This is a genomic window from Pseudomonas psychrophila HA-4 (genome assembly GCF_000282975.1).
GTDB classification, from domain to species: domain Bacteria; phylum Pseudomonadota; class Gammaproteobacteria; order Pseudomonadales; family Pseudomonadaceae; genus Aquipseudomonas; species Aquipseudomonas psychrophila_A.
Map to the genome: position 1 here is coordinate 57,672 of NZ_ALJC01000025.1, position 57,671 is coordinate 115,342.

53 protein-coding genes (2 of these 53 cut by a window edge) are annotated in these 57,671 nt (G+C 57.9%); 29 read left to right on the forward strand and 24 right to left on the reverse strand.

Features of this window, described 5'->3' with window-relative positions; translation table 11 throughout:
- Positions 1-263: the 3' portion of an amidase gene (locus tag B347_RS0103045; RefSeq protein WP_019408236.1), read on the forward strand. It extends 1,102 nt beyond the left edge of the window; 263 of the gene's 1,365 nt are visible here — the last part of the coding sequence; the start codon falls outside the window, past its left edge; it ends in the stop codon at positions 261-263.
- Between the two features lie 328 nt (positions 264-591).
- Complete coding sequence (locus B347_RS0103055; protein ID WP_019408237.1) at positions 592-1,374, forward strand: SDR family oxidoreductase; 783 nt, start codon at positions 592-594, stop codon at positions 1,372-1,374.
- Here B347_RS0103055 and B347_RS0103060 read toward each other — a convergent pair.
- The gene (locus B347_RS0103060) at positions 1,371-1,700 is read right to left on the reverse strand and encodes a winged helix-turn-helix transcriptional regulator (RefSeq protein ID WP_019408238.1); all 330 of its coding nucleotides are present in this window, start codon (positions 1,698-1,700) and stop codon (positions 1,371-1,373) included. The genes B347_RS0103055 and B347_RS0103060 overlap by 4 nt on opposite strands.
- A gap of 419 nt (positions 1,701-2,119) precedes the next feature.
- On the opposite strand from B347_RS0103060, the gene B347_RS0103065 reads away from it, so the two are divergent.
- From B347_RS0103065 to B347_RS0103075, 3 genes are all read left to right on the forward strand, one after another.
- Positions 2,120-3,382: a serine hydrolase domain-containing protein gene (locus tag B347_RS0103065; RefSeq protein ID WP_026013958.1), complete on the forward strand. Its 1,263-nt coding sequence runs from the start codon at positions 2,120-2,122 to the stop codon at positions 3,380-3,382.
- 118 nt (positions 3,383-3,500) lie between these two features.
- The gene (locus B347_RS0103070) at positions 3,501-4,838 is read left to right on the forward strand and encodes a hypothetical protein (protein ID WP_019408240.1); all 1,338 of its coding nucleotides are present in this window, start codon (positions 3,501-3,503) and stop codon (positions 4,836-4,838) included.
- Between the two features lie 39 nt (positions 4,839-4,877).
- Complete coding sequence (locus tag B347_RS0103075; protein ID WP_019408241.1) at positions 4,878-5,981, forward strand: polyamine ABC transporter substrate-binding protein; 1,104 nt, start codon at positions 4,878-4,880, stop codon at positions 5,979-5,981.
- Between the two features lie 166 nt (positions 5,982-6,147).
- Here B347_RS0103075 and B347_RS0103080 read toward each other — a convergent pair whose 3' ends face one another.
- The 3 genes from B347_RS0103080 to B347_RS0103090 all read right to left on the reverse strand — a co-directional run bounded on the left by B347_RS0103080 (position 6,148) and on the right by B347_RS0103090 (position 9,753).
- The gene (locus B347_RS0103080; RefSeq protein WP_019408242.1) at positions 6,148-7,101 is read right to left on the reverse strand and encodes an aldo/keto reductase; all 954 of its coding nucleotides are present in this window, start codon (positions 7,099-7,101) and stop codon (positions 6,148-6,150) included.
- Between the two features lie 88 nt (positions 7,102-7,189).
- Complete coding sequence (locus tag B347_RS0103085; protein WP_019408243.1) at positions 7,190-7,801, reverse strand: TetR/AcrR family transcriptional regulator; 612 nt, start codon at positions 7,799-7,801, stop codon at positions 7,190-7,192.
- 176 nt (positions 7,802-7,977) lie between these two features.
- Entirely contained in the window at positions 7,978-9,753 is a 1,776-nt protein-coding gene (locus B347_RS0103090; protein ID WP_019408244.1) for a sigma-54-dependent Fis family transcriptional regulator, read from the reverse strand.
- Between the two features lie 291 nt (positions 9,754-10,044).
- Between B347_RS0103090 and B347_RS0103095 the strand changes: the two genes are divergently transcribed.
- The 10 genes from B347_RS0103095 (at position 10,045) to B347_RS0103140 (ending at position 23,622) form a co-directional block, all read left to right on the forward strand.
- Positions 10,045-11,520, forward strand: coding sequence for a benzaldehyde dehydrogenase (locus B347_RS0103095; RefSeq protein WP_019408245.1), 1,476 nt, complete (start codon positions 10,045-10,047; stop codon positions 11,518-11,520).
- Between the two features lie 67 nt (positions 11,521-11,587).
- Positions 11,588-12,355: a coniferyl-alcohol dehydrogenase gene (locus B347_RS0103100; RefSeq protein ID WP_019408246.1), complete on the forward strand. Its 768-nt coding sequence runs from the start codon at positions 11,588-11,590 to the stop codon at positions 12,353-12,355.
- A gap of 76 nt (positions 12,356-12,431) precedes the next feature.
- Positions 12,432-14,087, forward strand: a complete 1,656-nt coding sequence (locus B347_RS0103105) for a DUF1302 domain-containing protein (RefSeq protein WP_019408247.1) — start codon at positions 12,432-12,434, stop codon at positions 14,085-14,087.
- 15 nt (positions 14,088-14,102) lie between these two features.
- Entirely contained in the window at positions 14,103-15,464 is a 1,362-nt protein-coding gene (locus tag B347_RS0103110) for a DUF1329 domain-containing protein (RefSeq protein ID WP_019408248.1), read from the forward strand.
- 69 nt (positions 15,465-15,533) lie between these two features.
- Positions 15,534-16,637, forward strand: a complete 1,104-nt coding sequence (locus B347_RS0103115) for a WD40/YVTN/BNR-like repeat-containing protein (RefSeq protein ID WP_026013959.1) — start codon at positions 15,534-15,536, stop codon at positions 16,635-16,637.
- Positions 16,638-16,689: 52 nt separating this feature from the next.
- Positions 16,690-19,104 carry an efflux RND transporter permease subunit gene (locus tag B347_RS0103120; protein ID WP_019408250.1) on the forward strand — a complete coding sequence of 805 codons (2,415 nt, stop codon included), beginning with the start codon at positions 16,690-16,692 and terminating at the stop codon, positions 19,102-19,104.
- Between the two features lie 223 nt (positions 19,105-19,327).
- Positions 19,328-20,152: an SDR family NAD(P)-dependent oxidoreductase gene (locus B347_RS0103125; RefSeq protein WP_019408251.1), complete on the forward strand. Its 825-nt coding sequence runs from the start codon at positions 19,328-19,330 to the stop codon at positions 20,150-20,152.
- Positions 20,149-21,873 (forward strand): FAD-dependent oxidoreductase, encoded by a 1,725-nt coding sequence (locus tag B347_RS0103130; protein ID WP_019408252.1) that lies wholly within the window; start codon positions 20,149-20,151, stop codon positions 21,871-21,873. Before B347_RS0103125 ends, B347_RS0103130 begins: the two co-directional genes overlap by 4 nt.
- On the forward strand, positions 21,870-22,208 hold the full coding sequence (locus B347_RS0103135; RefSeq protein WP_019408253.1) for an NIPSNAP family protein: 339 nt from the start codon (positions 21,870-21,872) through the stop codon (positions 22,206-22,208). Before B347_RS0103130 ends, B347_RS0103135 begins: the two co-directional genes overlap by 4 nt.
- A 49-nt stretch (positions 22,209-22,257) precedes the next feature.
- Positions 22,258-23,622, forward strand: coding sequence for an MFS transporter (locus tag B347_RS0103140; protein WP_019408254.1), 1,365 nt, complete (start codon positions 22,258-22,260; stop codon positions 23,620-23,622).
- Between the two features lie 92 nt (positions 23,623-23,714).
- On the opposite strand, the gene B347_RS0103145 is transcribed toward B347_RS0103140, so the two are convergent.
- From B347_RS0103145 to B347_RS0103170, 6 genes are all read right to left on the reverse strand, one after another.
- Complete coding sequence (locus B347_RS0103145) at positions 23,715-24,602, reverse strand: helix-turn-helix domain-containing protein (protein WP_019408255.1); 888 nt, start codon at positions 24,600-24,602, stop codon at positions 23,715-23,717.
- A 248-nt stretch (positions 24,603-24,850) separates the two neighbouring features.
- A complete protein-coding gene (locus B347_RS0103150) occupies positions 24,851-25,252 on the reverse strand; it encodes a hypothetical protein (RefSeq protein ID WP_019408256.1) in 402 nt (133 codons plus the stop codon).
- Between the two features lie 79 nt (positions 25,253-25,331).
- Positions 25,332-27,050, reverse strand: a complete 1,719-nt coding sequence (locus B347_RS0103155; protein ID WP_019408257.1) for an FAD-dependent oxidoreductase — start codon at positions 27,048-27,050, stop codon at positions 25,332-25,334.
- A 68-nt stretch (positions 27,051-27,118) separates the two neighbouring features.
- Entirely contained in the window at positions 27,119-27,439 is a 321-nt protein-coding gene (locus tag B347_RS0103160) for an NIPSNAP family protein (protein WP_019408258.1), read from the reverse strand.
- Between the two features lie 21 nt (positions 27,440-27,460).
- Entirely contained in the window at positions 27,461-29,185 is a 1,725-nt protein-coding gene (locus B347_RS0103165; protein WP_019408259.1) for an FAD-dependent oxidoreductase, read from the reverse strand.
- Between the two features lie 32 nt (positions 29,186-29,217).
- Positions 29,218-30,036, reverse strand: a complete 819-nt coding sequence (locus B347_RS0103170; RefSeq protein ID WP_019408260.1) for a shikimate dehydrogenase family protein — start codon at positions 30,034-30,036, stop codon at positions 29,218-29,220.
- Positions 30,037-30,182: 146 nt separating this feature from the next.
- On the opposite strand from B347_RS0103170, the gene B347_RS0103175 reads away from it, so the two are divergent.
- Positions 30,183-30,956: an IclR family transcriptional regulator domain-containing protein gene (locus B347_RS0103175; protein ID WP_019408261.1), complete on the forward strand. Its 774-nt coding sequence runs from the start codon at positions 30,183-30,185 to the stop codon at positions 30,954-30,956.
- 123 nt (positions 30,957-31,079) lie between these two features.
- Here the strand turns inward: B347_RS0103175 and B347_RS0103180 are convergent, their stop codons facing one another.
- From B347_RS0103180 to B347_RS0103190, 3 genes are all read right to left on the reverse strand, one after another.
- Positions 31,080-32,645: a GMC family oxidoreductase gene (locus B347_RS0103180; RefSeq protein WP_019408262.1), complete on the reverse strand. Its 1,566-nt coding sequence runs from the start codon at positions 32,643-32,645 to the stop codon at positions 31,080-31,082.
- Between the two features lie 12 nt (positions 32,646-32,657).
- Positions 32,658-33,218, reverse strand: a complete 561-nt coding sequence (locus B347_RS0103185) for a hypothetical protein (protein WP_019408263.1) — start codon at positions 33,216-33,218, stop codon at positions 32,658-32,660.
- 119 nt (positions 33,219-33,337) lie between these two features.
- Positions 33,338-33,730 carry a VOC family protein gene (locus tag B347_RS0103190; protein WP_019408264.1) on the reverse strand — a complete coding sequence of 131 codons (393 nt, stop codon included), beginning with the start codon at positions 33,728-33,730 and terminating at the stop codon, positions 33,338-33,340.
- Between the two features lie 172 nt (positions 33,731-33,902).
- Here B347_RS0103190 and B347_RS0103195 point away from each other — a divergent pair, with 172 nt between their 5' ends.
- A complete protein-coding gene (locus tag B347_RS0103195) occupies positions 33,903-35,300 on the forward strand; it encodes an MFS transporter (protein WP_019408265.1) in 1,398 nt (465 codons plus the stop codon).
- Positions 35,301-35,339: 39 nt separating this feature from the next.
- Here B347_RS0103195 and glcF read toward each other — a convergent pair whose 3' ends face one another.
- The 3 genes from glcF to glcD are packed head-to-tail and all read right to left on the reverse strand — an operon-like array spanning position 35,340 to position 39,127.
- The gene (glcF, locus tag B347_RS0103200) at positions 35,340-36,560 is read right to left on the reverse strand and encodes a glycolate oxidase subunit GlcF (RefSeq protein ID WP_019408266.1); all 1,221 of its coding nucleotides are present in this window, start codon (positions 36,558-36,560) and stop codon (positions 35,340-35,342) included.
- A gap of 3 nt (positions 36,561-36,563) precedes the next feature.
- Entirely contained in the window at positions 36,564-37,628 is a 1,065-nt protein-coding gene (glcE, locus tag B347_RS0103205; RefSeq protein WP_019408267.1) for a glycolate oxidase subunit GlcE, read from the reverse strand.
- On the reverse strand, positions 37,628-39,127 hold the full coding sequence (gene glcD / locus B347_RS0103210; protein ID WP_019408268.1) for a glycolate oxidase subunit GlcD: 1,500 nt from the start codon (positions 39,125-39,127) through the stop codon (positions 37,628-37,630). Before glcD ends, glcE begins: the two co-directional genes overlap by 1 nt.
- Before the next feature lie 235 nt (positions 39,128-39,362).
- On the opposite strand from glcD, the gene glcC reads away from it, so the two are divergent.
- Entirely contained in the window at positions 39,363-40,130 is a 768-nt protein-coding gene (glcC, locus tag B347_RS0103220) for a transcriptional regulator GlcC (protein ID WP_019408270.1), read from the forward strand.
- A gap of 97 nt (positions 40,131-40,227) precedes the next feature.
- Here glcC and B347_RS0103225 read toward each other — a convergent pair whose 3' ends face one another.
- The gene (locus tag B347_RS0103225) at positions 40,228-40,866 is read right to left on the reverse strand and encodes a LysE family translocator (RefSeq protein WP_026013961.1); all 639 of its coding nucleotides are present in this window, start codon (positions 40,864-40,866) and stop codon (positions 40,228-40,230) included.
- Positions 40,867-41,138: 272 nt separating this feature from the next.
- Between B347_RS0103225 and B347_RS26520 the strand changes: the two genes are divergently transcribed.
- From B347_RS26520 to B347_RS0103255, 6 genes are all read left to right on the forward strand, one after another.
- Entirely contained in the window at positions 41,139-41,306 is a 168-nt protein-coding gene (locus B347_RS26520) for a hypothetical protein (protein ID WP_019408273.1), read from the forward strand.
- Between the two features lie 192 nt (positions 41,307-41,498).
- A complete protein-coding gene (locus tag B347_RS0103235; RefSeq protein ID WP_019408274.1) occupies positions 41,499-42,221 on the forward strand; it encodes a GntR family transcriptional regulator in 723 nt (240 codons plus the stop codon).
- The gene (locus B347_RS0103240) at positions 42,218-43,006 is read left to right on the forward strand and encodes an SDR family oxidoreductase (RefSeq protein ID WP_019408275.1); all 789 of its coding nucleotides are present in this window, start codon (positions 42,218-42,220) and stop codon (positions 43,004-43,006) included. Before B347_RS0103235 ends, B347_RS0103240 begins: the two co-directional genes overlap by 4 nt.
- A 94-nt stretch (positions 43,007-43,100) precedes the next feature.
- The gene (locus B347_RS0103245; protein WP_019408276.1) at positions 43,101-44,033 is read left to right on the forward strand and encodes a 3-keto-5-aminohexanoate cleavage protein; all 933 of its coding nucleotides are present in this window, start codon (positions 43,101-43,103) and stop codon (positions 44,031-44,033) included.
- A 68-nt stretch (positions 44,034-44,101) separates the two neighbouring features.
- Positions 44,102-45,427 (forward strand): MFS transporter, encoded by a 1,326-nt coding sequence (locus B347_RS24590; protein ID WP_019408277.1) that lies wholly within the window; start codon positions 44,102-44,104, stop codon positions 45,425-45,427.
- A 108-nt stretch (positions 45,428-45,535) separates the two neighbouring features.
- Entirely contained in the window at positions 45,536-46,027 is a 492-nt protein-coding gene (locus B347_RS0103255; protein ID WP_019408278.1) for a DUF1543 domain-containing protein, read from the forward strand.
- Positions 46,028-46,040: 13 nt separating this feature from the next.
- Here B347_RS0103255 and B347_RS0103260 read toward each other — a convergent pair whose 3' ends face one another.
- Complete coding sequence (locus B347_RS0103260) at positions 46,041-46,496, reverse strand: hypothetical protein (RefSeq protein ID WP_019408279.1); 456 nt, start codon at positions 46,494-46,496, stop codon at positions 46,041-46,043.
- Between the two features lie 268 nt (positions 46,497-46,764).
- Here B347_RS0103260 and B347_RS25505 point away from each other — a divergent pair, with 268 nt between their 5' ends.
- Positions 46,765-47,103, forward strand: coding sequence for a hypothetical protein (locus B347_RS25505; RefSeq protein WP_157786876.1), 339 nt, complete (start codon positions 46,765-46,767; stop codon positions 47,101-47,103).
- Positions 47,104-47,330: 227 nt separating this feature from the next.
- Here B347_RS25505 and B347_RS0103270 read toward each other — a convergent pair whose 3' ends face one another.
- From B347_RS0103270 to B347_RS0103280, 3 genes are read right to left on the reverse strand one after another with little or no spacing between them, the layout of a single operon-like run.
- Positions 47,331-48,512, reverse strand: coding sequence for an acetyl-CoA C-acetyltransferase (locus B347_RS0103270; protein WP_019408281.1), 1,182 nt, complete (start codon positions 48,510-48,512; stop codon positions 47,331-47,333).
- 26 nt (positions 48,513-48,538) lie between these two features.
- The gene (locus B347_RS0103275; RefSeq protein WP_019408282.1) at positions 48,539-49,198 is read right to left on the reverse strand and encodes a CoA transferase subunit B; all 660 of its coding nucleotides are present in this window, start codon (positions 49,196-49,198) and stop codon (positions 48,539-48,541) included.
- 48 nt (positions 49,199-49,246) lie between these two features.
- A complete protein-coding gene (locus B347_RS0103280) occupies positions 49,247-49,945 on the reverse strand; it encodes a CoA transferase subunit A (protein WP_019408283.1) in 699 nt (232 codons plus the stop codon).
- A gap of 136 nt (positions 49,946-50,081) precedes the next feature.
- Here B347_RS0103280 and B347_RS0103285 point away from each other — a divergent pair, with 136 nt between their 5' ends.
- On the forward strand, positions 50,082-50,972 hold the full coding sequence (locus tag B347_RS0103285) for a LysR family transcriptional regulator (RefSeq protein ID WP_019408284.1): 891 nt from the start codon (positions 50,082-50,084) through the stop codon (positions 50,970-50,972).
- Between the two features lie 83 nt (positions 50,973-51,055).
- Here the strand turns inward: B347_RS0103285 and B347_RS0103290 are convergent, their stop codons facing one another.
- A complete protein-coding gene (locus tag B347_RS0103290) occupies positions 51,056-52,288 on the reverse strand; it encodes an MFS transporter (RefSeq protein WP_033387041.1) in 1,233 nt (410 codons plus the stop codon).
- A 78-nt stretch (positions 52,289-52,366) separates the two neighbouring features.
- Here B347_RS0103290 and B347_RS0103295 point away from each other — a divergent pair, with 78 nt between their 5' ends.
- From B347_RS0103295 to B347_RS0103305, 3 genes are all read left to right on the forward strand, one after another.
- Complete coding sequence (locus tag B347_RS0103295) at positions 52,367-53,188, forward strand: AraC family transcriptional regulator (protein WP_026013963.1); 822 nt, start codon at positions 52,367-52,369, stop codon at positions 53,186-53,188.
- 105 nt (positions 53,189-53,293) lie between these two features.
- Complete coding sequence (locus tag B347_RS0103300; protein WP_019408287.1) at positions 53,294-53,953, forward strand: M24 family metallopeptidase; 660 nt, start codon at positions 53,294-53,296, stop codon at positions 53,951-53,953.
- A 291-nt stretch (positions 53,954-54,244) separates the two neighbouring features.
- Positions 54,245-54,655 carry an SRPBCC family protein gene (locus B347_RS0103305; protein ID WP_019408288.1) on the forward strand — a complete coding sequence of 137 codons (411 nt, stop codon included), beginning with the start codon at positions 54,245-54,247 and terminating at the stop codon, positions 54,653-54,655.
- A 289-nt stretch (positions 54,656-54,944) separates the two neighbouring features.
- Here the strand turns inward: B347_RS0103305 and B347_RS0103310 are convergent, their stop codons facing one another.
- Positions 54,945-56,528: an aldehyde dehydrogenase (NADP(+)) gene (locus B347_RS0103310; protein ID WP_019408289.1), complete on the reverse strand. Its 1,584-nt coding sequence runs from the start codon at positions 56,526-56,528 to the stop codon at positions 54,945-54,947.
- A gap of 47 nt (positions 56,529-56,575) precedes the next feature.
- Positions 56,576-57,671, reverse strand: partial view of a glucarate dehydratase gene (gene gudD, locus B347_RS0103315; protein ID WP_019408290.1) — the 3' portion only. The gene runs 254 nt beyond the window's last position; only the last 1,096 of its 1,350 coding nucleotides appear in the window; its start codon lies off the right edge, out of view; its stop codon occupies positions 56,576-56,578.

Below are 57,671 nucleotides of genomic sequence, written 5' to 3' on the forward strand. Positions count from 1 at the left end.
TGTTGGTTTCGCCCAGCGTGCCGATTACCGCGACCGAAGTGAATGCACGCGAGGTCCGCGTTGGCGAACAAGACATCGACGTGCGCGCCGCCGTACTGAGCTACACCAGTGCCTGGAACCTCACGGGCCTGCCTGCTATCAGCCTGCCGGTAGCGTGGGTGAAAGGTATGCCGGTGGGGCTTCAAGTGATTGGCGCAGCGGGGGAGGATGACCGTTTGTTGCAGCTAATGGCCGAGCTTTTTGTGCGCAGCCAAGTGCCCTAACACCTGTAGGAGCAGCCGATCGACGCTCGATTGCCTCGCGATCTTTTAGATCAAAAGATCGCGAGCAAGCTCGCTCCTACAACTCAATTATTTTTTTGGATTGAGTGCGGTGCAGCTCAACGCTGCAGCCCTTTGAATCCGTACCCTTACTTTTTAGTGAGTCCATTACCTTTCTGTGCGTTCTTGTGAGCTGTCTTGAACGTTCCTATCTTGGGGGCCACATTCGTCCCTCAGGAGTACTTTCTATGCCCCTCATACTTCCCGCCATCATCGTAATGAACGACGAAGGCTGCACCTACATCAAGATGGCTTCGCTGGAGATCTTGGTATGAGCTTTGATCTTGGGCTTGAAGGCCTTCGCGCATTGGTGACTGGCGGCACCAAGGGTATCGGCGCTGCGGTGGTGGCGGTGTTGCATGAGCAAGGTGCCCAGGTGATGTCGGTGGCACGTTCGGCAGATGACTCGACGCCCGAGAGCGTTCATTTTATCGCTGCCGACTTGGGTACCGCGGCCGGTTGTGAGATGACTACCGAGGCGGTTATAAAAAAGTTCGGCGGCGTTGATATCATCGTCAATATTCTCGGCGGTTCTAGCGCGCCAGGGGGCGGTTTTGCAGTGCTTGACGATGAGCAGTGGGAGAATGCCCTGGACCTGAATCTGATGGCGGCGGTGCGGGTAGATCGAGCGCTGTTGCCAGGAATGCTTGAGCGCGGGGCCGGGGTAATCATTCATGTCACATCGATCCAGCGGGAGTTGCCATTGCCGGAGTCGACCACGGCGTATGCCGCTGCCAAGGCAGCGTTGGCGACCTACAGCAAGAGTCTTTCCAAGGAGGTAACACCCAAAGGCGTTCGGGTCGTGCGAGTCTCGCCGGGCTGGGTTGAAACGGATGCGTCCGTGGCGTTGGCGCAGCGTCTGGCGCAGCAGGCAGGTACCGATTATGAAGGGGGCAAGCAGATCATCATGCAGGCGCTCGGCGGTATCCCTCTCGGACGGCCTGCCAAGCCTTCGGAAGTTGCTGATTTGATCGCCTTTTTGGTTTCGCCTCGTGCTGCGTCGATCAGCGGAACTGAATACGTGATCGACGGTGGCACGGTGCCGACTGTTTAAACCGGCGGTTTGGCGTTCTGCCATTTGAGCAGGCCGTCCAACACTGGGCACAGGCTCTGGCCCCACTCTGTTAGGCGGTACTCGACCTTGGGCGGCACCACCGGATACACCGTGCGATGCACCAATCCATCGGCCTCGAGTTGGCGCAGTTGTTGGGCCAGCATTTTTTGCGAAATATCCGGAATCAGGCGTTCAAGGTCTGAATAACGTTGCACCTGGCCGCCGAACAGATGGAACAAGATGATCAACTTCCAGCGGCCCGCGAGCCAGTTGAGTGTGGTTTCTACGTCGGCTGCAGCGGTGGCTGCGGTGTAGGTTTTGCTCATCGCATACGTCCTGGGATAGTGCGCAAAATTGCCATCAACTTTTACGGCTGTCCGGTCCTGGCTATTTTGTGGCGCATTCTACGGAAAATCGTCCCTGTACACAGTGTGCCTAGATAAATGCAACCAAAGGCTTTGTCAAAGCCGTCTTCGACGCCGTCAGCAGCGATGCGGAATCTATTGCGCAATGCGGAAAATGGTCGGCGAGATTTGGCTGTTGACGTTCGCCCCTGGAAGTCAAAAAATCACATTTGTGCGTGAAGTCTGCTCTTTCTTTAGCCAATGAATTGATGTCTGTGCGTGCAACAGCACAACGTTAAAAATCCTTAGTCTGAGAAAAAGTTTTATTGACTAAAAAATATTATCGGGTAATTATTTTCCTGCATCTGCTCTCATGCAGAGTCACTTTCAGGGGCAACCCGATGAGTCAGAACACCATGCCTTCACTGGCCTGTCTTTACGTCGAGACGAACGAATCTTCACTCGACACACGCCTAGCGCCTTTGCTTATGCAAGGCTTCCCCGCAGAGCCGATACGCCGCGTCACTTGGAAAAACTGGATGAGCCCCCCTTTCAATCAGTGGGGTTTCCGCAATTTGGCGCGCCTGCGTCCCACCATTGATGTGCAGGCCGGCTCAGGGCCGGTCAGTAAGTTTCAAGACTCCCCATTAGCGCTGGATGAGCTTCATTTTGACAGCGAGTGCGGTCTGGGTATCAGCGTCATCGACCACCTGGTGGCCAGTCAGACCGATGCGTTTTTGGTGATGCAGGGCGACACTGTGTTGTTCGAGCGCTACTTCAACGGTCAACGGCCTCGAGACCGGCACGTCATGTTCTCGGTGACTAAGTCACTGATCGGCACACTCGGTGAGCAACTGGTCACTGATGGTGTACTTAATCCAGCGTTACCCGCCGCGTTTTATGTGCCTGAATTCGTGGGCAGCGCGTTTGGTGATGCCACGGTACGCCAGTTGTTCGACATGGCCGTGGGCATTGAGTACAACGAAGTCTATGACGACCCCAATTCGCAAAGCTCGCAATACGGCTATGCCTGCGGTTTTCAGCCTGCGCCTGCGCAGTACACCCAGTTCGAGTCGCTGTACCAGTACTTGCCCTCGCTGAAAAAACGTGGCGCCCACGGTGGCTTTTTTCATTACGTGACCGCCACCACCGAAGCCTTGGCCTGGGTCATGGAGCGTGCCTCGGGCAAGGCCTGCGATCAGTTGCTGCAAGAAATCTGGGCACAGTTGGGGTGCGAGCGTGACGGCTACTTTATGGCCGACCCCTGGGGCCGTAGTGTCGCGGGTGCCGGGTTTAATGCCACCCCGCGTGACATGGCGCGCTTTGGCCGTCTTCTGGCTAACAATGGTCGCCTGGATGGACAGCAACTGCTGTCGACCGACACGGTCGAGCGCCTCTTCAAGGGGGCCGATCCGGCGATCTACGCCCAAGACGCCGACTTCTCTAAATGGACACCCGGCGCCTCTTACCGCAGCCAGTGGTACGTCTTTAACGATCACAGCCAAGCGATTATGGCGGGCGGTATTCACGGCCAATACCTGTTTGTCGATAAGCCGTCCGGTGTGGTGATCGTCAAACAGTCATCGTTAAACGAAGCGGTCAGCCAGTTCGATGCTGACAGCGTGCGGATGCTACGCGCTATTGCTGCGCACTTAAGCCACTGAAACACCCAATAAATACAAGAAATATGCGTCCTTTTCGCCTGGCTCGTCCAGGCGTTGGCGGCGCTCTGCGCCGCCATTTCACTGCCCTGTAACAACAATAATCACACAGGAGCTTCATATGGTTTCGATGACGCGTTTATCTCGAGCGCTCTTGGCGTTCGGCTTACCCTTAACCACCCACGCTGCGTTGGCGGGCTATACCTTCGAGGACGGCAACCTCAAAGGCGAGGTCAACTTCACGGCCGGCGGTGCGACCCTTTCCACCCGTAACGTCAACTTCGGCAGTGGCCGCGTTGATGCCCGCAGTGGAAAAAGAGGGGGTACGAAAATCAACTGGCAGGAGTTCTACATCAAGCCCGGCGTCAAGCTGGAGTATTCCCTGCAGCCAGATTTCAGCTTATTGGCCGGCGGCTCGCTGGTTGCTGCGACCACTTTTGGCGATGGCGACGCCGGTGGTCTTACGCGCAGCTCCGATGGTGATGTTGCCACGGAAGAGCTCTACGGCGGTTTCCGTGCCGGGGAATGGACGCTGACTGCCGGGCGGCAGAACTACATGATCGGTACGGGCTTCATCGTCATGGACGGCAACCTTGATCAGTTCAATGACGGAGCCTTCTGGCTTGGCCCAAGAACTGCTTTCAAGGATTCGGCCATCCTAGCCTGGGATCATGGGGCCTTGAAGACCCAAGCTTTCACTTTGCGAACCGACGATGACCTGGGTGACTTCCGCATGACGGGGGCCAACCTGGATTACACCCTCGACGAGCAGGTAACGCTTGGTGCAATGGCGATGAGGGTCAATGCGCTGGGTCCAAAAGGCAGAACGGCGCCACGGTTCCGGGACGGAATGATGGTGTACAACTTTAGGGCTCTCAACGCCAAGGTGCCGGGTGTGCCCGCCCTGACGCTCAATGCCGAATACGCGCTAGAGAAGGGCAGCGGCGAGGGTGTCGATTACGATGCCAACGCTTGGTATGGACAGGCCGAGTATGCCTTCAATACCTTGCCTCTGACGCCGGTGATTGGGTATCGCTACGCCAGTTTTTCCGGCGATGACAACCTCAGCGACAATCGCCAGAAAGCTTGGGATCCTCTGAGCAAAGGCTTCGTCGACTGGAGCACTTGGCTGGTGGGGGATATTGTCGGTAACTACTTGTTGTTCAACACCAACGAAAACGTTCAACAGTTCTCGATCAAAACCCACCTGAGTCCGACCGTGACCCTGGGCGCGATTCACTATCAGTTCTGGCTGGACGAGAAGAACTACATGGGCGCACCTGTTAGCGATCGACGTTTTGCCGATGAGAGTGTGGTCTTTCTTGACTGGACCCCGACTCCGTCGCTCTATACGTCGCTGTCCTATAACTGGGTCAAGCCGTTGGCCGCTGCGAAGCAAGTATTCGGCGACAATCAGAAATTCAGCGCGCTGGAACTGTACTTCACCTACCGCTATTAAGTGTCGCGAGCCGCCGCGGCCGCGTAGGAGTGCTTCACCATGAACAAGAATGTACGCAACACCCTGTTGTCCGTTGCGCTGTCATTGCTGACGACGGGCGTTTCCCTCGCGCAAGAGCGCACGGTGCGGATCTATAACTGGATCGAATACTTGCCCCCGGAAATCCTCAAGAGCTTTCAGGAGGAAACCGGAATCCGTCCTATCTATGACGTGTTCGACAGCGTCGAGACCTTGCAGTCCAAGTTGCTGACCGGCAACTCTGGCTATGATGTTGTCTACCCCGGCAGCGCCAACCTGAGCCACTTGATCGAAGCGGGTGCCGTCCAGCCTCTGGATCGAAGCCAGTTGCCTAACTGGCAGCATTTGGATCCCGAGTTCATGAAGTCCCTGGAGGCGGCGGGCGACACTGGCAACCGCTACGCTGCGCCTTACCTTTGGGGGACCACGTTGATTGGCTACAACGTTGACAAGGTTCAGAAGGTTCTGGGTGCCAATGTGCAGATGAACACATGGGACATGATCTTCAAGGAAGAGAACCTCTCCAAGCTGGCCAGTTGTGGTGTCGGTTTCCTCGATGCAGCCAATGAGATCGTGCCGATTGCCTTGCACTATCAGGGCCTTGACCCTAACAGCCAGAAGCGCGAGGACTACCCGCAGGCTCAGGCGGCGATGATGAAAATTCGCCCTTACGTCACCTACTTCAACTCGTCGCGCTATGGCATGGACCTCGCTAACGGTGACATTTGTGTCGCCGTAGGGTGGTCGGGTGGCGTGGAACTGGCCAGACAACTGGCCGATGCTGCGGGCAAGGGTGTGAGGGTGGAAATGGCCTTGCCCAAGGAAGGTGCGCCGATGTGGTCTGATGTGATGATGGTGCCGGTAAACGCCCCGAACACCAAAGAGGCCTACGAATTCATCAACTACATCCTGCGCCCAGATGTGATTGCCCGAATCAGTAACAAAATCGGATACCCCAACCCTAACAAGGATGCCTTCGCGCTGGTGAACGAGAGCATTCGTAAGAACCCCAATATGTATGTGCCGGACGAAGCGCGCAAAACGCTGTTCGCTCTGCAGCCCATGCCGCCAGCCATAGAGCGGATCCGCACCCGCCTCTGGACCAGCATCAAGACCAATCGCTGATCATCGTGGCCCGGCACGTGGTGCCGGGCTCGATAGGGATGTTAGCTGTGCCTGATTCAACGCGATCGCTTGGGTTGATTCCCGTCATTCACGTCTGCTGTTGAGTACGGCCTCAACAGCGGATGTCATGCCTGCCATATGCTAGGAATATCGCGAACAGCCCCTCTCAAAGGGAACTGGCGAGGTCCAGTCTTTCTAGGGTTTGAGCATCCAGTCTCAGCTGTGTCGAACGCGCCAGGCTATTCAGTTGCTCTAGATTGGTGGCACTTGCAATGGCAGAGCCAATGCCGGGTTGGTGCATGACCCAGGCCAAGGCGATTTCCGCTGGTGACACCTGTTGTTCCTGCGCCACCTGGTGCAGAACGCTTAAAATCCGCATGCCGCGCTCATCGAAGTACTTTTCTAGATCTTCGCGGCGAGCACTCTGCGTGAGGTCAATTAGGCGCTTGTATTTGCCGGTGAGGAAACCCGAGGCAAGGCTGAAATACGTCAGTACCTCGCAGCCCTCGGCCAAGGCAAAAGAACGCAACTGCTGCTCGAAATCATGCCGGTCATAGAGGTTGTATTCCAGCTGAAGGCTGGTGTAAGGCGGCAAGGCGTTGTCAGCGGCAGAGCGTTTAGCGGCTTGCAGATCTTCCAAGGTGTAGTTGGATGCGCCGATCGAGCGCACTTTGCCGCAGGCAATCAACGTAGCGTAGGTTTCCAGGGTTTCTTCGTGTGTTGTCGACGCATCCGGGTAGTGGGAAAAGTATAAATCGATGTAATCGGTTTGCAGCCGACGTAGCGAGTCATCCACGGCTTGCAGGATCCTGCCTTTTGAGAGCCCCTGTTGCGTAGGTGAGAGCTCGGCGCCAACCTTGGTGATGATTTTTATGTCACTGCGCCGGTGGCTGTTCAGGCTCAGCCATTTACCAATGATGGCTTCCGATTCGCCGCCGCTATTGCCGGTGACCCAGATGGAGTAGGCGTCTGCGGTATCAAACGTGTTGATGCCCAGTTCAAACGCAGCGTCGAGTAGCGACAGTGAATCTTGTTCGTTGACGGTCCAGCCAAAGACATTCCCCCCTAGGATCAGGCGCGAACTCTCCAGCGTTGAACTGCTCAGATCATCTTTTTTCATACCGGTCCGCCATTCGATTTAAAAATAAGTCTCTGGTTTTTGGTGTTCAACCAAACACCTTACGAGGGGATTGCATCGGACGCTCTTCTCAGGCCCGCATGCCGTAATACAGCAGTTCGGTGATTCGTCTTACCTGGGCGGAGTGGGACTCGACATCCGGCTGCTCCTGGTTGACCAACCTGAACAATTGCAGGTGTGAATAGTCATTCAACAAGAAAGCCGCCAAGTCGACATTGAGGTCAGCGCGCAGTTTGCCAGCCTGCTGCAACTCCCCAAGCAAGCCACTGATCTCAGCTTTGAGCGCATCGTTCATGGCGCGATAGCCTTCGGGCAGCCCGTTGTCGCCGCCAAACAGAATCAGCGGCAACAGTTCACGCCAGAGACTGGGGTGCATGACTTCCATTGCATAACCGGTCAGGCGGCGTTCCAAGTAACACATGGCGTCGACTGGATCATCAATGTCGAAGATCTGGCTGCGGGTATCCTTGAGCGCACGCTGGTCGGCGTCGTGCAGGATTTCCAGAATGATTTCTTGCTTGTTACCAAAATACTTAAACACGGTGGGCGCGGACACCCCAGCCTGGTTGGCGATCTGTTCGATGGTGGTGCTCTGGAAACCTTGGCGTTCAAACAGTTCGATCGCTGCCTTGCTGATAGCTTGGCGTCGTTCGACTTTTTGACGTTCACGTAGTCCGCTCACAGAAGATCCTTGTTGCTGTGAAAAAGGGGGGCAGATTTAGCCCAATCATCCATGCAAAATACTTAGTCGAGTAAAACTTTTAAAGCACTAATTTTTGTAGTGCGCTCTTTTGCAGGAACGCATGGTTTGGGAGACGGAGTTTGCGGTGAAGCGTTCAGCGGCCTTACCCCGAATGCCTACTCTAGCGCTGACTGTTGGTACTTCTTCAGACGATAGGCAAATTGCGCCCGACTCAACCCCAGCAGTCGCGCAGCCGCAGCCAAATTGCCTTCACTCTTTTGCAGTGCTTCGTCGATCAATCGCGACTCAAGGCCGTCAATGGAGAAGCCTTGTTCAAGCCGGGTCAAGGTTTCCAGCAAGGCCGGGCGAGGCTGTGCGCTGTCGGGGCTGCGGTCGATTGTGGCGAGGCTGCCCTTGTCGTCCAGAGAGTACAGCTCCTGGGGTATTGGCTCGTTGCGAAACAGGTGGATCAGGTCGATGGCTTGACCATCCTCGCTGGCGATTAGGCCGCGCTCTATCAGGTTTTGCAGTTCTCGCACGTTGCCGGGGAAGTCGTAGCGTAGCAATGCTTTGAGCGCGCGCATGGTCAGCCCGGCTGGTTTGCGCGCGTAGTCCTGGCAGAAGCGCCGCAGGAACGCATTGACCAGTAACGGGATGTCGTCGCGTCGTTCACGCAGTGGCGGCAGGGTGATGGGGAAGACGTTCAAGCGGTAGAACAGGTCCTCTCGAAAGTCTCCAGCGGCTACCGCTTTGCGCAAGTCGACGTTGGTAGCCGCCACCACCCGCACATTGACCTTTATTGGCTGAGCACCGCCCACTCGCTCTATCTCGCGCTCCTGTAAGGCCCGCAGTAGCTTGCCTTGGCCGGGCAGGCTGAGGCTGGCGATCTCATCGAGAAACAGGGTACCGCCGTGGGCCCGCTCGAAGCGTCCTGGGCGCGAATGGGTTGCCCCGGTATAGGCGCCGCGTTCGACACCGAACAGTTCTGCCTCAATCAAATTGTCCGGGATCGCGGCACAGTTGAGGGCCACGAAGGGCGCTTGATGGCGTGGGCTGTACTGATGCAGTTGGCGTGCAAATAGCTCTTTCCCGACCCCGGATTCACCGCTGAACAATACCGTGGCGGGGGTAGGTGCAACACGCTGCAAGGCAAGGGTGGCTGCGTTAAAAGCGGCGCTGGCGCCGATGAGTTTTAGCTCGCCCGGCATTTCTCGGTCGTCATCGGGGGCCGGTGCTGGTGCCGGGCGCTGCCTGGGAGTGACGCTGGATGGCGAGGCGGTGAGATAACTCAGGTCTTGTTCAACATTGCCCCATTGTTCGGCAGTCTTGCCGACGACACGGCAGGTCTCGTGTCCCATGCCCCGGCATTCGGTTTCACGGAAGATCACCATGCGGCCGAACAGCCCGCTGACATAACCAATGGCATAGCCAAGTTCGGTCCAACATACCGGGTCTTGGCCAATTCCGTACGCGGCAATATGCTCGTCGGCCTCGCAGGAGTGATGCCAGAGAAATTCACCTTCGTAGAAGCCCGAGTCTGCGTCGAACTTGAAGTGCAGGGGCTCGACCTTGGTCATGCCCTCGAGGGTGTGCAGGCGAGTGCCAGCAGAGAAAATCGCCGCCGCATCAGCGTCTGGCCAACGCTCGCGGATCAGCCGCGCATCGCGTGCGCCAGACAGGTAGCCGGTGCGGGTAAACAGCCCACGGGTCTGTTCTAGGCCTTGGCGGTCAATGATTTCGCGCCGCAGTGCGCCGAAGGATGAGCTGTGCAATAGCAGCATGCGCTGATCGTTGAGCCAGATGCGTCCATCGACCGGGGAAAAGAACAGGCATTCGGTCAACTCGGCCAGGGTCGGTGAGTTGCCATCAGTCAGTTGGGTACTGTCCCCACGGGGCGAGAAATGCGCTTCGCGCATGGCGAGGCTTTGCGGCAGCAAGTGGGGATTAGTCATGGTCATGCCCCTGGCGCAGTGAATGGTTTAAATGAGTAACTTCGATAATAGTTATTAAACATAACTTTATCATTTGAACAAGTGACCTGAAGCTGGCCGAGCGCAGAGGCCATCGCCCGATCGTTGAGTACTCCTCTTTAACCCTTAGGCCAGAGCCTTTGCCATTTAAATAACCGATGCACTCAGGAACACGGCACAGCCCTTGCTCTAGTGCTTTGACAACGCAGACGACTCCAGCGATTTAGCAAGGTGTCGTCGAGCGATGACAAACACAAGCGCCGGGAGGCCCAAATGTCGGTGAGTGAACACTCTGATTTTCTGCGGGACGAGTTGTGGTGCGAGCGCATCTTCAACGGTGATTGGGTACGCCCATTGGGCGGCAGTAATAGCGTACGAGAGCCCGCTACCGGCGAGGTGCTGACCGTCACCGGCTTGGCTGATGCAGCGGATATTGCGTTTGCCAGTCTTAACGCTTCCCGTGTACAGCCGGGTTGGGCGGCATTAGGTCCGCGCGAGCGGGCCGAGATCTTCCGCAAAGCCGCAGCATTGGCTCAGCAACACCTTGCCGAGCTGGCGCTGTACATCGCGCGGGAAAGCGGCAGCAGTCTGTTCAAGGGGGAGCATGAGGTCCGTGAGGCGATTGTCTTGCTGCATCAGGCAGCAGGGCTGCTCTCTCAGCCTCACGGCCTGGTTCTTCCAAGCGAGGCGGGGCGCTTGTCTTATGCACGTCGGCTACCCCATGGCGTGGTCGGAGTGATTTCTCCGTTCAACTTTCCTCTGGTGCTCTCCTTGCGCTCGGTTGCTCCCGCGTTAGCGGCCGGCAATGCCGTAGTGCTCAAGCCTGATCCACAGACGCCGGTCAGTGGTGGCTTCATCATCGCCCGGTTATTTGAGGAGGCCGGGCTGCCCAAAGGGTTGTTGCAGGTTTTACCGGGTGCAGCGGTGGCCGGCGAGGCGCTGTGCCGCGACCCGCATGTACGGATGATTGCGTTTACCGGCTCAACCGCAGCGGGGCGCAAAGTCGCAGAGGTGGCCGGACGGCATCTGAAAAAAGTAGCCCTGGAGTTGGGCGGCAAGAACTCGCTGATCGTGCTCGAAGACGCCGACCTTGAACTGGCGGCCAGCAACGCTGCGTGGGGGGCGTGGTTGCATCAGGGGCAGATTTGCATGGCCACCGGACGCATCCTAGCCCATGAGTCAATCGCCGAAGAACTGGTGCGCAGGCTTGCAGAGAAAGCGCGCGCAATCACCGTCGGCAATGCCGCGCGGGGTGAAGCAGTGCTGGGCCCTCTGATCAACAAGCACCAGTTGCAACGCGTGCATGAAATCGTCACTGAGAGTGTCAGTGCCGGGGCAACGCTGGAAGCTGGCGGCGAGTTTGAACAGCTCTTCTATCAACCCACGGTTCTTTCTGGCGTGCGTCCGGGGATGCGTGCGTTCGACGAGGAAATCTTCGGCCCAGTCGCCACGGTGGTGAGTTTTGCCAACGACGAGGAGGCCATCGAGTTGGCCAATCGTACGGAGTATGGCTTGTCCGCGGGGATCATCTCGCCTTCGGTCGGACGAGCGATGGCGATTGGCGAGCGCCTCAATTGCGGTTTGCTGCATATCAACGATCAGACAGTGGCCGATGAGTGCATCAATCCATTTGGTGGGCGTGGCAGTTCGGGAAATGCCGGCAGCGTTGGCGGCCCGGCGGACTGGGACGAATACACCCAATGGCAGTGGGTGACGATCAAGGACACCGCGCCGCGCTACCCGTTCTAACGGGAGCAGGCCTTAGCGTGTGCTGGGTCAGCCGGGTGAATACACAACAATAATAAGAGGACACACTATGAAACTCGACAACAAGATCGTGCTGGTGACCGGGGTTTCCTCGGGTATCGGTGCAGCCACTGCCAGTCTGCTGCGTTTTCACGGTGCTCACGTGATTGGCATAGACCTAAAGGCCCCGAACATGACCCTGGACGGCTTTGTCCAAGGTGATCTGAGCAGTGCCGAGAGTATCGACCGGCTGTTGCCGCAATTGCCGACACGGATCGACAGTCTGTGCAACATCGCCGGGGTCCCGGGCACCGCAAATCCGCTATTGCTGGCACAGGTCAATTACTTGGGTGTGCGCCACCTGAGCAGTGCGCTACTGCCACGCATCTCGGCTGGCGGCAGTATCGTCAATATCGCCTCGATCCTCGGCGCGGAGTGGCCACAACGCCTGGATCTGCATAAGGCGTTGGCGCGCATCGAAGGTTTTGCCACCGCGCAAAGCTGGTTGGCCGAGCATCCGGTACCCGCCGAGACCTGCTACCAGTATTTCAAGGAAGCCTTGATCGTTTGGAACTACCTCCAAGCCCAGCCTTGGTTTATGGAACATTCCGTACGCATGAACAGTGTGGCGCCAGGCCCTGTTTTCACGCCCATCCTCAGCGACTTTGTCAGCATGCTCGGTGAGTCCCGAGTCCAGGCTGATGCCCATCGCATGAAGCGCCCCGGGTACGCCGATGAAGTGGCGGCGGTGATTGCTTTCTTGTGTGCCGACGAGTCGCGCTGGATCAACGGCGTCAACCTGGCAGTCGATGGCGGATTGGCCTCCACCTACATCTAGAACCTTGTGGCGAGGGGGCTGCCCCCTCGCGACACGTGCAACGCTATGCCGAAAATAAAAATAATGAGGAGCGTCCATGGACAACGTTAAACGTTGCTTTCGTTTCAAGAATTGCGCCCTGTTTCTGGCGTTATGCAGCGCAGGCGTGATGATCGAGAGGGTCGAGGCCGTGCAAATGGACCTCGGTGATTCCGATTGGAAATTGCGCTGGGACAACACCATCAAATACAGCCAGGCCTGGCGTCTTCAGGGGCAGGACAGTCGTTTGCTCAATGCGCCAACCGCCAACGGTTTGTATCCCTCGATCCAGAGCCAGGGCGATAAAAACTTCAACAAAGGCCTGGTCTCCAATCGCCTGGACCTGTTTTCAGAAATGGACCTCAGTCGGAAAAATTACGGGCTGCGTGTGAGTGGCGCGGCCTGGTACGACGATATCTACAACCAGGACACTGACAGCAAAGAGCAACCGCACTTTCTCCGCGAGACCCGCAAACTCCATGGTCGCGATGGCGAAATCCTCGATGCTTTTGTGTTCCTGCGAGGTGACCTCGGCGAGGATTCCCAGGGTGTGGTGCGGTTGGGGCGGCATAGCCTGATCTACGGCGAAAGTCTGTTTTACGGCGGCAACGGGATTGCCAATGCTCAAGGGCCGACTGACGTGGTCAAGTTGCTCAGTGTCCCGGGGACCCAGTTCAAGGAGATCCTGCGTCCGGTCAATCAAATCTCCGGGCAGTTGCAGATCAACCCGCAGTTGTCTGTGGGCGCTTACTACCAGTTTGAGTGGGAGCGTTCCAATCTGCCCGGCGCCGGTAGTTACCTGAGCGATGTCGACGCCATCGGCTACGGCAGCGGTGCGCTGCATGAGGTTTTTGGTAACGACACCGTGAATGGCGGTGATCTAAAACCAAGGAATTCGGGGCAGGGCGGCATGCAGATTCGCTTTAAACCGACCGGGACTGAACTGGAGTTGGGTTTTTACGCTGCGCAGTATCACGATAAAACCCCGATTGGGCTGTATGCCTACCTCGACGGCGCAGCGGCGGCGGCCACCGGTTTGCCCATCCTAGGTTCGTACCGTCAGGTCTACGCCGAAGATATCAAGACGGCTGGCTTCAGCTTCTCCACCGCCTATGGCCCGTTCAACTTTGCTGGTGAAACCTCCGTGCGCTGGAATGCGCCTTTGGTGAGCAATCTGCAAGTGGTGGCACCGGGCATCGATGCCGATGGCGATGGCGACAACCACTCGCTGTTTGCGCGGGGCAAAACCGCGCACGCCAACCTGTCAGCGATTTACCTTTTATCACCGACCGCTTTTTGGGATGGCGGCTCGGCACTGGCCGAACTGGCCTGGAACCGAACCCTAAGCATCACCGAGAACGCGGCGGCTCTGGATTCCAACACGACCCGTGATGCGACGGCGTTACGCGTGTTGGTGGAGCCTGCGTACTTCCAGATTGTCGACGGGATCGACCTGACTGTGCCCATCGGCATGGGCGTGGTGCTCGACGGCCGCTCTTCGGCGGTCAACAAGTCGGGTTTCGGCAATACCCATTCCGGCGACTGGAGTGTCGGGCTCAAGGCCACTTACTTGCAGCGTTGGGACGTTGGCCTCAATTACGTGAACTTCTTCGGTGCGCCGAAAGCCGGGCTGCGCGAGGACGGGAATTTCAGCTACGGGCAGTCGCTGGCTGACCGCGACTTCGTCTCGCTCTACGTGAAAACCTCATTCTAATAAGGTGGATTCGCCATGCAGAACACAGCATTTATCAATACCTGCGTCCTCACTCTGGCGCTTGCTGGCATGAGCCTGGCACAGGCAGCGGTGTCGCCTGAGCAGGCCGCACGCCTGAAATCTGAGCTAATGCCCCTTGGCGGTGAGCGGGCGGGTAACGCCGATGCCAGCATTCCGGCCTGGGACGGTGGTTGTACCCAAGTCGCGCCGGGTTACAAGTCAGGTGATAAACGTCCCGATCCATTCGCCGGCGAGAAGCCGTTGTACGCGATCAAGGCCTCGAACATGGGGCAGTACGCCAGTGAACTGGCCGAAGGTACCAAAGTTCTGTTGAAGAAATATCCGGACTACCGGCTGGACGTTTACCCCACCCATCGCTGCGCAGCAGCCCCGCAATGGGTGTATGACAATACCGCCCAGAATGCCATCCGCGCCACGCTGGACGTTGAGACCGAGAAAGTCGCCAATGCCTACGGCGGCATTCCGTTCCCGATTCCGGAGAATGGCGCGCAAGTGCTGTGGAACTACCGCCTTTCCTGGCAGGGCGGCGATACCATCAACTCGCCTTTTGATACGTGGCTGATGACGGCGGGCGGCAAGAAAGTCCAAGCGACTCGTGCCCAGTACACCTACCAGTTTCCCTACTACGTCGAAAACGGCAGTCTGGAAAATTTCTCGGGCAAATACCTGATTGGCAAACTGCTCACCGAACTGCCGTCGTCCAAGGCCGGTGAAGGCCTGATGACCCATTGGGATCTGGACCCGGCTAACCGCGCAGCCTGGCAGTACCTGGTTGGCCAACGCCGGGTGCGTCGAGCGCCGAACATCGCCTACGACACGCCGGACTTCGTCACCTCGGGGGTTGGACTGTTTGATGAAGCGTTCATGCTGTTCGGGCCAACCGATCGCTACGACCTCAAGTTGGTGGGCAAGAAAGAGCTGATCGTTGCCTACAACAATAACCGCGCCGGTCTGGCCAAGAGCGATGACCTGGTCAAGCAGAACTTCCTCAATCCTGACTTGGTGCGCTGGGAGAAACATCGGGTCTGGGTGGTCGAGGCCACGCTTAAACCGGGTAAACGCCATGTGGTGCCGCGTCGGACCTACTACATCGACGAGGACTCTTGGCAGATTCTGATGGCTGACGGTTATGACGCTCAGGGCAAACTTGGACGCCAGATGTATTCGCTGACGCTGATGGCACCGGACCTGCCGGTGCTCACCGCACAGGTTATGTGGGGCAGTTATAACCTCGACACCGGTGCCTACTTCCTCAACTCCTCAAGCAATGACTTGGCGGTGCAGTACCAGAAAGTTGCAAAACCTTCCGCCTCATTCTTTACGCCGGATGCCATGGCCAACGAAAACATGCGTTGAACCCTGGGCGGCTGTGGCGGGCGAAAAGCCCGTCGCGGTCGCGTGCGTTTTTCCAAGCGGGATAAAGACATGAACGTTGAAAGATTTTTTGCGAGTTTCGGCCTGCGATGGAGGGGCTGCGCCCTGGCGTTGTGTCTGTTGGTGAGCATGTCCTTCGCTGCGCAGGCCGAGACCTTTGCGGTGCTGCAGCAGCCGTCAGTGCTGACGGGTAAGGCCACGCGCGCGGTATTACTGGGGTTGGCGCGGGCCGGGGAACGTTTGGTGGCCGTCGGAGAGAGGGGCATCGTGCTGCTCTCGGACGACTCGGGGAAAAGTTGGCGCCAGGCCCGTGTGCCGGTCAGCGTCAGCCTGACGGCGGTGCAATTCGTCGACGCCGAGCAGGGCTGGGCGGTCGGTCATTTGGGCGTGGTGTTGCACAGCGAAGACGGTGGTGAAACCTGGCGCAAGCAGCTCGATGGTGAAGGCGCCGCCAAGCTGGCAGTGCAGGCCGCACAGCGTGATATTGACCAGCCGGGTGGTGCCAGCAACCTGGAACAGGCACAGCATCTGCTGCGCGACGGGCCGGACAAACCCTTTCTCGATGTGTACTTCATTGATCGACGGCAGGGTTACATCGTGGGTGCCTACAACCAGATCTACCGCACGGACGACGGCGGGCAAACTTGGCAAGCCTGGATGCAGCATGTGGACAACCCGCAGGGGCTGAACCTGTATGGCATCCGCGCCTCGGGCACTGATCTGCTGCTGGTGGGGGAGCGCGGTTTGCTGTTGCGTTCGACCGATGCCGGGCAATCCTTCCAGACCTTGAAATCACCCTATGAAGGCAGCTTTTTCGGTGTGCTCGGCACCCGTGACGGCGCTTTGATTGCCTACGGTTTGCGTGGCAACGCCTGGTGGTCCGATGACCGTGGCAACCGTTGGCGGCGCCTCGATACTGGCGTGGAGTCAACGTTGGCAAGCGCTATCGAACTGCGTGACGGCAGCCTGCTGATGGCCAGCCAAAGCGGCGAGCTTTTGTTCAGCCATGACCAGGGCCGCAGTTTTGTAAAACGTCTGAGCCGCAGTGGCACGACCGTCGCGGCCGTGCAGCAAGCGGCCGATGGCAGCCTGGCCAGCGTCGGTTTGAGTGGCGTGGCCGCCGACCAGGACCCACAAGCAACCGGCAAACCTTGAACCTTCACGGTGCAGTGCTATCGGGCCTTAGCCCGTGCAACAGGAGTCAGACTTGAAAGACGACAAAATCCAAACCGTGATCGGCCGCCTGGCGGACTTCGACCAGACTTCAGGCAACGTTGCCGAACGGGCGATCTTCAACCATCGACCGCTGGTTATCTTGCTGTGTCTGCTGGTGACCCTGCTGCTGGGGTGGCAGGCCACCCGTGTCGGCATCAACGCCAGTTATGAAAAGACCATCCCGACTGGCCATCCCTATGTCGCCAACTTCTTAGAACACCGTAGCGAGTTGAGCGGCTTGGGCAATTCGCTGCGCATCGCCGTGGAGGTCAAGGAAGGCAGCATCTTCACCCAGGACTACCTTGATACCCTGGCCAAGCTTAACGACGAACTCTACCTGCTGCCGGGTGTCGACCGCCCTTACATGAAGTCGTTATGGACGCCGACCACGCGCTGGACGGCGGTGACGGAAGAGGGCTTGGATGGCGGCACGGTAATCCCCGATGACTACGATGGCTCCGCCGCCAGTATTGAACAGGTGCGGACCAACGTCGCCCGGTCCGGCGAGGTCGGACAGTTGGTGGCTGGCAACTTTAAATCCAGTGTGATCTTCGTGCCCTTGCTGGATATCAACCCACAGACCGGAAAAGCCCTCGACTCCGGCGAGTTTTCTCGGCAACTGGAAGCCCTACGAGACAAGTACCAGACGGATAACCTACGGATTCACATCACTGGTTTCACCAAAATCGCAGGCGATCTGATCGAGGGGTTAACCCAAGTCCTGCTATTTTTCGTCGTCGCGGTAGTGATAACCATGGTGGTGCTCTATTGCTACACCCGCTGTGCACGCAGCACTTTGATGGTGGTGACGTGTTCACTGGTGGCAGTGCTCTGGCAATTGGGGCTGCTCGCCATCCTCGGTTATGAACTGGACCCTTACTCGGCGTTGGTGCCGTTTCTGGTGTTCGCCATCGGCATGAGCCATGGCGCACAGAAGATGAACGGCATCATGCAGGACGTTGGGCGCGGCACCCACCGCGTGGTGGCCGCGCGTTATACCTTTCGCCGTCTGTTCGCCGCAGGCATGACGGCGTTGCTCTGTGATGCCGTGGGGTTCGCTGTGTTGCTGTTGATTAATATCCGGGTAATCCAGGACCTGGCGATAACCGCCAGCCTTGGTGTGGCGGTGCTGATCTTCACCAACCTGATCATGCTACCGATCCTACTCAGCTATATCGGGGTCAGCCCGGCAGCGGCGCAGCGCAGCCTACGCTCGGAAACCGCCGAGCTGCAAGCGCAGATCAAACATCCGCTGTGGCGTTTTCTCGATTTGTTCACTCAGCGGCGCTGGGCCATTGGCGCGATGTTGGGCGGTCTGCTGTTGGCAGCACTCGGTTTTGCCGTGAGCCTACACTTGAAGATCGGCGATCTTGATCCCGGTGCGCCGGAGTTGCGGGCCGACTCGCGTTACAACCGCGATGCGCTATTTATGACGCGCAACTACGCAGCCAGCTCGGATATTTTTGTGGTCATGATCAAGACCCCAGAAGATCAGTGCACTCGCTACCCCAGCCTATCAGCGGTGGATGCGCTGGCCTGGAGGCTCGAGCAATTACCTGGCGTGGAGTCGACCACGTCCATGGCGGCGCTGAGCAAGATAGCCACAGTCGGTTACAACGAAGGTAACTTCAAATGGTATGAGCTGATTCCCAATGACGGCGCGTTGGGTGCGGTGCAGACCCGGGCGCCGCGAGAGCTGTTCAACCAGGGCTGTTCGATGCTGTCGCTTTACGTTTACTTGACTGACCACAAGGCCGACACCCTGAACCGAGTGGTGGAGGCCAGTGAGACATTTATCCGTGAGCATCAGGTGCCAGAGGTCAAGTTCATGTTGGCCGCTGGCAGTGCGGGGATCGAAGCTGCGACCAATATCGTGGTGAAGAAATCCATGCATGAAATGCTGTTCTGGGTATACGGCGCGGTCAGTCTGTTATGCCTGTTGACCTTCCGCAGTTGGCGAGCGACCCTCTGCGCGATGCTGCCACTGATCCTCACTTCAATTCTGTGTGAGGCGCTAATGGTGGTGTTGGGGATGGGCGTTAAAGTGGCGACACTGCCCGTCATTGCCCTCGGCGTGGGCATTGGCATCGACTACGCGCTCTATGTGTTGAGCGTGATTCTCGCTCGAATGCGCGCCGGAGACACCTTGCCCCAAGCCTATTATCAGGCGCTGCTGTTCACAGGAAAGGTGGTATTGCTGACCGCAATGACGTTGGCAGTCGCGGTGTCGACCTGGGCGTTTTCGCCAATTAAATTCCAGGCCGATATGGGCATTCTGCTGGCCTTCATGTTCTTGGTGAATATGCTGGGCGCCTTGATCCTGCTGCCAGCATTGGCTTGGCTTTTGTTGCCGCAAAAGGTCTTTGCAAAAAAGCCTGAAACGAGGCCGCTTACGCAGTCAGTTTAGGAGCGCTAAGGGGGCCAATACGGCTGCGCCAACGTTGACTTCGCCCACCGGCAGAACAAGGCCGGTCCTGTTGATCTAGGTGGCCAGCCGTCAGTCACCCCTGAGATTTTTGTAGGAAAAGTGCTGAGTATTGCGGGTTTTGTTCATTCTAGGGCCGCAGGTTGCGGCTTAACCTGATTCCAGTCGAAGTGTCGTTTGTCTGCGGCACACGCTGGAGAAGTGAATGAACAATTATAAGAGTAATGATTGGCTCGGCCTGAGCGGTGCTGTGTGTGTAGTGACAGGCGCCGCAGGGGGCATCGGTGCCGTTGTCGCGCGTGAATTGGTCAAGCAAGGTGCTTCGGTCGTATTGCTTGATTTGGATGTCAGCAAATGCACCGAGCTGGCCGCGAATTTGAGTGAGCACAGTGAGGTGCCAGTCAGCGCCTTAGCCTGTGATATCAGCGACGCAGGCAGTGTTCAGCAGGCCGCCGCGCAGGTGCAGGCACTCCATGGCCGTTGCGATGTTCTGGTCAACAACGCCAGCGTCCTGCGCGCGGCGTCCCTCGAGACCATAACGCTTGAACAATGGAATCAGGTGCTCTCGGTCAACCTCAGTGGCTACTTACTGTGCGCCCAGGCATTTGGGGCGCAAATGCTTGCTCAAGGCAGTGGCCGTCTCATTAATATCGCCTCTATTGCCGCCCATTCGCCGCAGCCTTGGAGCGGCGCTTACAGCACTGCCAAGGCCGGAGTCGCGATGCTTTCACGACAGTTCGCGGTGGAGTGGGGCGGCCGTGGCATCCGCAGTAATGCCATTTGTCCTGGGCTGATCCGTACCCCGCTGTCAGCAGCCTTTTACGCCGACCCCGACATCGAACGGCAACGTTGCGCCATGACTGCCAGCCGCCGCATTGGCGAGCCGCAGGACATAGCCGATGCCGTGTTGTTTCTCGCCAGCGCTCGATCCAGCTATATCAATGGCACCGAATTGGTCGTAGATGGCGGTTTTGAAAGTATGCCGATGGCATTGTTGCCGCGGCCAGGTTTCGTGGGGTCGCGACCATGAATCGGGTGTGCGATGTGCTTGTCATCGGTGCCGGGGCGGGTGGGCTCAGTACTGCAATCGTCGCGAAAAAGGCCGGTCTTGATGTGATTGTCATTGAGAAGGCCGATTTTTTCGGAGGTACCACCGCATTTTCTGGCGGGGTTTTGTGGATTCCCGACAACCACCTGGGCAAGGCGCAAAACAGCGGCGACAGCCCTGACTTGGCCAGAACTTACTTGCGTGCTGAGGCCGGCAAGCATTACAACGCACCGGCGGTGGATGCGTTTCTGGAGAACGGCCCGAAGATGGTCGAGTTCTTCGAGCGCGAGACCTGCGTTAAGTTTGTGCCCACCTTGTATCCGGACTATCACCCTGACGCGCCCGGGGGGCTCGCCATCGGCCGTTCGATCCTCGCCGCGCCGTTCGATATTCGGGAGTTAGGGGCTGATATGAAGCGTTTGCGGCCCCCGCTTAAAACCATCACGTTCATCGGCATGATGTTCAACTCGTCCAACGCTGATTTAAAACACTTCTTCAATGCTACGCGCTCGCTGACGTCGTTCATTTACGTGGCCAAGCGGCTGGGTACGCATATGCGCGAGATGGTGATGTATCGGCGCGGTACTCAGGTGACCAGCGGCAATGCCTTGGCAGCGCGACTGGCCAAGTCGGCGCTTGATCTTGGCATTCCTATTGTCACCGGAGTCGCCGCTCGGCAATTACTCAAGGAAAAAGATCGTATTACGGGTGTGCTGGCTTCTGGCGCCCAAGGCGAATTTCGCATCGATGCACGCCGCGGCGTGGTCTTGGCGAGTGGTGGCTTCTCCCATGACACGCAGCGATTGCGCGAGGCTTACCCCCATGTGAAACGCGGAGGTGAGCATTTTTCGCCGGTACCCGACAGCAATACTGGCGACAGTCTGCGAATGGCTGAAGCCGTGGGCGGCCAAGTGGATATTTGTCTGCAAGCCGCGGCTGCTTGGATGCCGGTCTCGAAAGTGCCAACCGGTGACGGAGAGTTCACCGCATTCCCGCACCTTCTGGATCGCTACAAACCCGGCATCATTGGCGTCGATGTCGCGGGGCGTCGCTTCACCAATGAATCCAACTCTTACCATGACGTCGGTGAGGCCATGATCAACAACGACGCGACGCGCAGCCAGACCGCCATGTGGCTGGTCTGCGATGCCCGGACGCTGGGCAAGTACGGCCTGGGTTTTGCCAAGCCATCCCCCATGCCTCTGGGTACGCTGTTGCGCAATGGTTACCTGTTAAAGGGCCGTACGCTGGCTGAGTTGGCGCTCAAGGCGGGCATTGACGGCCCCGGGCTCGAGCAAACAGTTGAGCGCTACAACCAAGGTGCAAGCGTAGGCAAGGACGTTGAGTTTGGCCGTGGTACGACAGCATTCAACCGCTTCCTGGCGGATCCGCAACATAAGCCCAACCCCTGCGTGGCACCTATCGGTGCGGGACCTTACTACGCGGTCAAATTGGTGATGGGCGATTTGGGGACTTTCGATGGGCTGCGAACCAGCACCGTGGGTGAAGTATTGGACCAGAAAAACAGCCCGATCCCAGGGCTCTATGCGGTGGGCAATGACCGCGCCAGCATCATGGGTGGGAATTACCCCGGCGCCGGTATCACCTTGGGACCCATCATGACGTTTGGTTTCATCACCGGCCGTCATTTGGCCAAGACCTCTTTGGGCACTGAAAATACCGAAAAGGAGCAGGTCGCATGATCCTATCCAAGCCAGTCGTTGATCATCGCATTTACACCATCGTGCCCCGCGGGATGGCTGAATTTCTCAACGCGTTCGACCAGTTGGCGATGCCTTTGCTACTCAAGCATTTGGGCGCACCGCTGGCGTTCTACACCAGCAGCATCGGCCCGCTGAACCAGGTGGTTCATCTATGGGGTTACGACAGCCTCGACGACATGGAAAAGCGCAGCATGGCCCGCGACAGTGATCCAGATTTCGGCGCTTATCTACAGGCGACCCGTCATCTGATCGTGGCTCAGGAAACACGCATTATCAGACCCGTGCACTTGGCAAGCTTGGGTCACCCCAAGTAAGCGACCTACACGCTTGAGTCACCACAATAATAAAAATGAGGGACACTCGATGGACCAGCAAAAAACGATTGATGTGAGTGAGTGGATCGATACTCACCCGGTGGGTCGCTTTCAGAAATGGGTTGTATTCTTCGGCTTTTTGATCATCGCCCTTGATGGTTTCGACGTCGCCATCATGGGCTTTATAGCACCGCAGTTGAAAGCGGAATGGGGTTTGGGGCCGCAGGCGTTGGGTCCGGTGCTTAGCGCTGCGTTGATCGGGTTAGCGGTCGGTGCATTAACGGCCGGGCCGCTGGCTGATCGGTATGGCCGAAGGATCGTGCTGCTATGCAGTATCGGCTTGTTCGGGGGGCTGACCATCGCGACAGCCTTCGCCTCGGATGTGCAAACCTTGGTCGCCTTGCGCTTTTTGACCGGCCTTGGTCTGGGCGCCGCAATGCCGAACGCAAGTATCCTCGTGAGTGAGTACGCACCGGCACGCAGCCGTTCATTCTTTATCACCGTCGCTTTTTGCGGTTTCTCGTTAGGGGCGGCGGTGGGAGGTTTTGCCAGCGCCTGGATGATCCCGAATGTGGGATGGCAAAGTGTATTGGTACTGGGCGGTGTCTTGCCGTTACTGGTGCTACCGATCCTGTATTGCAAACTACCGGAGTCAGTGACCTTTTTGGTGTCGCAACGTGCGGCGCCTGAACGTATTCACGCCATCATGAAGCAGCTGGCGCCTGATCTGGTAACGGCTAACTTAACGTTTCTGATGCCCCAGGTGGGCAAGCCTGCGGCTGGCGCCATTGGTCTGGTGCTATCGCGGCGCTATCTGTTTGGCACGCTGATGCTCTGGCTCGGCTACATCATTGCTCTGTTTATGGTTTACCTCTTTAGCGGCTGGTTGCCCACGTTGATAAAAGAGGTCGGCCAATACAGCGTTGCTGATGCGGCTGTGGTCACGGCTATTTTTCAGATCGGTGGTCCAGCGGGTGCCATTTTCGTGGGCTGGGCGATGGATCGTTGGGGCAAGCGTAACGTGTTGACGCTTGCATTTCTGGGCTGCGGTGTGGCGATCTTTGCCATCGGCCAGTCCACCGGTCATTTTGTTTTACTGTGTGCAGTCGCCTGTATCGTCGGCTTTGGGCTCAACGGGGTGTCTGTCGGCATGAACGCATTGGCGGCTAGTTATTACCCCACTCAAGCCCGCGCCACGGGCGCTAGCTGGATGAGCGGTGTCGGTCGGATAGGGGCCGTTTTGAGTGCATTCGCAGGTGCGCAGATGCTCAGTCTGGGTTGGTCGCTGGCGGAGATCTGCATGACGATGCTGATTCCGGCCGGCGTTGCCGCGTTGGCGATTTATTGCCAGTGTCGGCACGCCTCTCGATTGACACACCCTTTGCAGTCGGCCGAGAAGGTCGCGCTCTCATGAGTGCCCAGACACACAGGGGCCATGTTGGGGTAATTACGCGGGCCGCTACAAGAATGGGTCACGCTACCGCGCTTGCTGGCTGAAGAGAGGGCTCACTGGCGCGAGGCGTGGGCCTGCTGGCGAAACTCGCTGGGGCTGAGTTGGGTGTGTTTGCGAAAGAATCGGCTGAAGTAGCCGACATCGAGATAGCCCATGCCATGGGCTATCTGCTTAACGCTTTGGGATGAATGGGCTAACTCGCGCTTGGCCTCAAGGATCAGCCTGGCGTTCAGCAAGGTCATTGGCGTCATTCCCAACTGTTCATGACACAGCCGTCCTAGGGTTACCACGGTAATACCGAGGCGACTGGCGTAGTCATTGAGCGACAAGTGTTCGCGAAAATGCTGATTCGCCAATTCGCGAAAGGCAATGATCTGCTGGCTGCGTCGATCATGATGGTGCGCAGGCAGGCCTTCGGTGTCCTCGCTCAGGCGTAGCATCTGGATCACCAGTGCGAGGAGTAGTGACATGCTGCACGCAACGTGCTCGCGCCCACGGCCGTGATACTCCTCGTACAACGCTCGATACAGCGGCATCAGCGGGTTATCGACAGGCTCCCAATGCGGTAGCGCCACGATATAGGGCTTCTGGATCTGCGGTAATAGGCGGGGGGAGAGCACCTGGATGATGTTTTCCAGCGGGTGCTGGACGGCTGTAATCACGTGCCCGTCGACCCGTCCGTGCCAAGCGAAGCCATGGACGATTTGTTCAGGGATAAATAGCAAGCACGGGGCCTTGACCTTGACCCACTGGTTGTCCAGTAGCACTTCGCCTTCGCCACTTTGCAGGTACAGCATCTGTAACAGCCCGTCGTGTCGATGGGCGGCGATCTCCCAGTTGTAACTACCGGAGCGGTGTGAGATTGATTCGACGTGTAGGAAGTCATGCCAGACCGGCGGAGTCGACTCGCCGAACAGGACATAGTAGGGAATCGTGTTCATTATATTTATAGTCTACGAGAGTACCTGGGCCCTACCTTAGCGAAGTTTTTTGGCGTTGGCTCATTGCCCCTCTTAATGGGTGTAAAAGTCTCGATAGTTGTCGGTTTTGTCCATGCTTGGGCGTGCTGTCGTATGAGTAGGCTAGGTATTACTATTCGTTTACATGCATCGATGTAATGAGTGATTAATTACAACGCTTAGTCATTGTTTGCGTTGTGTGCGTGTTGGTGAATACCGATGCGGAGCGTTTATTTATTCTTGAAAAAGTCATCAACGATGAGCGTTTTCTCCGTCGAAAAAATGGACTCGTAGATTGCTTCATGTAGAACGCCACGAACTAACCATGCGCTAGCGTTATAAGCACGGGCCTTATTGAAAAACGCTAGGTGCCTTTCGTCTCCGAGTTCAAAGAGTCTGAATTGTTGCTCCTCCATCTCGGCGATAAGTTCGTCGAACAGCGCGGGATCATTTTTTGAAAGTGCGACAACTATATCGGCTGTGTTTAAGCCCGCTTCATTGGCTGCCCACAAGACGATACGCGTTGCCACTTCCATCTTTTTGCTTGGGGTGAGAGCGTCCAATGCATCCTGAACATCTGGATAACTGGACGCCAATCGTGCAGGCATTGCCTTTTTTTCCGTAGTGCTCATTGCAGACTCCCGATGGCTTTTTGATCACCTCGCGAGCGCTCATCTGCCCGGCGGTCTTTCACCGTTATAAAGGGGCCAGTTAATCGGGTATTTTTTCGTTCACTGCCTGGCCGGCAAGCACTCTGGCTGCGATGTAACCGAAGGTCATACCCGGACCGAGAGTGATGCCACCGCTTGGGTAATGGCCGTTCATGATGCTGTTCATGTCATTGCCCACGACAAATAGCCCTTGAATGGGCGAGTCGTGTTCGTCTAATGCCCGCGCGCAGGCATCGGTTTTTAGACCGGCGAAAGTGCCGAGGCTGCCGGGCACCAGCTTAACCGCGTAGAACGGCCCTTTGCGCAGGCTACCAAGGGACGGGTTTGGCCCGTGCAGAACTTCGCCTTGGGCTTTGTTGTAGTGCGATTCTCCGCGATGGAAGAGCGGGTCACGACCACGTTCGGCGTCAACGTTAAAGGCGCTGACGGTGGCTTCCAATTGTTGCTCATCAATGCCGCATTGGCGTGCCAACTCGATCAACGTTGGGGCCTTTAGCAAGTATCCCTCGCGTATGTACCGCGCAGTTGGGAATGGAAAGGGTTTGGACCAGCCCAGGCCATAGCGACGTTGGGCATGGTGATCGCAGATCAGCCAAGATGTCGGGGTTTGTCCCGAACCCGTGGCTGCAAACAGCGCGCACATGTAGTCGTGGTAGGAGTCGGCCTCGTTGACGAAGCGTCGGCCATCTTGGCGCACGGCGATGAACCCGGGTTTGGCTCGTTCCATCAGGTGCGGAAAACCGCTGAACCCACCATCTTTGCGCTGCACACGCGACACCGGTGCCCACGCGGCGGCATTGCTCAGGTCGGAGGCCACGCATGCCCCGACGCTTTCGCCCAAGCGCAGGCCATCGCCGGTGTTGCCCTTGGGGGCAGCGCTGAAATGTTCGGTGCCATGGGGCGCATGCTTGAAAAGGCGGGCGATGCGCTGCCGGTCGTGGGGGAAGCCACCGCAAGCGAGCACTACACCACGTCGGGCTCGAATTTCGATCAGGCGTCCAGCAGACTCGACGCGTGCCCCGGCCACGCGTTCACCCTCACGTAGCAGTTCTCGCACGGGCGTATCAGTTAGCAGGCGGACCTTGCATTCCAGGGCGCTTTTTAGCAGCCGGGCGACCAGTGCATTGCCGTTCACCAGGTGCATGCCCCGACCATGGCGGAGCAGGTCGCGGGCGTGGCGCAGCAGGCGCTTACCGGCGTAAAGCAATGAGGAGGGTGACTGGCGGGCATTGAGGAAGTGGTTGAGGTCGGCGCCGCCAGCAATGCCCATTCCTGCCAGGCTGATCATGTCGAGCGGGGGTCGTAGTTTGTTGATCCAAGGGCCAAGGAGGCGACCGTCAAAGGGTTGCGCACAGACCGAGCGCCCCCCTTTTGCGTGGCCCTCGCTGGCGTGGAAATCAGGCATCTTGCTACCAGAGAAAAACTGCACCGCTGTATGGCGTTGGAAAAAATCAACCATCTTCGGGCCTTGTTCTAAGAACGCTTCGACGCGAGGATCGAGCACTTCGCTGTGCAGTTCGTTACGCAGGTACACCCTCGACTGCTCCACGTCTTCAACGATACCGTCGGCGATGGCCAATGGGTTGCGCGGAATCCACAGCCAGCCCCCCGACCAAGCGCTGGTACCGCCTAGTTGCGGCTCCTTTTCCACCACGATGACGTCGAGGTTAAGTTGCCCGGCAGTCACCGCCGCTGCCAGCCCTGAGGCACCAGAGCCGACGACTAGGACATCACAAAGCAGGGGGTCGCTGATGCACATAAAAATTACCGCGAGAGTGAATGGGGTTGGCCGCTCCCGAACAGAAGCGGCGCGATGCTGCGACGGGCTTACTTGAGCGGGGAAAAGTCGGTTGGACGCAGCAGTCGCGACTCCAACGTCACCACCGCATCCAGCGCCTTGTTCTGCCGCGCGAATTCCTGCCAACGCGCATCTGCCGCCATGGCGTTGCGGCGTGTCATGCGATCGTCAAGGCTGTCATAGCCCCAGATGTGCACCACTTGATTGACCTCACCTATTTCGGTCGTGAAGAAGCCAACCAGATTGCCCAAGTGTTCTTGCTGCACGGCCAATGCGGCGCTTTTGTACAGGGCCAGCCAGTCGCCGAGCTTGGTTGGTTTAATCGTATAAGTGCGCAGTTCGTAGTACATGGTGTTCTCCAGTGCAGATGGTTATGTCGTGTGTTGATCGAGTCGGCGGGCGATATCACTGGCGGCGAGGTAGCCGAAAGTGATGCCGGGGCCAAGGGTGATTCCGGGACCTGGGTAGGTGCCGTCCATGATTGAGTTCATTTCGTTGCCAGCGGCGTAGAGTCCGGGGATCGGCGTGTTGCTGCGATCAAGTACGTTGGCCTGGCCATTAGTGACGAGTCCACGGGCTGAACCCAAGTCGCCGGTAAACAAACGCACGGCATAGAACGGCGCTTTGAGCAGCGGTTTTAGGCATGGATTCGGCTGATGTAGCGGGTCGCCCATGTACCGGTTGTAGGCCGTACTGCCCTTGCCGAACTGGCGGTCGACACCCTGTTCGGCATCGGCGTTGAACTGCGTCAGGGTGTGTTCCAGAGCGCTCGCGTCGATGCCTGCGATGCGCGCCAATTCGCTGAGGCTGTCGGCACGCAGCAGATAACCCGCCTCGATCAGAGCACTGTTGTCGACGGGACGCGGTCGTGCCAGGCCCATGCCATAGTTGTTCAGGGCTTCGCTGTCACAGATCAACCAACAGGGGGCGTTCGCGCCGTTATTGGCGAACATGCCCTCGACGAAATGGTGGTAGGAGTCGGATTCATTGACGAAGCGTTGTCCGGCACGGTTGACCGCGATCACGCCAGGTTTGGCGCGATCGGTGACCAGATGCGGAAAGCGTTCTACGCTGCCGTCGGCCTTGTGCAACACAGAGACCGGGGCCCAGAAGAAATTCGCTGACAGGTTGTGACCGATTGCAGCGTTGACCGACGCAGCCAACCGTTGCCCGTCACCGACGTTGGCGGGCGGTGACATGCTCCAGTGCTCCGAATCCGTGTAAGGTCGCTGTTCTGCGGCTTGCGCTCCGGCAGCAAAACCGCCCATGGCCAGCACCACACCCCCACGTGCGAATACCGAATGGGTGACTCCGCCTCTGGAAATCTGTACCCCCATGACCGAGCCCTGTTCGGTGATCAACCCTTCGGGCGTCGCCTGGAGCCATATATCGACTCCGTTGGTCAGGGCAGTGGTGGCCAGGCGCGCAATCAAGGCATTGCCCACGGTCAGGCGGGTGCCGCGTGGGTGGCTGAGACGGTCGATGGCATACCGGCCCATCAGTTTTAGGCAGTGCCAAAGGGACTTCGGCGAACGCTTGAAACTCAAAAAGTGCTGAATGTCGACACGGTTGACCATCATGCCGCCGAATAGCAGCATGCCGTCCGGGGGGCGTTTGAGGTCTTTGAAATGCTCACCAAGGCGGCGCCCGTCGTACTCGTCTATTTCCAGCGCACGGCCGGTTTGAGTGCCTCCCGGCAAGTCCGGGTAATAGTCGGGCGACAGCGGCCGCAAGCTATATTTGAGTTCGCTGTGGGTTTCAAGGTACCGCAGGGCTTCACGCCCCTGCTCGATGAAGGCATCGATCAATTGCGGGTTGTAGCCGACACCGATCACCTCTTTCAGGTAACGGCGCATCTGTTCGGCGGGCAGGTGATGCCCGGCAGCCCGCGCCTGATCGGTATCGTGCAGCCACACAGCCCCACCGGAAATCGCCGATGTACCGCCGAAGGCATTGGTCTTTTCCACCAGCAAGACCTTGAGACCGTGGCAACTGGCAGTCACTGCGGCGGCGAAACCGGCGGCCCCGCTACCCAGGACAATCACGTCATAGCTCAGGTCTGCATCAGCAGGCGGCAGAGAGGTCGTAGTGTTCATTGTTAACGCCTGTTAAAGACACGGCCGGAAAATCAGATATCCAACGGAGTCACGCCCATGAAGTGACCGAGGTTGCCCAACTGGGCCAGGGCCATTTCGGGGCCAGTCTGAATTGGGCAGCCGAGGCTTCGGGCAAAGGCGAGAAACGGTGTCACGGCGGGTGATGTCACGACATCGGTCACCAGGGTGTTGGCGCTTAGGGTTTCCATCAGCGCTGCTGGCAAAGGCAGAGGACCGTCATCGCTGGTTGCACCCATGCCGACGGGTGAGGCATTGACGACAAGGTCGAAGTGCTCAAGCGAGGCTGGCCTGGTACTGATCACACTCTCGGGGAACGTTCTGCGCAAGAGTTCACCGAGCACCTCGACACGCTCGTCACTGATGTCGCTGATCACCAAGTGGCTGACCCCGGCTTGGCACAACGAATACGCAATTGCGCTGCCGACGCCGCCAGTGCCGATGACCAGGGCCTGTTTGTTTTTTGGATTGAAACCGTGCTTGCGAGCAGCGTTGAGAAACCCTTCGCCGTCCACTATATCGCCCACCAGTCGGCCGTCGGGTTCGCGGCGAATCACATTGACCGAGCGCAGCGCTGCCGAGCGTTCACTGACGCTGTCCAGGCGGCTGGCCAACATCTGCTTGTAAGGCACGGTCACCACGCAGCCGCGCAAGTTTTGCCAGCCGCGCAGGGTCTGGAGGAAGTCATCCAAAGCCGGCTGTGCAAGGTCGATGGCGAGCATGACGACGTTCTGCTGGTGGTCGGTGAACCAGCGATTGAAGTTTTCCGGCGATTTCACCTGGGCTATAGGTGAGCCGACGATGGCGACCAGTTCAGTCGAACCCTGAATCATGGGATGTTCCCGCTTATTGGCTGTGTTGTAGGGCCAATACTGCAAGCGGTGAACACAGCGAACAATCGAGCTTGAGAAGGATCAAGTTGATAATCGCATCGTCAGTGCGATAATCGCAGTCAATGTGCAATAAAAGAGTCCGAGTGATGAAGCAACCCACCATCCACCCCCGGGATTTGATCGTCGGCCTGCAAAAAGGCCTTGCGCTGTTGCAGTTGTTTTCTCAGGAGCACCCGCGCCTGAGCGTGCCTGAAGTGGCGCGCATGGCCGGTCTGACCCAGAGCGCGGCCCGGCGTTTTCTTCTGACCTTGGTGCATGACGACTTTGCGCAGACTGACGGCCGCCACTACTGGTTAACCGCCAAGACCTTGCGTATCGGACAGGCCTATGTCGATTCCGCCGTGCTGCCGCGCATGTTGCGGCCCATTGTCGAGCAGGTGGCGCGTACCACCCAGGAGCATGTGTCGGTAGGTGTTCGCGACGGTGATGACATTGTCCATGTGGTGCGCAGTCGTTATAGCCACATAACCTCAATGTCGATCCGCCCCGGGTCACGGGTGCCGATGTATTGCACCGGCAGCGGACGACTGTGGCTCGCGAGTTTTTCGCAAGAAGCGCTTGGCGCTTATTTCACACGCAACCCGCCCCAAGCCATCACGCCTTACACACTCACCGACGAAGCAATGATCCGCCGCGAAATCAGCTTGGCGGGCGAGCGGGGTTACGTAATGGTGGATCAGGAATACGAAGTGGGCATGCGGGTGCTGAGCGTGCCGCTGATTGATCGCGAAGGGCAATTGCAGGCAACGTTGACGTTAACCACGCACGCGTCGCGCATGACGGTTGAGGAGATGCGTGAGCGGTATTTGTCGGCGCTTTACGAAGGCCAGGCGCTGCTGCGGCCAATCATGACGCTGTGAACTTCATGAGCCATGGAACGGCGCATCAGAGCGCGTGTGCAGTAGCAATCTTTTGATACCGAGGCAAAAACCGATATCAAAAGATCGCAGCTTTCAGCATCTCCAAAGTGGGTTTTTTGTCAATTACGCCGCCTTAGTCTTCAACGCCTCGGCAATGTAATCAGCTTGTCGAATGGCCAGGCTGACGATAGTCAACGTAGGGTTCTCGGCGGCGCTGGTGGTGAACTGGCTCCCATCCGAGATAAACAGATTGGGCACCTCGTGGCTCTGGCCATGTTTATTGCACACCCCATCTGCTTCTTTAAGGCTCATGCGGCAGGTGCCCATGTTGTGGGTTGAAGGGTAGGGCGGAACCCGATGTGTTTTCAGCGCGCCGACCGCTTCGTACACCGCGCTGCCTTGTTTGAAAGCGTGCTCACGCATGGCCAGGTCATTAGGGTGGTCGTCGTAGTGCACGTTGGCCACGGGTATGCCCAAGTGGTCCTTGGTGTCGCTCAACGTGATGCGGTTAGTTTCGCGGGGCATGTCTTCACCCACCAACCACATGCCCGCCAGGTGCGTGTAGTTGTCCATCACGCGGGTAAAGTCCCGACCCCAAGCGCCCGGATTGAAAAACGCGGCCATGAACGAAGGCCCGAGCGAGATGGTTTCCATCTCATAGCCACCCACAAAACCGCGATCAGGGTTGAAGTGCGCTTCGTCGCTGATCAGGCCCGCCATGATGGTGCCTCGGTAAAAGTGCACCGGGTCGCTGAACTCAGCAAAAACCGAGCCGGTGGTGTGGCGCATGTAGTGCTTGCCGACCATCCCCGCGCCATTGCTCAACCCGTGTGGGAACAGCGTGCTGGATGAGTTCAGCAGCAATCTCGGGGTTTCGATGGCATTGCCGGCAATGGCCACGATGCGACCTTTTTGCCGCTGCAATTGGCCCTTGGCATCGGCATAGACCACGGCGTTGGCGTGACCTTTGGCGTCGTGTTCAATACGGACCGCATGCGCCTGGGTGCGCAGGTCAAGCTTGCCGGTGGCTTCGGCGGCGGGAATCTCGGTGTACAGCGTTGACCACTTTGCGCCCATTTTGCAGCCCTGAAAACAGAACCCAAGCTGCATGCATTGTGCGCGGCCATCGCGCCCACGGCTGTTGATTGCCATGTGCCCGGTCGAGCAGTGTTTGTAGCCCAGTTTCGTGGCGCCGTTGTACATCACCTGGAAGTTGTTGTTGCCGGGTAACCCCGCAATATCGTTGGTGCGCGTAACCCCCATCTTGTTTTCGGCGCGTTCGTAATAGGGCTCCAGTTCGGCCAAGGTCAAAGGCCAGTCCAACAGGCTGGCGCCTTTGACGTCACCGTACATTTGGCGAGCGCGAAATTCGTGCTCTTGCAGGCGAATACTGGCGCCTGCCCAGTGACTCGTGGTGCCGCCCACGGTTTTGCAGATCCAGGCGGGCAGGTTGGGGAAGTCTTTGGCAATCTGCCAGGAGCCCGATGTGGTGCGGGTGTCGCCCCAAGACAGTTGCGCAAACGAGGGCCATTCATCGTTGATGAACGTCGCCGGGGATTGCCGAGCGCCGGCCTCAAGCAGCACCACCGGGATGCCCTTTTGGCATAGCTCGTTGGCCAGTGTGCCGCCCCCTGCGCCGGAACCGATGATGATTACCACTGAATCGTCGTCAAAACTGTAAGTCGTCATGTTCGCTGCTCCTCACGAAAACGCACTGGGACTGGCTTCGGCTGGCGCGGCGGGTAGCCACTTCAGGTCGTTGAAGCCACGCATCAGGTAGCCGCCCTTAGGAAAGGAAGCGCCTTCGTAGCCAAAGTGCTCATAAGCCAGTTCATTGCTGTAGAGCGAATTGACCGAGGTGCCGCGCACCTGTTTGAAAAACGCCGAATCCTGGATTTTTTCGAGCAGGGCGACTTGCTGGTTTTCATTGAGGCTCGACCAGTTGCCGCCTGCCAGGGTGTCCAGTTCAGACAAGCCTTTCTCAAGCTGCGGCAACAAGGAAGGATCGGCCGACGCGCGCTCATCAAGCGCCTTTACGGCGAAGGCATAGACAGCGTCTTCCATACGGTCATGGGGGTAAATGCGGCGCACCACGAGCAGCAGCTTCGACGCTGTCTCGCTGGGCAGCGTGTTCATTTCCATGGCCCATGACCGGCTGGGAGCCAGTAACGCGATGGGGCCAGAGCCGAACATGAGGGTGCCTAACAACAAACCGCCACTTCCTTGCAGGAAACGACGACGATTGACCTTTAGGTCTTGCATGAAATGTCTCCTTTTTATTTTTATTTAGGAGTAACAGTGTCACAGGCAAATCTTGGGTCTGGGCTTCACGGGAAAGGTAATAGGGCGCTAATGCGTAACGCCTGTCCAGTCAGCCGTTTTTATTGGTAGTGACCTCCACGCTGTAATACCTCGATCTTGTAGCCATCGGGGTCTTGGATAAAAAAGAAGCGCGCAAGCAATGCACCGTCCCGTTTGAACTCCTTGATCGGAGCAGGCGATAGCTTCAGCTCGGTTAGCCGGTTGAACTGCTGATCGAGATCATCCACCACAAAGGCGGTGTGCCCGTAGCCCGTGCCATGGGTGTACTCGGTCTGGCCCTTGTTCCAGGTCAGCTCAATTTCTGCGCCGCTTTCGACATCCCGCAAATACACCAGAGAAAAATCATCGAAGTCCAGGCGATGAGATTCGATGAGCCCAAACGCCTGCTGATAGAAATCCATGGATTTTTCGAGATCGCCTACGCGGATCATGCTGTGAATAAACTTTGCCATTGCCCTACCTGCTTTTTTTGGAAGTGCTGTTTCTTGTTATAAGCCCCTTCCAATTGATCATGAGCCGAAGCGCAGGCCGATAGGTAATAGAGGGGTACTACGTTTTTCACCCTTCTATTCACGCATCGAGCGTAAAGTGTTGGGCGTTTCCATCGCTGAACAGAGGTGCCTGATGTCCCCACGCCGTTCAACCCTGATTGCCCTGTTGGTGGCCGTCACGTTCTTTATGGAGAACCTCGACGCCACGGTGATCAGTACCGCGTTGCCGGATCTGGCAAGGACATTTGGCGTTACCGCCGTGGACGTGAACATCGGCATGAGCGCCTACATGCTGGCAGTGGCGGTGTTTATTCCGCTCAGTGGCTGGTTGGCCGACCGCTTCGGCTCGCGGCGAGTTTTTAGCGTGGCCATCGTGCTGTTCAGCCTGTCCTCGTTGATGTGCGGCATGAGTGAAAGCCTCGAAACATTTGTGATAGCGCGGGTGCTGCAAGGCATCAGCGGAGCGCTGATGGTGCCTGTCGGGCGCTTGGCGGTGCTGCGCTCCACCGAGAAGAAAGACCTGGTGCGAATGATTTCATTCATCACCTGGCCCGGTCTGGTAGCCCCGATACTCGGCCCGCCGGTGGGCGGCTTTATCGTCACTCACGCTTCATGGCCTTGGATCTTCTACCTCAATCTACCCTTGGGCCTGCTCGCGCTGATTGGCGCCTTGGTGTTAATTCCTAAGGAGCACGAGGTCAGTACCCGAACCTTCGATTTCAGTGGTTTTGTGCTGGTGGGCATCGCCAGTTCGGCGTTGTTGTATGGCGTGGAAATGCTTGGGCAAAATCGCGCCAGTCTCTTGCCGGGCCTGATGCTGAGCGGTGCTGGTGTGTTGCTCGGTATGTTTGCCTGGCGCCACATGCGCCAGCACGTGCAACCGTTGCTGGCGCTGGGCGTGATGAGTGTGCGGACCTTTAGCGTGAGCCTGCTCGGCGGGTCGGTTTTTCGAGTAGCGATCAGCACCTTGCCGTTCTTGCTGCCGCTGATGTTCCAACTGGCATTCGGCCTTTCGGCATTCGACGCTGGGCTGTTGGTGCTGGCGGTATTTGCCGGCAACTTGGCCATGAAGCCGTTCACCACGTGGGTGATGCAACGTTGGGGCTTTCGACCCGTATTGATGGTCAATGGCGTCCTCGGGGTGCTGGCGATTGCTGCCTGCGCCTTGCTGGATGAACACATGAGCTGGGCGTTGATTATGTTCATCCTGTTTATGGGCGGCTTATCCCGCTCTATGCAGTTCACCGTCTACAACACCTTGGGTTTTGCCGACGTGCCCAAACTCCAGATGAGTGATGCGTCGACCTTGTTCAGTATGTTCTTCCAACTGAGCATGGCGATGGGCGTGGCCATTGGCGCTTTGTTGCTGCGCTTTGCCATGAACCTCCATGGCAATGAGGGGCAGGCGCAAACAGTCGACTTTCAACTGACCTTCCTGTGTGTGGCAGTGATCGCAACCCTCGCGTTGCTGGATAACCTGCGGCTACCACCCAAGGCCGGGGAGTCGGTGTTGCACAAGGGGGAGGGCTGAGCGTGCTGACGGCTTTGCGTTTCATGCCCTCTCCCGTGTTCAGTGGGGCAATGCCGCTTCGATCAGCTCGATCCAGTGTCGGACGTGGGTTCGACCTGCACTGTTGAGGTGTGACTGACAGCCGATATTGGCCGTAATAATGACGTCAGGGTGTCCGTTTTCCAGCGCGTTCAGCTTATTGTCGCGCAGTTGTCGGGACAGTTCGGGTTGGGTCAATGAATAGGCCCCGGCCGAGCCACAGCACAGATGGCTGTCGGCAACGTTGGTGAGGCTAAAACCTAGGCGAGTCAGAATCGACTCAACCGCGCCTCCCAGTTTTTGTGCGTGCTGCAAGGTGCACGGGCAATGGAACGCCAGCCGCTGGTTGCTCTGAGTACCTAGCGTTTCCAGCGGCTCGTCGCGCAGCACTTCAACCAGATCCTTGGCCAGCGCACTGACTTTTTTGGCCTTGTCGGCATACGCCGGGTCGGTGCTGAGCAGGTGCCCGTATTCTTTGATAAAGGCGCCACAGCCGCTGGCGGTTTGCACAATCGCTTCGGCGCCTTGTTCAATGCTCGGCCACCAGGCGTCGATGTTGCGGCGAGCGCGGTTCAGGCCTGCGGCCTGTGCATCGAGGTGATAATCCACGGCGCCGCAACAACCGGCTTCGCGGCTTGGAGTGATACTGATCCCGAGTCGATCCAACACCCGTGCGGTCGCCGCGTTAGTGTTGGGTGACAGGCTGGGCTGCACACAGCCTTCAAGCATCAATACATGCCGGACGTGACGGCTGGGCGGTCGTGCCTTGGCGGGCGGTACGTGGTGCGGCAATTTGGATTGCAAGGTGTTGGGCAGCAAGGCGCGGAGTACCTGGCCGCTACCGACCAGCCCTTTGAACAGCCCAGGATTGGGCACCACTGCGCGAATGCCCTCACGCAACAAGCGCTGGCCGAGGGGGCGCGCAACTGCCGCATCGACCACCGCCCGGCCAATGTCCAGCAAGTTGTGGTAGTCGACGCCCGACGGGCAGGTGGTTTCGCAGTTGCGGCACGACAGGCAGCGATCCAGATGCTGCTGGGTTTTGTGCGTGACTTCATTGCCTTCCAGCACTTGCTTGATTAGGTAAATGCGGCCTCGCGGACCGTCCAGTTCATCGCCCAGCAATTGGTAAGTCGGGCAGGTGGCATTGCAAAAACCGCAGTGCACGCACGTGCGCAGAATGCTTTCGGCTTCTTCGGCGCGCGGCAGTTGGCGGGCCTGTTGGCTCAAGGTGGTTTGCATGGCTCAAAGCTCCGCGTACAGGCGCCCGGGGTTGAAGATGCCTCTGGGGTCGAGTTGTTGCTTGAGTTTGCGGTGGTAGCGCATCAGTGTTGCTGGCAACGGTTGGAACGGGCTGTCGATCAGCGCGTGGCGGTAGCAGGTCACATGCCCGCCGACGTCTTCGACGACGCGGCGGATAAAGGCTGCTTCGGCGTCGGACTTGAGCCAGCGCTGGGCGCCGCCCCAATCAATCAATTGGCTGCCGGGCAGCGACAAAGACGGGGTGTTGTTCGGCAATGACAGGCGCCAAAGGGGCGGGTCTTGCTCAAAGAAACGCAAGCGTTGCTCATTTAGGTCAGCCCAGTACGAAGCGTCGAGCAACTCGCCTCCCAGTCGGTCATGGGCGGCGGTCACCGAGCCTTCGCCCCCCTCAAGTCGTAGGTGCAGGCGCTGCCCGTCGTGGCAGGCGGCGCTGATCGGAAGCGGCTGCTGGCCCCATTCTGCGAGGCGTAGCAGGGCGCGATCAGTGTCGATCTCTAGGCTGATGCTTAAGCACTTGCGCGGCTTGGGCAGGACTTTAAGCGACACTTCAGTGATCACACCCAGCGCCCCATAACTGGCGGCCATCAACCGCGACACGTCGTAACCGGCGACGTTTTTCATCACTTCACCGCCAAAACGCACATGCTTGCCGTGGCCGGTGATCACGCGGGTACCCAGTACGTAATCGCGCACGGCCCCGGCCCATGGGCGGCGTGGCCCGGACAGCCCGCTGGCGAGCATGCCGCCAACCGTGGCGTCGGCCCCGAAGGAAGGCGGTTCACAGGGCAGCATTTGCTGCGCCGCGTCTAGCACTTCGTGTAATTCGGCCAAGGGCGTGCCACAGCGGGCGGTGATCACCAGTTCTGTTGGGTCGTAGCTGACAATGCCCCGATGGGCGCGGGTATCGAGCACGTCCCCGGCCATCGGGCGACCCAGAAACGCCTTGCTGTTGGCGCCCTGAATACGCAGTGGTTTAGCGCTGTTTAGCGCTTGATTGACCTGCTCCAGCAGTGCAGCGCTGTTATCGATATCGAGTGGGTTGCGCATCAAAAGCGCTCCAGTTCGGGGAAGGGCATCCGCCCCATATGAACGTGCATCGCGCCAAACTCGGCGCAGCGATGCAGGGTAGGGATGTTCTTGCCGGGGTTGAGCAGGCCGCTGGGGTCGAACGCGGCTTTGACCGCATGGAACAGCGTTAACTCATCGCTATTGAACTGCGCGCACATCTGATTGATTTTCTCGCGGCCCACGCCGTGTTCCCCGGTGATGCTGCCGCCGACGTTGACGCACAATTCGAGGATCTTGCCGCCCAGTGCTTCGGCGCGATCAAGCTCACCCGGTTGGTTGGCATCGAACAGGATCAGCGGGTGCATGTTGCCGTCACCAGCGTGGAAAACGTTAGCCACCCGCAAGTCATATTCGGCAGACAAGGCGCTGATTGCGCGCAACACCCCGGGCAGTTCGCGGCGCGGAATAGTGCCGTCCATGCAGTAATAATCCGGTGCGAGGCGACCCACCGCCGGAAAGGCATTCTTGCGCCCAGCCCAAAAACGTACGCGTTCAGCTTCATCACGGGCCTGGCGCACTTCGGTGGCACCGGCCCGTTCCAGCACTTGGCGTACGCGCTCGCAATCATCGTGCACGTCGGCTTCAACGCCATCGAGTTCGCACAGCAAAATGGCTTCGGCCTCGACCGGGTAGCCAGCGTGGATAAAGTCTTCGGCGGCGCGAATCGCCAGGTTATCCATCATCTCCAGACCGCCCGGAATGATCCCCGCGGCAATAATGTCGCCAACCGCCCGTCCGGCCTTTTCGACGGAGTCAAACGCCGCCAGCAGTACCTTGGCGGTTTGCGGTTTGGGCAGCAGTTTGACCGTGACTTCGGTGATGACCCCCAGCATGCCTTCGGAGCCGGTAAACAGCGCCAACAGGTCCAGCCCTGGCGAATCGAGGGCATCAGAGCCCAGGGTCAGGTGCTCGCCGTCCACGGTCAATATCTCGACTTTGAGCACGTTGTGCACGGTTAGCCCGTATTTCAGGCAATGCACGCCTCCGGCGTTTTCGGCCACGTTGCCGCCAATTGAACAGGCAATTTGCGAAGAAGGGTCGGGCGCGTAATACAGGCCGAAAGGCGCAGCAGCCTGGGAAATCGCCAGGTTGCGCACGCCCGGCTGAACCCGTGCGGTGCGTGCGGCCGGGTCGATGCTGATGATGTTATTGAAGCGCGCCATCACCAGCAGCAGGCCTTTTTCCAGCGGCAATGCGCCACCGGACAAGCCGGTGCCGGCCCCACGTGCGACCACCGGTACCTGGCGTTCATGGCACAGCCGTAACACGCTCTGGACGTGCTCAATGTGGTGGGGCAACACCACCAGCATGGGCGTGGTGCGATACGCTGACAGGCCATCGCACTCGTAAGGTTTTAGTTCTTCGGGCTCGTGCAGGATTTTCAGGCCGGGCACCTGCGTTTGCAGGGCCAGCAGCAGGGCACTTTTGTCGACGGCGGGCAGAACGCCGTCAATGCGTTCGTCGTAGAGAATGTTCATAGGCGGTAGGCGACGCTCAGTTATTTTTATTAGAGGTTCGTTGCCGGATGCAGCTGACTTGCATCATTGGCCTGAGGCGTTCTACTGTCCATGGGGCATTAAACTGGTCGAACCAGTTTATGACCCGCTGATTTTTTGTATTCAATAAGAATAATCAATAAAACAAAGGCTTGAGATTGCATCTGAGCCGACGTGATGCGGATGGCCTGGCTGGTCATACCCGTTGGAGAGCTTCATGCAAAAAGCAGCATTGACCCGCCAGCCGCAAGTGGCCGACGTGGTAAGTGAACGCATTGAGCGCCTGATCGTCGACGGCGTACTCAAGACCGGGCAATTACTGCCTTCGGAACGCCGTCTGACCGAAAAACTGGGTGTGTCGCGCACAGCGCTTCGTGAGGGGCTTATGTTGCTGCGCGCTCGCGGCATCATCCACACCGAGCAGGGCAGAGGGTCCTTTGTGGCCGACCTTTCAGGCCATGCGGGCGTGTCGCCACTGATGCATTTGTTCAGCTCGCAACCGCGCACCCTTTATGATCTGTTCGAGGTTCGCAGCGTGCTGGAAGGGGAGTCAGCGCGTCTGGCCGCATTGCGTGGCACTGACGCTGATTTTGTCCTGATCACCCGCAGTTATCAGGCCTTGCTCGATGCTCACAGTCGCTCGCTGGAAGCCTGCGAGCACGCGCGTCTTGATCATGCTTTTCATCTGGCGATCTGCGAGGCCTCACACAACCCGGTATTGGTGCAAACCCTGCGGTCGTTGACCGACTTGCTGCTCAATACGGTGTTTGCCTCGGTCAACAATCTCTACCACCGCGAACCGCAAAAACGCCAAATCGACCGCCAGCATGCGCGGCTGTACAACGCCGTAACCGGACGCCTGCCGGAACAGGCACGCAAAGCGGCCATTGCGCATATCCAGAGCATTAGCGAAAACCTTAAGGAAATTGAAAACGAGGAGCAGCGCTTGGTACGGGCCACATTGCGACTTGAGGGCTGGACGTAAGCGCTTCAAGCTGGCGAACTCGGGCTTCCCGCTCACGCTAGGGTGATCATCTCTGCACTACACGTGCGACTTGACGTGCAGAGATGATCAATAGGCCTTAGGCAACTTTGCCGCGGATCGTCAACAGGCTTACGCCCAGCCCGATAAACGAAACCCCAAACAAACGGTTGAGCACTTTCGCGCGCCCTGGCGACGATAGGTAGCCTTTTAATGTCTGGGCCAGCAAGGCGTAAAACAGATGCGCAACAATTGAGCAGCCGGCAAAGGTGAAAATCAGCACGGCCAAGTAGGTCATGCTGGAGTCACCGCCCTGGATGAACTGAGGCAGGAATGCGGCGAAGAAAAGAATGGCCTTGGGGTTGGTAATCGCTACCGAAAACCCTTTGCTGAACAGCTTCCACGCAGAGAGGCTTTCGCAGGTTGCTGCCTGCACGTTATCGAACGCGCGATTACGGCTGCGCCACTGTTTTACGCCCAGGTAAATGAGATAGCTGGCACCGGCGACTTTCAGCACCAGAAATGCCGTGGCCGACGCTATCAGCAGCGCACCCAGCCCGGCACTGGTCGCCGAGGCAATAATCAGTAGCCCGATTGCGTTGCCAAGAGAGCCGATCATGGCGCGCCATGGGCCATGGCTCACGGAGTTGGACAACGACATGATGACCGCGGGCCCAGGGGTGAGCGTCACGAGCAGAGCAATAAAGGTGAAACTGAGCCAATCATTTATTGAAACCAACGGGAAAATCTCCAGAAGACTCAAGCAGCAGGGCAGGCAAGCCTCTCATAGTTTGCAAGGCTGTCAATGTGAGTGAGTCAGGTTTTTTTGCCTGCAGGGCCTCTAGGGGTTAACTCGCGTGTGAATCCGCATGCCTGAGGTGCCGGTTGATGCGTGGAAGTCTGTGTACGGCATTCAGTCGTGCCGGTGAGCGTTCGTGGCAGGCGTGCGCTGGCGAGGCAGCGTCGTGTTTTGTTACGCTCTGTCGCAATCGCAAAGGGAGTACTTAAAAAATGGAACTGAAATCACCCGACAAAAATATACGAATCGTCGGCTGCGCAGGGATTGTTGCGGGGCTGGGGATGATCGTTGCCGGGCATGCCAGTATTGGCACCAGCCTATTGGGCGGTGGGTTGCTTTTTCTGGCTTTGCCTTTGTTTAGAACTTCGGGCAAAAAATAAGAATTCCCTAACCGCTACGGGTTTGACCTTACTCGGCTGCCCATAAAAGCAACGATCCCCGGCCGCGACAGAACCCATGCGCAACTGACGTGTTGTAAGCATCCGGTGTTATCTGCGCCAGGAAATTATTTGACATATTTGATTTGTGATCACATATTGAGGGCCATAAGAACGACAACACAGGTTTGACTCATGACACACGGCCCAATCCCGCTCCCTGCTTTGCGCCAAGTTTCTCGCGATACCCTGCAAGATCAGGTGTACCGTCAAATCCGCGAAGCCTTGATGAGTGGCCGCTTTCAGCCAGGCCAAAAGCTGACCATCCGTGGTCTGGCCGAAGCCCTCGGCTCCAGCCCCATGCCAGTGCGCGAAGCCCTGCAACGCCTCAGTGCCGAAAATGCCTTTGAAGTCACCGAGACTTCGCGTCTGCGGGTTCGCCTAATGACGGTCGACCGCCTACGCGAGATTCGTGATGCGCGGGTTGCTCTTGAGGGGTTGTTGGCAGAAAAGGCCGTTCTGCTGTTGGAAAAAAACGACCTCGCTGAAATTTCCGACCTGTGCCAGCAGATGCAAGCAGCGGCAGATCAAGTGGATGTGTCCCGTTACTTGTGGACCAACTTCGCTTTTCACCGACGCATTTATGCCGTGGCGCGAGCCGAATTGACGATGGCGGCCGTGGAAAATTTCTGGCTGCACATGGGCCCTTGTTTTGCCCTAGTCGCCCCCGATAAAGCTCACTTGCAGCGCTCGATGGAAGCCCACACCCGCATCGTAGAGGCATTGACCGCCCGCGATGGCGCCGGTGCTCGCGCCGCAGTGACCGATGACATCATGCAGGCCGCCGATTCGCTGGCGCGTCTGCTCGTCAAGAACGGCCCCGCGCGGTCGTCTGTTTCTGGAGGAAAACGAGCATGAGTGTCTTACAACGGTTGCAGCCTTATCCAGGTTTACGCGTATTGATTTCTGGCGGGGCTGCCGGGATCGGTGAGGTGTTGGCGGCGGCTTATCTGGAAGCCGGTGCTCAGGTGCATGTATGCGATGTGAGCGAACCCGCCTTGGCGGCGTTCCGCGACAAATACCCTGGCACGGTCGCAACCCGTGCCGATGTCAGTGACGCGGCGCAAATCGAGGCGGTTTTCAAGGTCCAGCGTGAGCACTTTGGTGGCCTCGATGTACTAGTCAATAACGCCGGTATCGCCGGGCCTACCGGGGGTATTGACGCCATCAGCGATGCTGACTGGCAGGCCACCATCACTGTCAACCTCACGGCGCAATATCGTTTTGCACACCATGCTGTGCCGTTACTCAAAGAATCGCCCCATGGCCATTTACTGCATATCGCATCGGTAGCGGGTCGTCTCGGCTATGCCTGGCGCACGCCTTATGCCGCAACCAAATGGGCAATAGTCGGCCTTATGAAATCGCTGGCATCGGAGTTGGGTGAAAGTGACATTCGTGTCAACGCCCTGTTGCCCGGCATTGTCGAAGGGCCGCGCATGAATGGCGTGATCCGCGCCCGCGCCGAACAGGTCGGCGTGCCAGAAGCCGAAATGCGCCAGCAATACCTCAACAAAATCTCCCTTAAACGCATGGTCAGCGCCGAAGACGTGGCGGCCATGGCGTTGTTTCTCTGTTCACCCGCCGCGCGCAACGTGACCGGCCAGGCAATCAGTGTCGACGGTAACGTCGAGTACCTGTAAGCCGCTGATGTAGCACCTGGCGCTGGTCGCCAACGACGCACACACCGAAATACCCAGGATTTTTTTTCATAAGAATAAAAGTCGGAGAATCGTCATGTCCAAAAAACGTCCTGTCATCATCACCTGCGCCGTCACGGGGGCTATTCACACCCCTTCGATGTCGCCGTATTTGCCCATTACTGCGCAAGAAATTGCCGAGGCCGCGATTGGTGCTGCCGAGGCGGGCGCCGCCATTGTCCACTTGCATGCCCGTGACCCTATTGACGGTCGTCCCAGCCAGGACCCGGCGTTGTTTGCTGAGTTTCTGCCACAGATCAAGGCGGCCAGCGACGTGGTGATCAACCTCACCACCGGCGGCGCGCCGACCATGGGCGTCGAGGAACGCCTGCAACCGGTGCTGCAATTTCAGCCGGAGCTGGCTTCGCTGAACATGGGTTCGATGAACTTCGGCCTGTACGAAATGCTCAACCGCTTCACCGAGTTCAAGCACGATTGGGAGCGCCCGTATCTGGAAGAAAGCGACGACCGAATCTTCCGCAATACCTTTCGCGACATCGCTCACATCCTTAATTCATGCGCGGCAAACCGCACCCGGTTTGAAGTCGAGTGCTATGACATTGGCCACCTGTACACCGCGGCCCACTTCATGGAGCGCGGTCTGATCAAGCCGCCGCTGTTTATCCAGTCGGTCTTCGGCTTGCGTGGCGGGATTGGCGGCCACCCTGAAGACCTGGCGCACATGCGTCGCACGGCCGACCGCCTGTTTGGCGAAGACTACGTATGGTCGATCCTCGGTGCCGGACGCGGGCAAATCCCACTGGCAACCATGGGCCTTTCGATGGGCAGCAATGCCCGGGTCGGACTTGAGGATTCGCTGTGGGACGGCCCCGGCAAACTCGCGGCTTCCAATGCCGATCAGGTACGGCGTATCCGCACCGTGATCGAAGCCTTGGGCGGGCGAGTGGCCACGCCGGACGAAGCCCGGGAAATTCTCGATCTCAAGGGTCGATACAACGTCAACTTCTAAGCCCCGAGCAGGCCGCGTCACTGCGCGGCCATGCCCATCCCGCACAACAACAAAAAAGGGATAACACCATGCGTAATCAAGCCGCACCTCGTGATGAGCGGGTGCTGAACAAACTGATGTTCGTCAAATTGATGCCGTTGCTGATTGCCGCTTACGTATTGAGCTTTCTCGACCGTACCAACATTGCATTGGCCAAGCACCAGTTGGACATTGACTTGGGCATTTCTGCTGCGGCTTATGGCCTAGGTGCAGGACTGTTTTTCCTGACCTATTCGCTGTCGGAAATACCCAGCAACCTGATCATGCACAAGGTGGGCGCGCGTTTCTGGATTGCCCGGATCATGGTGACCTGGGGGTTGATTTCAGCGGCCATGGCGTTTGTGCAAGGTGAGACTTCGTTCTATGTCTTGCGCCTGCTGCTGGGTATTGCCGAAGCGGGTTTGTTCCCCGGCGTAATGCTGTACCTAACCTATTGGTTCAACCGTGAACAGCGGGCGCGTGCCACCGGTTACTTTCTGCTGGGCGTGTGTTTCGCCAACATTATTGGTGGGCCGTTGGGTGCAGCATTGATGCGCATGGACGGCATGCTCGGCTGGCACGGCTGGCAGTGGATGTTCATGCTTGAAGGACTGCCCGCTGTAGCCTTCGCGTGGGTCGTCTGGCGCAAATTGCCAGACCGTCCAAGCAAGGCACCGTGGCTCTCTGCCGAAGAGGCGCGGGGGATTGAGCAGCGCATCGCGCAAGAGACTGAAGAGGGTGCCGGCAAGGGTGGACACTCGATCAAGCAGTGCCTCACGCCGCAAATCCTATTGGCCATTTTTGTCTACTTCTGCCATCAGATCACGGTCTACACGGTGATCTTCTTTCTGCCGAGCATCATCAGCCGTTATGGCGAAATGAGCACCATGAGTGTGGGGTTACTCACGTCCTTGCCGTGGATAGCAGCGGCGGTAGGTGCGGTTTTCTTGCCGCGTTATGCAACCACAGCGCGACGTGCCCGGAGTATGTTGGTCGCTGGATTGCTGACCATGGCGGCGGGTCTGGGCATTGCGGCAGTGTCTGGGCCGGTGTTCAGTTTGATGGGCTTCTGCCTGTCGGCGGTGATGTTCTTTGTGGTGCAGTCAATCATCTTTCTGTATCCGGCTTCACGGCTCAAGGGCGTGGCATTGGCCGGTGGCTTGGGCTTCGTCAACGCGTGCGGGTTGCTGGGCGGGTTTGTCGGGCCGTCGGTCATGGGCGCCATCGAAATGAGCACCGGCAATGCCATGAATGGCTTGAAAGTGATCGCTGTGGTGCTGGTGGTGGCCGCATTGGCGGCGCTGCGTTTACGTCAGGGGCAAGAGTCGGCAAGACCTAAGACTGTCACGGGTCAACCCGCCACAGAGGGCGTTTAAGCTAGGTTAGACCGCAGCCAAGCCCGAAGTTGAGCATAAAAAGGTTGAATTTGATGCTGTGCAGCCACGTACACTAGCGCCTTGGCTGCGCACATCTGGAGGGGTGAAATGCTGTTTGTTGTGATGTTGGGAGGCAAGCACCCCAGAGCCAAAATCGAAGTTCACGACGTGGTCTTTGCTATTGCGGACAGCTTGGAAGATGCCTATCCACAGCTGCGAGAAGGTTGGTTTGGCAACCCAGCAGGTTTGCATATCGATTCATGGATGCGCGTTGACGGCGTCGAACGCTGGAAAGTCGAACTGAGCCCGCTGGCGCCTTTGCCAGGCACGCCGCGTTTGTACTTCATCAACCTTGGCGGCTATGAACCGCATGCCTTTGGTGAGGCCCATTGTTATGTGCTGGTGGTTGCCCACGATAAAAAAGAAGCCAAGTCCAAGGGCCAGCAACACATGGTCAAGCACTGGAAACAAGCCCACACCGACGCTCTGATGGATGTGGATGACTGCTTACCGATTGATCAGGTGGGCGGACGCTACATCCATCTGGTCGAGGGCGAGCACCGCGGTGTGGCCCAGCACAACGATTACATTGTTATCTAGGCGTTGTACGCGATTACTGAACAACCGAAGGCTTTTCTTTGTCGTGCAGGAATAACTTTATTTTCGAGTCCAACTCATCGGGGACGCTCTCAGTCGGCAGCGAAACAGTCTTTGCCGCTGAGGTAGTGTTCAGTTGATTCTGGTCATTTTTGAAGGGCGACATAATCAATGGCTTCTGCGAAGGCAGGCCGGTTTTTTGCGGGACTCGGTTGTAAGAGTATTCGGTTATGCAGTTTTCTTTTTCGACCCCTTCCGGGGCATTTCGGCAGGCTTGATGGCTGTTGTCTTTGTAGCATTTAGCGCGGTCGGCTTCGATTAGCCGGTTCTGACACAAACCCGCAGACAGCAGCACTTGCACAGCCACCGCCCAATCGGGTTCTTGAGAAATGACGGGGGCTGCCTGGGTCACGCTGGTCATCAACAAAAGGCTGGCGCCAAAGGCTTTTAAAGTCGAGGTCGAATCGAACATCAGAGCTGTCCTTAGCAAGTGGTGCGCGTATGTAACATGGTTTTATAAGCGCTCGCAACGGGGTGTTTTTTCGTTTTCGGTCAACAAAATGCAACGTTAGTGTGCTGTTTCTCCAGGTCCGTGGTCGCTCGTAAACAGGGCAGGGCGCGCGTCGATTTGCTATGTTGTCGAACGCTCTCTGATGAGGAAAAAGGTTATGCCAAAGATTGTGTTCGCGCCCCTTGCGGCAGTTTTCTTAGCGCTGTTATTGACTGCATGCAGTCAGCATGTGACTTCTACAACGGGTTCAGCCTCATCGTCTGCATCGAATGGTACAGCTGCGCAGTTCATCGCCCGCGGTAACGAGCCCTTCTGGACCGTCAAGGTCAATGGATCTACCTTGACGTTGATAACCCCAGAGAACCTGGGGGGTAAACAGCTCAACGCGTTGCAGTCGGTGTCGACCGATAGCCTGAAGTTCACCGGCCAAGACCAGGGCCACGCGTTTACATTGCTCATCGTTCCTGGGACTTGTACGGACTCGATGTCGGACGAGGTGTTCAGTTACACGTCTACCTGGACCTATGCGGGTGACAGCAACACCGGTTGCGCTGCCAGCGGAGGCTGACGCACAGCGCTTATGGATCACACGGTGTATCGCCACCTCGTTGATACACCCCTGGCTTTAAATCTGGTTACTCGATAGCGCAAGTGATCGCTCACCTGTACTTGCGCTGCGGGCTCATTCAGATAAGCGCACTAGTACTCAATACTTCAGAAAATTGCTGCGGGGTAGGACTTTGGACCAGCCCGCGTGCAGATGTCGTGGATCCGTACGCGAGCTGTTTGAACCTTTTAATCGCGCTCGATGGCCAAGGCCACGCCCTGACCGCCGCCGATGCACAAGGTGGCGAGGCCTTTTTTGGCGTCACGCTTGATCATTTCGTGCAACAACGTCACCAGTACGCGGCAACCCGAAGCACCAATCGGGTGGCCCAAGGCAATGGCGCCGCCATTGACGTTGACCTTGTCCATGTCCCATTCCAGCTCTTTGCTGACGGCCAGTGATTGTGCGGCAAAGGCTTCGTTGGCTTCGATCAGGTCCAGGTCGTCGAGACTCCAGCCAGCTTTTTTCAAGCAGGTGCGGGTTGCCGAGACCGGGCCAATACCCATGATTGCCGGGTCGACACCCGCGTTTGCGTAACCGGCGATCCTCGCCAGTACAGGCAGGCCCAGGGCTTTGGCCTTGTCAGCGCTCATCAGCACCACGGCGGCGGCGCCGTCATTGAGGGTGGAGGAGTTGCCAGCCGTGACGCTGCCGTCCTTTTTGAACGCTGGCTTGAGTTTGCTCAAGGCCTCTGCGGTGATGCCGTCTCGCGGCTGTTCGTCGACCTTGAAGGTCACCGGGTCGCCTTTGCGTTGAGGAATCAGGATCGGGGTGATTTCGTCAGCAAAACGGCCGGATTTGACGGCCGCGATGGCTTTTTGTTGCGAGGCGGCGGCGAAGGCATCCTGTTGTTCACGGGTCAGGTGGTACTTGTCCACCAAGTTCTCAGCTGTGATCCCCATGTGGTAATCGTTGAACGCGTCCATCAAACCGTCGTGCAGCATGCTGTCGAGCAGCGTGGCGTTGCCCATGCGCAAACCGATGCGGGCGGCTGGCAGCACGTACGGCGCCAGGCTCATGCTTTCCATGCCCCCGGCAATGATGACCTCGGCATCGCCGCAACGAATCGCCTGGGTCGCCAGATGTAACGCCTTGAGGCCAGAGCCGCACAGTTTGTTCAAGGTCAGTGCGGGTACGGCGTGGGGCAGGCCTGCGAGGATCGACGCCTGACGTGCCGGGTTTTGCCCACACCCTGCGGTCAGTACCTGGCCGAGAATCACTTCATCAATCTGCTCGCCTTTGAGGCCGGTTTTTTCCAGCAGTTGACGAATGACGGCGGCGCCGAGTTCAGTTGCTGGAATGTTCGCCAGCGAGCCCTGAAAACTGCCAACGGCCGTGCGCGTGGCGGCGACAATGACGACTTCTTGCATCACATTTCTCCAAAAAAAGTGGCGGTTTAGGCGAATTGCATTTCCGGGACATGGTCTGGAACGATCAATTTGCCGGCAGTCTTGCTGACGATTTCTTCAACGCTGACGCCGGGCGCCCGCTCTTTGAGAATGAACGCGCCGTCTTGGATTTCCAGGTAGGCCAGGTCGGTCAGCACCCGCTTGATACACCCGGCGCCGGTCAGCGGCAAGCTGCAACGCGCCAGCAGTTTCGACTCGCCGTCTTTGGATGCGTGGGTCATGGTGACGATGATGTTCTCGGCACCGGCCACCAGATCCATTGCGCCGCCCATGCCTTTGACCAGTTTGCCGGGGATCATCCAGGAGGCGATGTTGCCGTGAACATCGACTTCAAACGCGCCGAGCACGGTGAGGTCAATGTGACCGCCGCGAATCATCGCGAACGACTCGGCGGAAGAAAAGATCGATGCCCCAGTGCGGGCGGTGACGGTTTGTTTGCCAGCGTTGATCATGTCGGCGTCCGCTTCACCCACATGCGGAAAAGGCCCCATGCCGAGCAGACCGTTTTCCGATTGCAGCATGACTTCCATGCCCTCGGGGATGTAGTTAGCGACCAGAGTCGGAATACCGATGCCGAGGTTCACATAAAAGCCGTCTTGCATTTCGCGGGCGACTCGCTGAGCCATTTGTTCGCGGGTAAGTGCCATTATTGTTCTCCGTGCGCTGAATCAAGCGCTTAAGGCTGGGGTAGGGGATCAAGGGCGCTCAGTGAGCTGTTCGATACGTTTTTCAAACGTGCCGCAAATGATCCGGTCGACGTAGATGCCAGGGGTGTGGATCTGCGCCGGGTCCAGCTCGCCGGGTTCGACAATTTCTTCAACTTCAACCACGGTAATCTTGCCCGCCGTGGCCGCCAGCGGGTTGAAGTTCTGCGCGGTGTGGCGGTAGATCACGTTGCCGAAGTGGTCAGCTTTCCAGCCTTTGACGATGGCGAAGTCACCCGTGATGGATTCCTCCATCAGGTAGGTACGGCCTTTGAATTCTCGGGTTTCCTTGCCATCTGCCACGGGCGTACCGACACCGGTAGCGGTAAAGAATGCTGGGATGCCAGCGCCGCCAGCGCGCATTTTCTCGGCCAGCGTGCCTTGTGGGGTGAGCACGACTTCAATTTCGCCGCTGAGCAACTGCTTCTCAAAGAGCGCGTTTTCACCGACATACGAGGCGACGACTTTGCTGATCTGGCGGTCTTGGAGCAGGATACCCAAGCCAAATCCATCCACGCCACAGTTGTTCGACACCACGGTCAGGTCCCGGGTGCCTTTGCGTTTGATCTCGTTGATCAGGTTTTCCGGGATCCCGCACAGGCCAAAGCCGCCCGAAATCACCGTCATGCCATCTTCAAGACCTGCCAGCGCTTCCTCGTAGGACGCTACGCGTTTATCAAAACCTGCCATATGCACCTCTTTTATTGTTGGAGAGTGGTGGTTAGCCGTATGAAGCGAGTGTTACCCCGCTGGATTGATTTGTTAAGTTGATTTTTAAGGTTGATTAATAGATAAATCGAAACAATTTAACGGGAGACCTCGCCCCATGACTGTGAAACAGATTCGCGCTTTTCTGGCGGTAGCGCAAAGCCTGAGCTTCGCCGTGGCGTGCGAGCGCCTGCATTTATCGCAATCGGCCTTGAGCCTGACCATCAAGGCATTGGAAGAAAACGTGGGCGGGCGCTTGTTTACCCGCACCACCCGCAACGTCGCACTGACCCCTGAAGGGGAGGCGTTGCTGCCTCGGGCTCGGCGATTGGTGGCTGACTGGGACAACGTTGAAGATGAAATGCGGCAACTGTTCACCTTGCAACGTGGCCGCGTGACATTGGCGGCAATCCCTTCGTTTGCCTGCAACTTGTTGCCACCCATTCTCAAAAATTTTCGCGTGCGCTACCCCAAGCTTAACGTCACGGTTAACGACGTCATCAACGAGCAAGTGCTGGAAATGGTCCGTGAGCGACAGGTGGAATTGGGGGTGGCGCTTGAGCCTGCGCCGGGTTCGTCACTGACCTTTACCCCGTTGTACATGGACCGTTTTGTCGCCGTGGTGCCGGCCGATTCCGAGCTGGCGGGCCTTTCGATCATCGACTGGAAAACCCTACTCGAACAGCCCTTCATCACCCTGCAACGGCCATCTGCGGTACGTGTACTGCTGGAAGAACACCTCCAAGCGCGGCACATGAAATTGCCGGTGGAATTCGAGAGTCATCAACTCGCCACCGTCGGGCGCATGGTCGCCAGCGGGCTGGGGGTGAGCGTGGTTCCGGCCCTGTGCGTCAAGCAGATGCTCGAACTGGGTGCGCATTGCATCACCTTGCACGAACCGATAGTGGAGCGAGCAATGGGCGTACTGACCAAACCGGGGCATGAACTGTCGGCGGCTGCGCAGGCTATGTTTGACAGCTTGTTGGATGAATGGCGAGTGATGCTGTAGGAACGAGCTTGTCCTGCGCTCGTTTGTTTTTAAGATCAAAAGATCGCGGGACAAGCTCGTTCCTACAGGGGGTTATGTACGCCTCAAACCCCTTTAGTAGACGGCAACAAGATGGTCAAAACCCCTAGCAACGGCAGGTACGAACACACCGAGTACACATACTCAATGCCGTGAATGTCCGCCAAGTGCCCGAGCAGGGCCGCACCGATGCCGCCGAATCCGAACATCAAGCCAAAGAACACACCGGCGATCATACCGACATTGCCGGGCACCAGTTCTTGCGCATATACCACGATGGCTGAGAACGCGGAGGCCAGGATGAACCCGATGATCATGCTCAAGATGCCGGTCCAGAACAGGTCGACATACGGCAGTGCGAGGCTGAATGGCGCAGCGCCCAGAATCGAGAACCAGATCACGGCTTTACGGCCGACTTTGTCGCCAATCGGGCCGCCGAAGAAGGTTCCCGCCGCCACTGCACCTAAAAACACGAACAGGTAGAGCTGGGAGGTGGCCACCGACAGGTCGAATTTCTCGATCAGGAAGAAGGTGAAGTAGCTGGTGAAACTGGTCATGTAGAAGTATTTGGAGAACACCAGCATCGCCAGCACCACCAGTGCGGCCGTGACTCGTTGCTTGGACAGGCCATGGGTGGCCACCGTGCCTTGTTTGAGCGTGAACAGGTTGAGGTGCTGGCGATACCAGCGACTCAAGCCGTACAGAATCCCGATGGCGAAGACGGCAAACAGGCCGAACCACGCGACGTTGCCCTGCCCGTAGGGGATGACGATGGCCGCGGCCAGTAGCGGGCCAAATGCGCTGCCAGCATTACCGCCGACTTGAAACGTGGATTGCGCCAAGCCGTAGCGCCCACCTGAGGCTAGGCGCGCCACTCTCGACGTCTCGGGATGGAAGGTGGATGAGCCGATCCCGACCAGTGCCGAGGCCACCAGAATGGCGGTGAAGGTGCCGACAAATGCCAGCATCAAAATCCCGATCAAGGTGCACAGCATTCCGGCGGGCAGCAACCAGGGCTTGGGATGGCGGTCGGTGTAGTAGCCGACGCCGGGTTGCAGCAAGGATGCCGTTAGCTGGAAGGTCAGCGTAATCAAGCCAATTTGGGTGAAGCTTAAGCCGTAGTTGGCTTTTAGCATCGGGTAGATGGAGGGCAGCACGGCCTGAATCAGGTCGTTGATCAGGTGCGCAAAGGCGCAGGCAGCGATCACACGCATCACCAGCGGGCTGGCTTGACTGGCCACCGAAGCGCTGGGGCTAGGGTTTGCGGTGGCCGAAGGGGTCGTACTTATTGTTGACATCGACGTTCATCCGATCAGGAAAACAGGGGCGTTGGGGTGCACAGCGGCAAAGCAACGGCTATCCTAAATTTCGCGAAATTGCCTGTCTCGCGCAATTCGGGCAGCTACTCTCTCAAAAGGGGAATCATCATCAACGCGTTGAAAGAATTTCTGCTTGAGGTCGATCAAGCAGTCTGGCCAGTCAGAAGCAGCGCGACCGATTACCCGGCTGACTGGGTTATTGCACCTCACTCACACACCAAGCATCAGCTGCTGTATGCCATCGAAGGCGTGATGGTGGTGCATTCGGCGATGAGCCAGTGGACCGTGCCGCCGAGTCGCGGGATATGGATGCCCTGTGGCCACGTGCATTCCATTCGTTGCGTGGGGCCGCTGAAAATGCGCAGTGTGTTTGTGCGGCCCGACGTGGTGGCGCAATTGCCCACTGAGACCCGTGCGGTGAGTATTTCGGCGCTGCTGAGTGAGTTGATCAAGGCTTCGATTGAGATCACCGCGCCTTACGAGGCCCAGTCGCGAGGCGAGCGGATCATGAACCTGATTCTGGATGAGCTGGCCATTTTGCCGGTCTTGCCGTTGCACCTGCCGCAGCCGGTTGACCCGCGCATTCAGACTATTTGTGCGGTGTTGCAGCGTGACCCGGGCGACGGCTCAACCCTTGCGCACTGGAGCGCGCGGCTGGCGCTGGACGAAAAAACCATCCAGCGGCTGTTTCACAAGGAAACCGGCATGACGTTTGGCCAATGGCGCCAGCAATCTCGGCTACTGCTGGCGTTGGAGCGGATAGCCATCGGCGAAAAAATCATCGATGTCGCCGGAGCCTTGGGGTATGACAGCCCGAGCGCGTTCACGACTATGTTCAAAAAACAGTTTGGTAAAACGCCGAGCAATTTCTTCAAATGACTGCCGCGCTCTACGGGTCCGTTTTTGCTTATGTGCGTGTTTAAAATGTGCGCTATATAGTTATTGTTACAGCGAAAATCCCCTCGGCACACACAGGAAATAACCGTGAGCGTTCAACCCAAAGAGGCCGTAGGCCCAAGCTACAGCATTGAGTCTATGCGCTACGCCCAAGCGCAGACGTGGAAAGCCATTGAGAATCTGTCGAAAATGATCAAGCCCGGCATGCTTGAAAGCGAGGCCGTTGCCTTGGGCAAGCAGGTATTGGCTGATTTAGACATGCAACGAATCTGGCATCCGCTGTTGGTGCGTTTTGGCGCCAATACCCTAAAAACCTTCAAACAACGCTCCGACGGAGATCCGGTGTTGGGTGAAAACGATATTTTCTTTATCGACATGGGTGCGGTCTGGCAAGGGCATGAAGGCGATGCGGGTGAAACCTTCGTCACCGGTAACGACCCTGAAATGAAAGCCTGCGCCGAGGCGGCTAAAACCTTGTTCGACCGGGTTCAGGCCAAATGGAAAAACCAGCAGGTGGTCGGCCTAGAGTTATACCGCTACGCCGAAGAACAGGCACAGGCAATGGGGTGGGTCCTGAACCTTACTATCAAGGGGCATCGCGTCAGCGACTTCCCGCACGCCATTCACCGGGGTGGCGATCTTGGTGACTTTGATCACTGCCCGAATGAAGGGTTGTGGATTCTGGAAATCCAGATCGCTCACCCAAGCAAAACCTATGGTGCCTTCTATGAAGACCTGCTGGCCTGAGCCTTGGTGTGTTGGGGCTACCGAGCTTTCTGGGCACTCACAACACTTGCCTGCTCGCTCGGGAAACGCTTCCGTTATTGCAGAAAAGCGTTGGTCTAGAGCGGTTGGTGTGGGTCAGCTATTGGCGCACACACAATACGAAGATTGTATTGAATACGCTAAGGTAGTGCTCCCTTACAGGCGCTGACGTGTTCGGCGTCGTTCAGGCATGCGTTGCTGGTGGATACGCCCCGAGCATTGTTCGGGTGTGAGTATGCCTGCAACGACAGATCATTCTCAGAGGAACAAAGCATGGCATCGGCATCCGCAGTTATTGAAATTTCGGCTTCGGCCGAGCAGGTTTGGCAATTGGTGGGTGGCTTCAACTCACTGCCGGATTGGCTCCCGATGATTGTCAAAAGCGAGGCGGGCGAGGGGGGTCGGCTGCGCCACTTGCAGACTCAGGACGGCACGGTAATTGTTGAGCGGCTTGAGGTGTTCGACAACGCAGGCAAAACCTATAGCTATTCGATCACCGAAGGTCCGTTCCCGGTGACTGACTATTTGGCCACTGTGCTTGTTGAAGCACACGGCACGGGCGCGCGAGTGACGTGGTCTGGACGTTTCACCCCGGCCGGAATCAGCGAGGCAGAGGCGCAATCACTGTTCACAGGCGTTTATCAAGGCGGGCTAGACGCGCTGCGCGGCAATTTCCCGGACTGAAGCAGCGCTTTGCCAATTTAGGGTCGGCTGCAGAGGTTGCTTTACATGACCTGGATCAATACCGGCGCATAAAAAAACCTGCAAAATTTCTTGTTACTTGTTGTAACACTGGGATATTATCGCCCTGCGTTCACCTACCACGGTTTATGCATTTTTAAGCCCCAAGTTTCCATCAGCTACTTGGGCTTTTTTTTGCCTAAAATTCAGCGTTGGATCCACTCTTTTAATGCCGCTGTGGGGGCCGCCTAAGGCTGCCCCCACAACGTATGAGCCTCGTCCCCGTGCGTGATTAAGCAATCGCCAGCGCACTCCACTCGCCATTCACCAGACGCTGCAAGCCCAGCGGGTTGCTGTTCTGTAACGCTTCGGGAAGCAGGGCATCGGGGTAGTTTTGGTAACACACAGGCCGCAGGAAGCGATCAATGGCCAGTGAGCCAACCGACGTGCCGCGTGCGTCTGAGGTCGCCGGGTACGGGCCGCCGTGCACCATGGCGTCACACACCTCAACGCCCGTCGGATAACCGTTGACCAGAATTCGCCCAACCTTGTGCTCAAGAATCGGCACCAGCCACTGGTACTGCTGAAGATCTGCCGGTTCGCCGATCAGGGTCGCGGTCAGTTGCCCGCGCAAGGCCTGCAATGCGGCTTTTAGCTGAGCATCATCTGCGACTTCGATGAGGATGGTTGCCGGGCCGAAGACTTCTTCTTGCAGCAGCGGATCTTTGTTTAGCAGCAAGCTGACATCCGCCTTGAACAGTTGCGGCTGCGCTTGCGCACCCGATTGGCTGTTACCCGTGAGGTGGGTAATACCGGCGTGCTTAATGAGGTGTTCTACGCCCTTGGCGTAGTTGCGCAGCCCGCCTGCATTGAGCAGGGTGTGCGGTGCCTGTTCGCTCATGTGCTGGGTTAATTGCTCGATAAATGCTGAGAACTCAGGCGAACGTATCCCGAGAACTAACCCAGGGTTGGTGCAGAATTGACCGCCACCCAAGGTGACAGAGGCTGCCAGATCCTTGGCCACGGTCGCGCCACGCGCTGCCAGTGCGTGAGGTAAGACGATGACCGGGTTGATGCTCGACATCTCGGCAAATACCGGGATTGGCTGTTCGCGTTCGGCGGCCATTTTGCTGAGTGCGTTACCGCCGTGCAACGAGCCGGTGAAACCCACGGCTTGGATGGCAGGGTGCTTGACCAGCGGCTCGCCGACGCCTGCGCCGAAGATCATGTTGAACACACCCTTGGGCATGCCGGTCTTTTCGGCGGCGCGGATAATCGCGCAGCCCACTTGGTCGGCGGTTGCCATGTGTCCACTGTGGGCCTTGAACACCACCGGGCAACCTGCGGCAAACGCGGCAGCGGTGTCGCCACCGGCCGTCGAGAACGCCAGCGGAAAGTTACTGGCGCCGAACACAGCGATTGGCCCCACGCCAATGCGATATTGACGCAGGTCTGCACGTGGCAGGGGGGTGCGGTCTGGCAGCGCCAGATCAATACGAGCCCCTAAAAAGTCCCCACGACGCAGCACGTTGGCGAACAGGCGCATTTGGCCGCTGGTGCGACCCCGCTCACCTTGAATACGCCCGACAGGCAGCGCAGTTTCGCGACATACCAGGGCCACAAAGTCATCGCCGAGTTGGTCGATTTCATCTGCGATGGCATCCAGAAATTCTGCACGGCGCTCAGGGCTCAGTTGGCGAAAGGCAGCAAAGGCTTCATCGGCGGCATTGGCAGCGCGATCGACTTCTTCGGATGTGGCCTGATGGAAGTGAAACGGCAGCGCTTCGCCAGTGCTGGCGTCCAGGCTTTGAAGGGTGGTGGTGCCCTCAGCGCTGCGGGTGCCCGCGATAAAGTTGTGGCCTGTTACGGTCGACATGTATTCAGTCCTTGTTAGAGAGGCATGAGTGCTGCGCGAGGGTTGGCTCAGCGCACCAGACAGGGTTTTTTGTTGTCGAATTTCCAGCCGGGAATCATGAACTGCATGGCGACGCTGTCATCCCGTGCGCCCAGGCCCATCCCTTTATAGAGTTCGTGGGCGTTGGCCACGGCGTCCATGTCAATGTCTACGCCCAGGCCGGGTTTGGCCGGAACGGTGACGTGGCCGTCGACAATTTTCAGCGGTTGGCGGGTCAGGCGCTGGCCGTCTTGCCAGATCCAGTGGGTATCAATGGCGGTGATTTCGCCCGGCGCGGCGGCGGCCACTTGGGTGAACATGGCCAGCGAAATATCAAAGTGGTTGTTGGAATGCGAGCCCCAGGTCAGGCCCCACTCGTGACACATCTGTGCGACACGGACCGAACCCTGCAGGGTCCAGAAGTGCGGGTCAGCCAGCGGTATGTCGACCGATTGCAATTGGATCGCATGGCCCATCTCGCGCCAATCGGTGGCGATCATGTTGGTGGCGGTCGGCAGGCCGGTGGCACGCCGGAACTCGGCCATCACTTCGCGGCCCGAGTAGCCGTTTTCCGCGCCGCACGGGTCTTCGGCATACGCCAGTACGTGATGCTGGTCACGGCATAAGGCGATGGCCTCTTTCAGCGACCAGGCGCCATTTGGGTCCAGGGTGATGCGGGCATCCGGGAAGCGTTCAGCCAAGGCTGTCACGGCTTCAATTTCTTCGGCACCGCGTAATACGCCACCCTTGAGCTTGAAGTCGTTAAAGCCATACTTGGCTTGCGCCGCTTCTGCCAAGCGCACCACGGCCTCTGGGGTCATGGCCTTTTCATGACGCAAGCGAAACCAGTCATCGGCATCCGCCTCGCTGCGGTACGCCAAGTTGGTTTGCTGGCGGTCGCCGATGTAAAACAGATAACCCAGCATTTTCACCGCGTCGCGTTGCTGGCCTTCGCCGAGCAAAGCGGCGACCGGTATCTCAAGGAACTGGCCGAGCAGGTCAAGCAGGGCGGCTTCCATCGCCGTTACCGCGTGAATGGTGATGCGCAGGTCAAACGTTTGTAGGCCTCGGCCTGCCGCGTCGCGGGCGGCGAAGGTAGTGCGCATCTGGTTGAGGACGCTTTGG

Bases quoted from the DNA above. Each gene is read 5' to 3' on its own strand.
- B347_RS0103065 (WP_026013958.1), top strand. From the start codon at position 2,120: ATGAGTCAGAACACCATGCCTTCACTGGCCTGTCTTTACGTCGAGACG.
- B347_RS0103095 (WP_019408245.1), top strand. From the start codon at position 10,045: ATGTCGGTGAGTGAACACTCTGATTTTCTGCGGGACGAGTTGTGGTGC.
- B347_RS0103125 (WP_019408251.1), top strand. From the start codon at position 19,328: ATGAACAATTATAAGAGTAATGATTGGCTCGGCCTGAGCGGTGCTGTG.
- B347_RS0103240 (WP_019408275.1), top strand. From the start codon at position 42,218: ATGAGTGTCTTACAACGGTTGCAGCCTTATCCAGGTTTACGCGTATTG.
- glcF (WP_019408266.1), bottom strand. From the start codon at position 36,560: ATGCAAACCACCTTGAGCCAACAGGCCCGCCAACTGCCGCGCGCCGAA.
- B347_RS0103075 (WP_019408241.1), top strand. From the start codon at position 4,878: ATGAACAAGAATGTACGCAACACCCTGTTGTCCGTTGCGCTGTCATTG.
- B347_RS0103160 (WP_019408258.1), bottom strand. From the start codon at position 27,439: ATGTACTACGAACTGCGCACTTATACGATTAAACCAACCAAGCTCGGC.
- B347_RS0103115 (WP_026013959.1), top strand. From the start codon at position 15,534: ATGAACGTTGAAAGATTTTTTGCGAGTTTCGGCCTGCGATGGAGGGGC.
- B347_RS0103285 (WP_019408284.1), top strand. From the start codon at position 50,082: ATGACTGTGAAACAGATTCGCGCTTTTCTGGCGGTAGCGCAAAGCCTG.
- B347_RS0103080 (WP_019408242.1), bottom strand. From the start codon at position 7,101: ATGAAAAAAGATGATCTGAGCAGTTCAACGCTGGAGAGTTCGCGCCTG.
- B347_RS0103180 (WP_019408262.1), bottom strand. From the start codon at position 32,645: ATGACGACTTACAGTTTTGACGACGATTCAGTGGTAATCATCATCGGT.
- B347_RS0103155 (WP_019408257.1), bottom strand. From the start codon at position 27,050: ATGTGCATCAGCGACCCCCTGCTTTGTGATGTCCTAGTCGTCGGCTCT.
- B347_RS0103110 (WP_019408248.1), top strand. From the start codon at position 14,103: ATGCAGAACACAGCATTTATCAATACCTGCGTCCTCACTCTGGCGCTT.
- B347_RS0103245 (WP_019408276.1), top strand. From the start codon at position 43,101: ATGTCCAAAAAACGTCCTGTCATCATCACCTGCGCCGTCACGGGGGCT.
- B347_RS0103275 (WP_019408282.1), bottom strand. From the start codon at position 49,198: ATGGCACTTACCCGCGAACAAATGGCTCAGCGAGTCGCCCGCGAAATG.
- glcE (WP_019408267.1), bottom strand. From the start codon at position 37,628: ATGCGCAACCCACTCGATATCGATAACAGCGCTGCACTGCTGGAGCAG.
- B347_RS0103140 (WP_019408254.1), top strand. From the start codon at position 22,258: ATGGACCAGCAAAAAACGATTGATGTGAGTGAGTGGATCGATACTCAC.
- B347_RS0103255 (WP_019408278.1), top strand. From the start codon at position 45,536: ATGCTGTTTGTTGTGATGTTGGGAGGCAAGCACCCCAGAGCCAAAATC.
- glcC (WP_019408270.1), top strand. From the start codon at position 39,363: ATGCAAAAAGCAGCATTGACCCGCCAGCCGCAAGTGGCCGACGTGGTA.
- B347_RS0103165 (WP_019408259.1), bottom strand. From the start codon at position 29,185: ATGAACACTACGACCTCTCTGCCGCCTGCTGATGCAGACCTGAGCTAT.
- B347_RS0103290 (WP_033387041.1), bottom strand. From the start codon at position 52,288: ATGTCAACAATAAGTACGACCCCTTCGGCCACCGCAAACCCTAGCCCC.
- B347_RS0103150 (WP_019408256.1), bottom strand. From the start codon at position 25,252: ATGAGCACTACGGAAAAAAAGGCAATGCCTGCACGATTGGCGTCCAGT.
- B347_RS0103100 (WP_019408246.1), top strand. From the start codon at position 11,588: ATGAAACTCGACAACAAGATCGTGCTGGTGACCGGGGTTTCCTCGGGT.
- B347_RS0103270 (WP_019408281.1), bottom strand. From the start codon at position 48,512: ATGCAAGAAGTCGTCATTGTCGCCGCCACGCGCACGGCCGTTGGCAGT.
- B347_RS0103260 (WP_019408279.1), bottom strand. From the start codon at position 46,496: ATGTTCGATTCGACCTCGACTTTAAAAGCCTTTGGCGCCAGCCTTTTG.
- glcD (WP_019408268.1), bottom strand. From the start codon at position 39,127: ATGAACATTCTCTACGACGAACGCATTGACGGCGTTCTGCCCGCCGTC.
- B347_RS0103175 (WP_019408261.1), top strand. From the start codon at position 30,183: ATGAAGCAACCCACCATCCACCCCCGGGATTTGATCGTCGGCCTGCAA.
- B347_RS0103130 (WP_019408252.1), top strand. From the start codon at position 20,149: ATGAATCGGGTGTGCGATGTGCTTGTCATCGGTGCCGGGGCGGGTGGG.
- B347_RS0103090 (WP_019408244.1), bottom strand. From the start codon at position 9,753: ATGACTAATCCCCACTTGCTGCCGCAAAGCCTCGCCATGCGCGAAGCG.
- B347_RS0103145 (WP_019408255.1), bottom strand. From the start codon at position 24,602: ATGAACACGATTCCCTACTATGTCCTGTTCGGCGAGTCGACTCCGCCG.
- B347_RS0103070 (WP_019408240.1), top strand. From the start codon at position 3,501: ATGGTTTCGATGACGCGTTTATCTCGAGCGCTCTTGGCGTTCGGCTTA.
- B347_RS0103060 (WP_019408238.1), bottom strand. From the start codon at position 1,700: ATGAGCAAAACCTACACCGCAGCCACCGCTGCAGCCGACGTAGAAACC.
- B347_RS0103170 (WP_019408260.1), bottom strand. From the start codon at position 30,036: ATGATTCAGGGTTCGACTGAACTGGTCGCCATCGTCGGCTCACCTATA.
- B347_RS24590 (WP_019408277.1), top strand. From the start codon at position 44,102: ATGCGTAATCAAGCCGCACCTCGTGATGAGCGGGTGCTGAACAAACTG.
- B347_RS26520 (WP_019408273.1), top strand. From the start codon at position 41,139: ATGGAACTGAAATCACCCGACAAAAATATACGAATCGTCGGCTGCGCA.
- B347_RS0103195 (WP_019408265.1), top strand. From the start codon at position 33,903: ATGTCCCCACGCCGTTCAACCCTGATTGCCCTGTTGGTGGCCGTCACG.
- B347_RS0103310 (WP_019408289.1), bottom strand. From the start codon at position 56,528: ATGTCGACCGTAACAGGCCACAACTTTATCGCGGGCACCCGCAGCGCT.
- B347_RS0103190 (WP_019408264.1), bottom strand. From the start codon at position 33,730: ATGGCAAAGTTTATTCACAGCATGATCCGCGTAGGCGATCTCGAAAAA.
- B347_RS0103185 (WP_019408263.1), bottom strand. From the start codon at position 33,218: ATGCAAGACCTAAAGGTCAATCGTCGTCGTTTCCTGCAAGGAAGTGGC.
- B347_RS0103135 (WP_019408253.1), top strand. From the start codon at position 21,870: ATGATCCTATCCAAGCCAGTCGTTGATCATCGCATTTACACCATCGTG.
- B347_RS0103055 (WP_019408237.1), top strand. From the start codon at position 592: ATGAGCTTTGATCTTGGGCTTGAAGGCCTTCGCGCATTGGTGACTGGC.
- B347_RS0103305 (WP_019408288.1), top strand. From the start codon at position 54,245: ATGGCATCGGCATCCGCAGTTATTGAAATTTCGGCTTCGGCCGAGCAG.
- B347_RS0103280 (WP_019408283.1), bottom strand. From the start codon at position 49,945: ATGGCAGGTTTTGATAAACGCGTAGCGTCCTACGAGGAAGCGCTGGCA.
- B347_RS0103235 (WP_019408274.1), top strand. From the start codon at position 41,499: ATGACACACGGCCCAATCCCGCTCCCTGCTTTGCGCCAAGTTTCTCGC.
- B347_RS0103105 (WP_019408247.1), top strand. From the start codon at position 12,432: ATGGACAACGTTAAACGTTGCTTTCGTTTCAAGAATTGCGCCCTGTTT.